This is a genomic window from Sporosarcina sp. AD_1, assembly GCF_057373025.1.
Map to the genome: position 1 here is coordinate 342264 of NZ_JBPVIR010000003.1, position 57671 is coordinate 399934.

At 45.8% G+C, this 57671-nt stretch carries 55 protein-coding genes and 1 other annotated feature (2 of these 56 cut by a window edge); of the genes, 8 read left to right on the forward strand and 47 right to left on the reverse strand.

Going from position 1 to position 57671, the window contains the following annotated elements; translation table 11 throughout:
• On the reverse strand, positions 1 to 555 hold the 5' portion of the coding sequence (locus ACSW3C_RS07960; RefSeq protein ID WP_486561914.1) for a glycerol-3-phosphate acyltransferase. It extends 24 nt beyond the left edge of the window; the window shows 555 of its 579 coding nt (coding positions 1–555); the start codon lies at positions 553 to 555; its stop codon lies beyond the left edge, outside the window.
• Positions 556 to 640: 85 nt separating this feature from the next.
• On the opposite strand from ACSW3C_RS07960, the gene ACSW3C_RS07965 reads away from it, so the two are divergent.
• Positions 641 to 1306, forward strand: coding sequence for a phosphatase PAP2 family protein (locus ACSW3C_RS07965; RefSeq protein WP_486561915.1), 666 nt, complete (start codon positions 641 to 643; stop codon positions 1304 to 1306).
• 92 nt (positions 1307 to 1398) lie between these two features.
• Here the strand turns inward: ACSW3C_RS07965 and ACSW3C_RS07970 are convergent, their stop codons facing one another.
• Positions 1399 to 1944, reverse strand: coding sequence for a hypothetical protein (locus ACSW3C_RS07970; protein ID WP_486561917.1), 546 nt, complete (start codon positions 1942 to 1944; stop codon positions 1399 to 1401).
• A gap of 80 nt (positions 1945 to 2024) precedes the next feature.
• Between ACSW3C_RS07970 and ACSW3C_RS07975 the strand changes: the two genes are divergently transcribed.
• Complete coding sequence (locus ACSW3C_RS07975) at positions 2025 to 2360, forward strand: MGMT family protein (protein WP_486561919.1); 336 nt, start codon at positions 2025 to 2027, stop codon at positions 2358 to 2360.
• Positions 2361 to 2414: 54 nt separating this feature from the next.
• Here the strand turns inward: ACSW3C_RS07975 and ACSW3C_RS07980 are convergent, their stop codons facing one another.
• Positions 2415 to 2636, reverse strand: a complete 222-nt coding sequence (locus tag ACSW3C_RS07980; RefSeq protein ID WP_486561921.1) for a transcriptional regulator — start codon at positions 2634 to 2636, stop codon at positions 2415 to 2417.
• A gap of 105 nt (positions 2637 to 2741) precedes the next feature.
• Positions 2742 to 4631 carry a DUF2207 domain-containing protein gene (locus ACSW3C_RS07985; protein WP_486561923.1) on the reverse strand — a complete coding sequence of 630 codons (1890 nt, stop codon included), beginning with the start codon at positions 4629 to 4631 and terminating at the stop codon, positions 2742 to 2744.
• A gap of 539 nt (positions 4632 to 5170) precedes the next feature.
• Between ACSW3C_RS07985 and ACSW3C_RS07990 the strand changes: the two genes are divergently transcribed.
• A complete protein-coding gene (locus ACSW3C_RS07990; protein WP_486561924.1) occupies positions 5171 to 5623 on the forward strand; it encodes a GNAT family N-acetyltransferase in 453 nt (150 codons plus the stop codon).
• A gap of 98 nt (positions 5624 to 5721) precedes the next feature.
• Here ACSW3C_RS07990 and ACSW3C_RS07995 read toward each other — a convergent pair whose 3' ends face one another.
• From ACSW3C_RS07995 to ACSW3C_RS08030, 8 genes are all read right to left on the reverse strand, one after another.
• Positions 5722 to 5880: a hypothetical protein gene (locus ACSW3C_RS07995; protein WP_238080118.1), complete on the reverse strand. Its 159-nt coding sequence runs from the start codon at positions 5878 to 5880 to the stop codon at positions 5722 to 5724.
• Positions 5877 to 7115: a helix-turn-helix domain-containing protein gene (locus tag ACSW3C_RS08000; protein ID WP_486561926.1), complete on the reverse strand. Its 1239-nt coding sequence runs from the start codon at positions 7113 to 7115 to the stop codon at positions 5877 to 5879. Before ACSW3C_RS08000 ends, ACSW3C_RS07995 begins: the two co-directional genes overlap by 4 nt.
• A 336-nt stretch (positions 7116 to 7451) precedes the next feature.
• A complete protein-coding gene (locus ACSW3C_RS08005) occupies positions 7452 to 8438 on the reverse strand; it encodes an ABC transporter permease (RefSeq protein ID WP_486561928.1) in 987 nt (328 codons plus the stop codon).
• On the reverse strand, positions 8416 to 9333 hold the full coding sequence (locus ACSW3C_RS08010) for an ABC transporter ATP-binding protein (RefSeq protein WP_486561930.1): 918 nt from the start codon (positions 9331 to 9333) through the stop codon (positions 8416 to 8418). Before ACSW3C_RS08010 ends, ACSW3C_RS08005 begins: the two co-directional genes overlap by 23 nt.
• Before the next feature lie 21 nt (positions 9334 to 9354).
• Positions 9355 to 10053: an ABC transporter ATP-binding protein gene (locus ACSW3C_RS08015; RefSeq protein ID WP_486561931.1), complete on the reverse strand. Its 699-nt coding sequence runs from the start codon at positions 10051 to 10053 to the stop codon at positions 9355 to 9357.
• Positions 10046 to 10414, reverse strand: a complete 369-nt coding sequence (locus ACSW3C_RS08020) for a GntR family transcriptional regulator (RefSeq protein WP_486561933.1) — start codon at positions 10412 to 10414, stop codon at positions 10046 to 10048. Before ACSW3C_RS08020 ends, ACSW3C_RS08015 begins: the two co-directional genes overlap by 8 nt.
• The gene (locus tag ACSW3C_RS08025) at positions 10411 to 11220 is read right to left on the reverse strand and encodes a hypothetical protein (RefSeq protein WP_486561935.1); all 810 of its coding nucleotides are present in this window, start codon (positions 11218 to 11220) and stop codon (positions 10411 to 10413) included. Before ACSW3C_RS08025 ends, ACSW3C_RS08020 begins: the two co-directional genes overlap by 4 nt.
• Positions 11221 to 11222: 2 nt before the next feature.
• Positions 11223 to 12008 (reverse strand): hypothetical protein, encoded by a 786-nt coding sequence (locus ACSW3C_RS08030; RefSeq protein WP_486561937.1) that lies wholly within the window; start codon positions 12006 to 12008, stop codon positions 11223 to 11225.
• Positions 12009 to 12446: 438 nt separating this feature from the next.
• On the opposite strand from ACSW3C_RS08030, the gene ACSW3C_RS08035 reads away from it, so the two are divergent.
• Positions 12447 to 12815: a VOC family protein gene (locus tag ACSW3C_RS08035; RefSeq protein ID WP_486561939.1), complete on the forward strand. Its 369-nt coding sequence runs from the start codon at positions 12447 to 12449 to the stop codon at positions 12813 to 12815.
• 32 nt (positions 12816 to 12847) lie between these two features.
• Here ACSW3C_RS08035 and ACSW3C_RS08040 read toward each other — a convergent pair whose 3' ends face one another.
• From ACSW3C_RS08040 to ACSW3C_RS08050, 3 genes are all read right to left on the reverse strand, one after another.
• Entirely contained in the window at positions 12848 to 13798 is a 951-nt protein-coding gene (locus tag ACSW3C_RS08040) for a hypothetical protein (RefSeq protein ID WP_486561941.1), read from the reverse strand.
• Positions 13799 to 13891: 93 nt separating this feature from the next.
• Positions 13892 to 15559 (reverse strand): sensor histidine kinase, encoded by a 1668-nt coding sequence (locus ACSW3C_RS08045; protein ID WP_486561943.1) that lies wholly within the window; start codon positions 15557 to 15559, stop codon positions 13892 to 13894.
• A gap of 12 nt (positions 15560 to 15571) precedes the next feature.
• The gene (locus ACSW3C_RS08050) at positions 15572 to 16261 is read right to left on the reverse strand and encodes a response regulator transcription factor (protein WP_486561945.1); all 690 of its coding nucleotides are present in this window, start codon (positions 16259 to 16261) and stop codon (positions 15572 to 15574) included.
• Positions 16262 to 16427: 166 nt separating this feature from the next.
• Between ACSW3C_RS08050 and ACSW3C_RS08055 the strand changes: the two genes are divergently transcribed.
• Positions 16428 to 17633: a DUF418 domain-containing protein gene (locus tag ACSW3C_RS08055; RefSeq protein ID WP_486561947.1), complete on the forward strand. Its 1206-nt coding sequence runs from the start codon at positions 16428 to 16430 to the stop codon at positions 17631 to 17633.
• 63 nt (positions 17634 to 17696) lie between these two features.
• Here ACSW3C_RS08055 and ACSW3C_RS08060 read toward each other — a convergent pair whose 3' ends face one another.
• From ACSW3C_RS08060 to trpD, 21 genes are all read right to left on the reverse strand, one after another.
• Positions 17697 to 18173, reverse strand: coding sequence for an acyl-CoA thioesterase (locus ACSW3C_RS08060; RefSeq protein ID WP_486561949.1), 477 nt, complete (start codon positions 18171 to 18173; stop codon positions 17697 to 17699).
• Between the two features lie 187 nt (positions 18174 to 18360).
• Entirely contained in the window at positions 18361 to 19377 is a 1017-nt protein-coding gene (locus tag ACSW3C_RS08065) for an ABC transporter ATP-binding protein (RefSeq protein WP_486561950.1), read from the reverse strand.
• Positions 19374 to 20318, reverse strand: coding sequence for a C40 family peptidase (locus ACSW3C_RS08070; protein WP_486561951.1), 945 nt, complete (start codon positions 20316 to 20318; stop codon positions 19374 to 19376). The genes ACSW3C_RS08065 and ACSW3C_RS08070 overlap by 4 nt, the downstream gene beginning before the upstream one ends.
• Positions 20318 to 21424 (reverse strand): mandelate racemase/muconate lactonizing enzyme family protein, encoded by a 1107-nt coding sequence (locus tag ACSW3C_RS08075; protein WP_486561952.1) that lies wholly within the window; start codon positions 21422 to 21424, stop codon positions 20318 to 20320. The genes ACSW3C_RS08070 and ACSW3C_RS08075 overlap by 1 nt, the downstream gene beginning before the upstream one ends.
• A 2-nt stretch (positions 21425 to 21426) precedes the next feature.
• Positions 21427 to 22350, reverse strand: a complete 924-nt coding sequence (locus ACSW3C_RS08080; protein ID WP_486561953.1) for a S66 peptidase family protein — start codon at positions 22348 to 22350, stop codon at positions 21427 to 21429.
• Between the two features lie 281 nt (positions 22351 to 22631).
• A complete protein-coding gene (locus ACSW3C_RS08085) occupies positions 22632 to 24296 on the reverse strand; it encodes a peptide ABC transporter substrate-binding protein (RefSeq protein ID WP_486561955.1) in 1665 nt (554 codons plus the stop codon).
• 58 nt (positions 24297 to 24354) lie between these two features.
• Complete coding sequence (locus ACSW3C_RS08090) at positions 24355 to 25395, reverse strand: ABC transporter ATP-binding protein (RefSeq protein ID WP_486562115.1); 1041 nt, start codon at positions 25393 to 25395, stop codon at positions 24355 to 24357.
• An 86-nt stretch (positions 25396 to 25481) separates the two neighbouring features.
• Positions 25482 to 26417: an ABC transporter permease gene (locus ACSW3C_RS08095; protein ID WP_486561956.1), complete on the reverse strand. Its 936-nt coding sequence runs from the start codon at positions 26415 to 26417 to the stop codon at positions 25482 to 25484.
• Positions 26417 to 27352 (reverse strand): ABC transporter permease, encoded by a 936-nt coding sequence (locus ACSW3C_RS08100; protein ID WP_486561957.1) that lies wholly within the window; start codon positions 27350 to 27352, stop codon positions 26417 to 26419. Before ACSW3C_RS08100 ends, ACSW3C_RS08095 begins: the two co-directional genes overlap by 1 nt.
• Positions 27353 to 27365: 13 nt before the next feature.
• On the reverse strand, positions 27366 to 28190 hold the full coding sequence (locus tag ACSW3C_RS08105; RefSeq protein WP_486561959.1) for a M55 family metallopeptidase: 825 nt from the start codon (positions 28188 to 28190) through the stop codon (positions 27366 to 27368).
• A gap of 178 nt (positions 28191 to 28368) precedes the next feature.
• Entirely contained in the window at positions 28369 to 30204 is a 1836-nt protein-coding gene (gene opp4A, locus ACSW3C_RS08110) for an oligopeptide ABC transporter substrate-binding protein (protein ID WP_486561960.1), read from the reverse strand.
• Positions 30205 to 30226: 22 nt separating this feature from the next.
• Positions 30227 to 31141 (reverse strand): ABC transporter permease, encoded by a 915-nt coding sequence (locus ACSW3C_RS08115; protein ID WP_486561962.1) that lies wholly within the window; start codon positions 31139 to 31141, stop codon positions 30227 to 30229.
• Positions 31142 to 31171: 30 nt separating this feature from the next.
• Positions 31172 to 32140, reverse strand: coding sequence for an oligopeptide ABC transporter permease (opp4B, locus tag ACSW3C_RS08120; protein ID WP_486561963.1), 969 nt, complete (start codon positions 32138 to 32140; stop codon positions 31172 to 31174).
• A 14-nt stretch (positions 32141 to 32154) separates the two neighbouring features.
• Positions 32155 to 33081: an ABC transporter ATP-binding protein gene (locus ACSW3C_RS08125; protein ID WP_486561964.1), complete on the reverse strand. Its 927-nt coding sequence runs from the start codon at positions 33079 to 33081 to the stop codon at positions 32155 to 32157.
• Positions 33062 to 34117 carry an ABC transporter ATP-binding protein gene (locus ACSW3C_RS08130; RefSeq protein ID WP_486561966.1) on the reverse strand — a complete coding sequence of 352 codons (1056 nt, stop codon included), beginning with the start codon at positions 34115 to 34117 and terminating at the stop codon, positions 33062 to 33064. The genes ACSW3C_RS08125 and ACSW3C_RS08130 overlap by 20 nt, the downstream gene beginning before the upstream one ends.
• 393 nt (positions 34118 to 34510) lie before the next feature.
• Positions 34511 to 35482 carry a DUF4003 family protein gene (locus ACSW3C_RS08135; RefSeq protein WP_486561967.1) on the reverse strand — a complete coding sequence of 324 codons (972 nt, stop codon included), beginning with the start codon at positions 35480 to 35482 and terminating at the stop codon, positions 34511 to 34513.
• 48 nt (positions 35483 to 35530) lie between these two features.
• Positions 35531 to 36325 carry a tryptophan synthase subunit alpha gene (gene trpA, locus ACSW3C_RS08140; RefSeq protein WP_486561969.1) on the reverse strand — a complete coding sequence of 265 codons (795 nt, stop codon included), beginning with the start codon at positions 36323 to 36325 and terminating at the stop codon, positions 35531 to 35533.
• Entirely contained in the window at positions 36322 to 37527 is a 1206-nt protein-coding gene (gene trpB / locus ACSW3C_RS08145) for a tryptophan synthase subunit beta (protein WP_486561971.1), read from the reverse strand. The genes trpA and trpB overlap by 4 nt, the downstream gene beginning before the upstream one ends.
• Positions 37528 to 37529: 2 nt before the next feature.
• The gene (locus tag ACSW3C_RS08150; protein WP_486561972.1) at positions 37530 to 38144 is read right to left on the reverse strand and encodes a phosphoribosylanthranilate isomerase; all 615 of its coding nucleotides are present in this window, start codon (positions 38142 to 38144) and stop codon (positions 37530 to 37532) included.
• Positions 38141 to 38929 carry an indole-3-glycerol phosphate synthase TrpC gene (trpC, locus tag ACSW3C_RS08155; protein WP_486561973.1) on the reverse strand — a complete coding sequence of 263 codons (789 nt, stop codon included), beginning with the start codon at positions 38927 to 38929 and terminating at the stop codon, positions 38141 to 38143. Before trpC ends, ACSW3C_RS08150 begins: the two co-directional genes overlap by 4 nt.
• A complete protein-coding gene (trpD, locus tag ACSW3C_RS08160; protein ID WP_486561974.1) occupies positions 38926 to 39957 on the reverse strand; it encodes an anthranilate phosphoribosyltransferase in 1032 nt (343 codons plus the stop codon). Before trpD ends, trpC begins: the two co-directional genes overlap by 4 nt.
• Positions 39958 to 40011: 54 nt before the next feature.
• Here trpD and ACSW3C_RS08165 point away from each other — a divergent pair, with 54 nt between their 5' ends.
• Positions 40012 to 40152: a hypothetical protein gene (locus tag ACSW3C_RS08165; protein WP_486561975.1), complete on the forward strand. Its 141-nt coding sequence runs from the start codon at positions 40012 to 40014 to the stop codon at positions 40150 to 40152.
• A 421-nt stretch (positions 40153 to 40573) separates the two neighbouring features.
• Here the strand turns inward: ACSW3C_RS08165 and ACSW3C_RS08170 are convergent, their stop codons facing one another.
• Positions 40574 to 41944: an anthranilate synthase component I family protein gene (locus ACSW3C_RS08170; protein WP_486561976.1), complete on the reverse strand. Its 1371-nt coding sequence runs from the start codon at positions 41942 to 41944 to the stop codon at positions 40574 to 40576.
• 138 nt (positions 41945 to 42082) lie between these two features.
• Positions 42083 to 42307: a binding site (T-box leader), on the reverse strand.
• A 249-nt stretch (positions 42308 to 42556) separates the two neighbouring features.
• On the opposite strand from ACSW3C_RS08170, the gene rluF reads away from it, so the two are divergent.
• A complete protein-coding gene (gene rluF / locus ACSW3C_RS08175) occupies positions 42557 to 43261 on the forward strand; it encodes a 23S rRNA pseudouridine(2604) synthase RluF (protein ID WP_486561977.1) in 705 nt (234 codons plus the stop codon).
• 80 nt (positions 43262 to 43341) lie between these two features.
• On the opposite strand, the gene ACSW3C_RS08180 is transcribed toward rluF, so the two are convergent.
• The 4 genes from ACSW3C_RS08180 to ACSW3C_RS08195 all read right to left on the reverse strand — a co-directional run bounded on the left by ACSW3C_RS08180 (position 43342) and on the right by ACSW3C_RS08195 (position 49196).
• Positions 43342 to 45891, reverse strand: a complete 2550-nt coding sequence (locus tag ACSW3C_RS08180; protein ID WP_486561979.1) for an ABC transporter permease subunit — start codon at positions 45889 to 45891, stop codon at positions 43342 to 43344.
• Entirely contained in the window at positions 45872 to 46771 is a 900-nt protein-coding gene (locus tag ACSW3C_RS08185) for an ABC transporter ATP-binding protein (protein WP_486561980.1), read from the reverse strand. The genes ACSW3C_RS08180 and ACSW3C_RS08185 overlap by 20 nt, the downstream gene beginning before the upstream one ends.
• Before the next feature lie 104 nt (positions 46772 to 46875).
• Complete coding sequence (locus tag ACSW3C_RS08190) at positions 46876 to 47802, reverse strand: AEC family transporter (RefSeq protein ID WP_486561981.1); 927 nt, start codon at positions 47800 to 47802, stop codon at positions 46876 to 46878.
• A gap of 149 nt (positions 47803 to 47951) precedes the next feature.
• The gene (locus ACSW3C_RS08195; protein ID WP_486561983.1) at positions 47952 to 49196 is read right to left on the reverse strand and encodes an MFS transporter; all 1245 of its coding nucleotides are present in this window, start codon (positions 49194 to 49196) and stop codon (positions 47952 to 47954) included.
• A gap of 181 nt (positions 49197 to 49377) precedes the next feature.
• On the opposite strand from ACSW3C_RS08195, the gene ACSW3C_RS08200 reads away from it, so the two are divergent.
• Positions 49378 to 50598 carry a helix-turn-helix domain-containing protein gene (locus ACSW3C_RS08200; RefSeq protein ID WP_486561985.1) on the forward strand — a complete coding sequence of 407 codons (1221 nt, stop codon included), beginning with the start codon at positions 49378 to 49380 and terminating at the stop codon, positions 50596 to 50598.
• A 59-nt stretch (positions 50599 to 50657) separates the two neighbouring features.
• Here ACSW3C_RS08200 and ACSW3C_RS08205 read toward each other — a convergent pair whose 3' ends face one another.
• The 6 genes from ACSW3C_RS08205 to ACSW3C_RS08230 form a co-directional block, all read right to left on the reverse strand.
• Positions 50658 to 51953, reverse strand: coding sequence for an ABC transporter permease (locus ACSW3C_RS08205; RefSeq protein WP_486561986.1), 1296 nt, complete (start codon positions 51951 to 51953; stop codon positions 50658 to 50660).
• Positions 51950 to 53053, reverse strand: a complete 1104-nt coding sequence (locus ACSW3C_RS08210; protein WP_486561987.1) for an ABC transporter permease subunit — start codon at positions 53051 to 53053, stop codon at positions 51950 to 51952. Before ACSW3C_RS08210 ends, ACSW3C_RS08205 begins: the two co-directional genes overlap by 4 nt.
• Positions 53050 to 53928: an ABC transporter ATP-binding protein gene (locus tag ACSW3C_RS08215; RefSeq protein WP_486561988.1), complete on the reverse strand. Its 879-nt coding sequence runs from the start codon at positions 53926 to 53928 to the stop codon at positions 53050 to 53052. The genes ACSW3C_RS08210 and ACSW3C_RS08215 overlap by 4 nt, the downstream gene beginning before the upstream one ends.
• 58 nt (positions 53929 to 53986) lie before the next feature.
• On the reverse strand, positions 53987 to 54874 hold the full coding sequence (locus ACSW3C_RS08220) for an ABC transporter ATP-binding protein (RefSeq protein WP_486561989.1): 888 nt from the start codon (positions 54872 to 54874) through the stop codon (positions 53987 to 53989).
• Positions 54871 to 57414, reverse strand: coding sequence for a hypothetical protein (locus ACSW3C_RS08225; protein WP_486561991.1), 2544 nt, complete (start codon positions 57412 to 57414; stop codon positions 54871 to 54873). Before ACSW3C_RS08225 ends, ACSW3C_RS08220 begins: the two co-directional genes overlap by 4 nt.
• A 137-nt stretch (positions 57415 to 57551) precedes the next feature.
• Positions 57552 to 57671, reverse strand: the 3' end of a protein-coding gene (locus tag ACSW3C_RS08230) for a hypothetical protein (protein WP_238080072.1). 198 nt of this gene lie beyond the right edge of the window; the window shows 120 of its 318 coding nt (coding positions 199–318); the start codon falls outside the window, past its right edge — the gene reads right to left on this strand; the stop codon is at positions 57552 to 57554.

Here is a 57671-nt window from a genome sequence, read left to right on the forward strand (position 1 = left end):
GGCCATTCTAAACATTAGATCTTTCTGATGCGCAAAAATGAGAAGCGCGGAAAGGCAACCTAACAATACGGGCACAACATAGCTAAACGGAAACAAGCAGGATAGAAACGGCACAGCTACAATCGCCGCGAATCCGGCCAACGTAAAGCTGCGGATAAATGGGTAAACTAGCAGGAACACCACTGCGAAACCGGCGAACAAAGGCGGGTAGAACATGAGCAGACCGCCAATGTATGTGGAGATCCCCTGCCCGCCACGAAATTTATAAAATACCGGCAAAATATGTCCTAGCATGGCCGCGAGAAGCACGGCTAATTCAACGGCCATTCCGCAATCCAACCACTTGGCTATTGCGACGGGAATCGCCCCTTTTAATGCATCTCCCAGAAAGACAAGGACAAAGGCACGCTTCCCAAGCACACGGCCGGCATTACGAGCTCCGGGATTGCCGCTTCCTTCGATCCGAATGTTATGGCCAAATAGCTTGCCAATCCATGTTGCGGTAAGTATGGTGCCAAGCAAATACGCGCCAATGATCAGAAATACAACAATCATGACAGACCTTCTTTCGAACTTTTCATTGTGACAGGCGTTTGTTATTATGTATGAACAATATGTTATGAAACTGAGGTGTAATCCCTTGAAAATACTCTTCACCCGAATGGCAGCAGCCTTTTTGCTTTGCCTAGTATTCGGAGGCGTTTTTGCATTCATTGCCCGGGGGATTAGTAAGGCGACCATCTTCCAATTCGATGATACGGTTATTTCAATCGTACAGGGATGGGAAAGTAGTTGGCTAACCCCCATCATGAAGGCATTTACATGGATTGGCTCCACTTCCGTCGTTCTGCTCCTGATTGCTGCAGGCTTTATTCTCCTTTATTACGTCTTGAAAGAGCGCATGCAGGCCTATCTTTTCCTCACAGTTATGCTCGGTACCGGCGTGCTGAATCAAGTGCTGAAAATGATATTTAAACGGGAGCGCCCCGAGATCCATCGTCTGATCGAAATTGGAGGCTATAGTTTTCCAAGCGGTCACACGATGATGTCGTTCAGCTTATACGCCATTATTGCGTACATTATCTGGCGCCATACAAAATCGGCCTTTAGCAGAATAGCATTCATTTTATTCGCCATCATCATGGCGTTATCGATCGCAATCAGCCGCATCTATCTCGGTGTCCACTATCCGAGCGATGTGGCAGGCGGCATGGCAGCAAGCGCATTTTGGCTCATTGTATCGATTTCCATATACGGATACTACCAGGACCGTACAGCAAAACGTCCCAAACCGTCCACTGCATAAAGTGGGCGGTTACTTTTATATGGGCGGCAGAAATTCTTTAGCCATGCTAGTATATGGAACACTGCCAAGGTTTGATCTAGAAAAACCGTCTTTTAACTTTCATACTTCTTCGCTTCATCTTCCGATAGCACACGCGGATCAAATCCACCCATTTCCACGTAATCCACTCGACCGTTCACTTTCACTTCATAGACATCCCGATTGCTCGTGCTCTGAACCGACTCGACAGTTTCCTCTTGTTTCTTATAGAAAGCTGTAATATCCTGCTCCACCCATAGAGGGACTTCGTTGCGGAATTTTTGCCGCTCTTCCTGCTTTTGATCCCATGCCTGCTTCGCTTGAGGGTCTAGCCGGAAATAGATATCTTGCAATAGATCTATCACTTCCCCGAACCCGATAATCAGAAGGCCATAAAGGACATGCGTTGCAATAATGCCGATGAAACCGAAAAGGGCAACACCGCTAATTGAACTGCCTAAGTAAATCTCTTCCCCAAATTCATTGAAAAACTGATTACCCATTCCTGAAGTAGTTGCCAGGAAGACGATTGCTTGAATGACTCCCCATCCCATAACGACAATACCAGCAATTTTAATTATGTTTCCGATAATGCTGCGCTGTTTGAAAAAGGTCCGCATCTGTTCCACCTCTTGTGTTTTATTTCTTACCTACTGTACGATACAGAAAAGAGAATAGTTTCAGAATGGAGGGAATTCGGGTGAATCCGTTTACAGAGAAAGTCGTCGCCATCATATCGGGCATACCGGCAGGGCGGGTGATGTCATACGGGCAGGTAGCCGCCTGTGCTGGAAATCCAAGGGGCGCCAGGCAAGTGGTTCGGGTGCTGCATTCCATGAGTGCAAAACACCAATTGCCCTGGCATCGGGTCATCAATGCACAAGGTGGCATTTCAACGCCGCCAGACCGGGAAGATAAAGGCAACAGGCAACAGGAGCTGCTTGAATCGGAAGGCGTCCAATTCAATGAGAACGGTAAAATCGACCTGTCAATCTATCGCTGGTTTCCTGAAATCGGAGAAGAGGAATGGCGGTGAAGGGAGGCTGGCCCTGTTCTGCGAATTTCTTCAACAGGCAAATGGCAGACCATTCTAAATTGCGGCAGACTCCCTATAGAGAACACGCTGCACCGACAGCACGCGATCGATTTTGAACATGCGCCTCTCTTTGCGCAAATAACAATAGGCGATGAAAGTATTTACTCCGATTGACAGAATCTCAACCCGGCGCTTTGTAAGCTGACCATCTGCACGCATATAAATCATATCCGCCAACTCGTGTCGCTCGCATAATTTGAGCAATTCGTTTCGCATACAACAGCCTCCCGAAAAGAACATTTGTTCCCATTATATGCGAACAAGGTTGATATTGCAATGGGCAGCTACTTGTAGGGGATCAGGTCATGAGTTTGCGCAACTTCACTCTGCTCCCGCTCCTCCCCCATCCCCGCCACCAGTGCCACTACTTGCGGAAGTATCTCCCACAGAACTATTGTTGCTTCCCCCTCCCAACCAGCTTTCATCCTGTCCCCAGGCATGATGCTCGATTGTAAGGAAAGATAGTGGATCAGTTGATAAAATCGGCCAAGCCGTAAAAGGGCGAACGCGGGAAATGACCGGCTTTACCAAATACATACGCCGTTCATATCGTTCGATATCGTCATTTGACCAATCGGGAGGAGGATTCATTGACCAATATCTGAAATAGTTGGCTCCCCATTTATACCGCAGTGCTCTCCACGAACCCACTATGTGGAATGGTGTCATGTAAAAAAGGAGCGCCATCGCGGCTAGCAATCCAAAACAGGCAACGCGCAAGTGATAAAACGGCATAGTGTAAATGAAAATAGCCATTGTGACAAAATAGAATATTGGCGGTATTCGCTCTAATGGACTTTTCCAAAATGTCCAAAGAGGAATGGTTGTTAGGGTGATAGCGATGATTGTATACCAAAAGCTATCAAGTATCATCCAGCTTACTAAGCCGAAAAACAGGCCGCCGCAAATGAGTAAACTCCGTTTCAGGTAATTAGGCCATTTTGTCGTCAGGGCACCTGCCTCTTCCAACAACTTAACCACTTCCCACTCCCACTCTCTCCTTTTTGCATCAAAACGTATCATAGATTGATTGCTGTGCCGCTTTCCTTTTATTGCGCTTAACGAACCTATGTCATGCAAATGGAATTTCCTCCGGCTCATGCCAGTCTTGAACAGAAAATTGATGAGCCGTTGTTCAACTGGCGCAATCGGCTCGGGGGTTGGATTTACATAGAAAGCGAGAGTTTCGGACGGCCTATCTTTGCGTTCCCTGAATCTTTCTGCCGAAGGCTCTGTTACCATCTGCACCCTGCCCTTCTCTACAAGTGAAAACAGACCAGCCAAAATACTTTTTCGCTGCGGATTTCCGTTCGTATGAATAAAGAAGAGATACAGTGGATCAACGTGAAGCAGCTTTTCCCAGTCCATTTTCCATCCGATAACCTTCTGGCGCATCATCAGAATGATAAGAGAGGCTAGAACGAGCATGATCATCAACCAATTGGCTATTGTGATAATTAATGAGATAGACTCCTCCCGTTGTTCGATGTTTGCCTGCCACTTTGTTTGAGACTGAATAGCAGATTCGAAAGAGTGCGGGTTGGGTAGTTTAAATTGCTCCGTCATAATGGCAGATGGATAAAGAACTTTCGTTTCCGTTAGAGTACGTGCCTTGGAGACGGGAACACTAAAAATGATGCCATCTTTATATACTTGTGGTGCGTTGGTTGTTACGTCCGCTAGGGCGCCATGGATGTGTCGGTCGCCGACTGCTCCAGGCAAAACATATGTGATGGACACGTCGTGCAAGTCTTTATTATGGTTTTTTCCATTATCAAAGTATGTGATACCTAAAGAACTGTAGCTCTCATAAGAAACGACGGCTTTTTTCATTATGTATACATAAAGGACATTCATTGTTTTCCTTTGATTCTCTAAGGAGGTAACCATCGTTTCATTTTTCTTTGTCGATTCCATTGGTACCAGCGTTGTCTTATCAATTTCTCCTACCACCGGATTCTCGCCTTTAACCCAATAAGCCTCGAACGATTCTATCTGATGGACATGACGATCTGGAAAGGATCGTTCCAACGTTGAAAACGAACCGTCTAACGTATAGGTGAATACTTCATTCACAACCATATCCCCATTTGGCTGGACCCACCCTTTGATTTGCACCCGGTCAATGGAATACGACTTCGCATGCACGTCGTCAGGCTGGAATAATACAAACAGCAAACCTATTAGAAAAACAGCTCTCCAATTCACCACCAGCTCCACACCTCCTTCTCGAACATACGAGTCTTAGAAGTAAAAGTTTCAACTTTACGTATAATTCCGAAAAATCGTTTGTCCACCACTCATCTCTACGTTCCAATTCGAAAGACGTAGGGTTATCTTCTCTTGGCCAGCCAAACATTAAAAAACAATTGATGTGTAAATCAATTATCGACATTTGGCAAAAATTCTTTTTCAAAAAGTTTATCGGTCACTTCTTGACGTAATCCATCACCTAGGATAATTAACCCATCCCCGTCAAATTCACCGGATAATTCTCCTCCACACTTCCGCCACAACTCCCCTAGGGATTGCGTTGCCACGCCTGACGGGGAATGGTACAATGGTCAGTAGGATATTGATGAAAAGGAGTGAGTCTTCATGTGGTTCCTAATAATTATGTTCACGCTGTTTGCTTTCATCTTAGCAGGTACGTTGTTCGGTCTTGTGCGGACGTTTGCTAATCATAAATAAGAAGAGACGAGTCGTTACATGCTTGCGTGTAATGACTTTTTTATTGGGGAGGGAATGAAGTGCAGATTGAAACGGAGCGATTGCTGCTGGTGGCATGTACCGAGGAGTCGGTTGCAGAGGCGTCAGTTGCCGGATATGATTTGAGGCCGCACATCTATGAGCATCTAGCGGCGTTACGCGAGGATCCTTCTATGTTGGGGTGGGGCGCGTGGTTTGTCACGTGCAAAAAGACGGACGAGGTCATCGGGGATATTGGCTTCAAAGGAAGACCTGACGCAAAGGGGAGTGTGGAGGCAGGATATGGCATGTCACCGGCAGCACAAGGGAAAGGCTTTGCGACAGAAGCGGTTCATGCTCTGATCCAATGGGCTTTTTCATCGCCAGCTGTTAAGCAAATCGTCGCCGAATGCCATGCGGATAATTTGGCTTCCATCCGTGTGCTGGAGAAGTTACAAATGGAGATGGCCGCAAGTAAGAATGGACTGCTGAAGTGGCAGTTACAAAGAAAGTGATAGGCGGGCAACCAAGCTACCCCCTATCACTTTGCTGACTGGCTGCTTTTTGCTCCATCCCATTTTGACGGAAGAGCAGCAGCGTTTATCCTCCATCATCATTGTGGCGGCATTACATCGGGCGGATGCAGATTTTCATTACCCTTTGCAAAGGTGGACATTTCATCGTTCACTTGAATCGCCGCAGACGCGTTTCCAGCGCCGACAAATGCTAAAAACAATACTGCCAAGAACGCTACATACCATTTCCGTTTCATGTCATCTTCTCTCCTTTCTCGTAAAAGTAAATCGCATACGCATCGGCCTTTTTAAAGTTGCCGATGGAGCGGTGGTAGTTGGCGAGCCGCCAAGCAAACCGTCTTGCTTCTCCTATGTAACCATGTTCTTTTAAAAAAGGGAATGCTATTTGTTCACAATAGTCAAAAAGATCATGTTGGGAAAATTTCATCTTTCGAAAGTACGTCAACTGGATAGCTACATATGGGTCATCCTTCCCCCGCGCGAGCACCTCTAATTCCTCAAGCAGGTGATCTATTTCAATCCCTTCCTCGGACGCTGTCTGCAGCATATGAATGAGGACTGATGTATAAAGCGGTTCTTCCGGTGTCATCAAGGATTTTAATTCCTTCAACAGCATATAGGCCGAATTATGATGCCCTCTTCTATTCTGAAGCATTGAATAATTATAGAGCACCCCTTCATACAAAGAGGATTCATCCATGAGACGGGCGTTCCGCAATAGCGTCTTAAACAATTCCTCTGCCTGCAAAAACAAATCCCTATTTGCAAAATTGACAGCCTGAAGCATCTGGGCATGCATGAGACGCAAGTAATTGCAGTCCTTCTGGAATTGATTGATGGCCAGTTCGGCAAAGTAGGACGATTGGCCGTATTCGGTTATCCGTTGCATGAGCCAGGCATTCTGATAATAAAACTCACCTTCAAACAATTGTGGGACCCGCCCATTCCGATCCTCAAGCCGCCCTGCAATTTCCTGTGCTTTCGCTTCTTCCTGGATAAACACATAATAGATAAAGTAAAAGACTTTTGCAGTGCCCCGCTCATATTCATCAAACGTCTGATCGAGCCTGGACAAAATTTGCATTTGCTGCGTCGCTTTTTGGCGATCCTGCTGAATCAAATAAAATCGAAGCTTGTACAACTCATAGCGGTTGACGAGATCGGTCGACTGCAAATAATCCTTCTTCTGCTCCAGCTCCTCATAAAGCACTTCCATTGATTTCAAATCATAGTACACCGAATAGGTAATGAACTTCTCCAGTTTTTCTCGATATGTATGGTAGACATCTAATTCTTGATTCCATTTGATATTCATTCGGGCAAACAGCTCGTCCAATGTCTCTTCGTGCGGAACGTATTTGTTTGATTCAATCTTGCTCAGATGGGAAATCGAACAAATTCCCTCGCATAGCTCCGCTTGGGTCAAATTATTCTTCATGCGATAATACTTCACAATGGACCCGACATTCATTCGACACACCCCTCGCTTTTTAAACAAACCTAACACAGAATATAGGGTATATACATGAGAAAACAGTCCCAGGGGAGTGAGGACTGTTCTGCTCATGATTCCTATAGTATGTCCGATGGCGACAATTGTTTAGGCTAACCCACCATGGACGTGAATCCGTTGTAAAATTTATTGAGGTGCTTGCTGCCTTCCTTGCTCTTTCACTGTACCAAACAATGAGCGTTTGCGAAATTGGGAAAATCCCCACGAATTTCGGCAAGCCATGTCGTCTGTTGCAGGTCTAATTGCCCCCGTGAGCAAAAAAAACCGGCAAACTGGTTGCCGGTGCGTTACCTTTTAGGCTTTCACGTCCCGCTGGACAAACGTCGTGTAACTGATGACAAGGAACACGACAACGTACACTGCGAGGACAGTCAGCGAGAATGGCAGTGAAATCCCCTCTACCATCTGATAGCCTGTTTCGTACTGCGTCAAATCCATGTGGGTGAATAAAATATATTTGGCTATTTCATAGCGAGAAAGCAGCATCGTGACGGTTGAACCCATGAAATAAATGAATAGTGACAACCCGATTGCGAGTGAGCTGGAACGGAACACACTGCCGATCGTAAAGGCAAATGCCGACGTCACAAACACACTACCAAACGATAGGAGCAACATGTAAAAGCTTTTGCCCCAAATAGAGCCTTCCACCACTTCTTTGCCATTCCAGACGAGATATTGGCCGTTACCCGACTTGAATAAAATAAACGCCAAAGTGACGAGTACGATATAGCCAATAAACATAAGCAGAATTCCGAATAAGTTGACTGCGATGAACTTCGAAGTAAGGATTTTCCACCGTTTCACTGGACGCGTTAACAGCATTTTGACGGTCCCTTGAGAAAACTCAGCAGCTACTATGCCCGCAGCAACGATAACCGCCAGCAATAGCACTGTACCTGAAATGCCAGACGGATCCATGATCATGGCCTCCCGGCTAAACTGATCCAATGGTTCAATCGAGTTGGCCAGGCGGTAATCCAGCACTTTTTCTTCGCCTTCCAATTCTTTTCGTTCGGATTTCGTCAATGACGTATCTGCCAGTTGGGCACGGACTCCCGCCAGCTCACCTTCCACACTGGCCTTCCAATCTGCCTGCTCGCCGACTGATACTTCAACGGAAGCATTGCCAACTTGTTTCATTGAATCCGTCCGCTGCGTATCAATCCATTTCGTCAGCCCCATCATCCCTGCGGTTAACACAACCAATAGGGCGACCATGACCCACGTCCCTTTTTTATGCCACAATTTCATCCATTCATTTTGTAAGAGTTTCAGCAATTTGGCCACCTCCCGTCATTTCCAAAAACTCATCTTCTAGCGTTCTCTTATGCGGCTGGACGGCAAATACCTCTGCGCCTTCCGCAATCATTGACCGGACGAGGCCCGGAATTTGCGCTTGCTCTGCATTGACAATGAACCCATCCTTAAACCGGTCCACCGTGAAGCCTTGAGCGGCAAGCAAAGCGTCCACCCGTTCGGCTGGCGTCGCTTCCACATAATAAAACGATCCTTGTGTCTCTGACATTTCGCGAATATCGATCAGTTTACCGTTTTGAATGACCGCAATCCGGTCACACATCAGTTCAATTTCCGACAGCATATGGCTCGATACGAAGACCGAAACACCTTCTGTTTCCGCAATCCGTCGCAAATACGTACGGAATTCCCGGATGCCTGCCGGGTCCAGACCGTTTGTCGGTTCATCCAAAATCAAAAACTTTGGCCGGTGCAACAACGCCTGCGCAAGTCCAAGCCGCTGCCGCATTCCGAGTGAATACGTCCCAACCTTCTCGTGAATCCGGTTTTGCATCCCTACTTGTCGCACGACTTCGTCGATGCGCTCCTTCGTCACCCCTTTATGCATACGGGCGAAATGCAACAGATTCTTATAGCCGGTCATGTATTTATACATCTCCGGATTTTCAACAATGACCCCCACTTTGGACATGCCTTCTTCAAAATTGTCCCGAAGCGAGACGCCGTCAATGATCACATCGCCTCCCGACGGTTTCATGAGACCGACCATCATCCGGATCGTCGTCGTCTTCCCCGCTCCATTCGGGCCGAGGAATCCCGTAATTTGGCCTGGATATAAAGATAGATTCAAATTATCAATCAACAGCTTACCGCCGATCGATTTGGATAGGTTTTTCAATTCCACGATTGGTTTCATTTCAATATCCACTTCCTTTCATTACGCTTTTTCTTTAAACAAGGACACCATCCAGCTTGTCGCATCCACTCCATGAATATCTCGGATATCGTCGATTGGCTCCTGGGCGATGATTTTCCCATGGCGCAACACGATAATCTCGTCCAGCAATGGTTCCACTTCCTTGATTTCATGTGTGGACATCAGGACGGTTTGGCGCTCCGGATCCGTAAATCGGATTAGCCCTTTCGCAATATCTTCCCGCACCATTGGATCGAGCCCCGAAAACGGTTCGTCGAGCAAATAGTAGGCCGCATCCCTTCCAAGAGTCACCGCAATCTTCACTCGCCCCCGATTCCCCTTGGACAAGTTTTTCATTCGGGCATCCAGAGAAATATTCAAAAACTGAGCGATTTCTTTTGCTTTGATCAAATCAAAATCCTCGAACTGGGAAGCGTAATAGTCAAACAGCTGGCCGACTTTAAAATAGGGGTAAAACGCATCCGTATCCGACATATACGCTAAATGAGCAGCAATATTTCTCGTAATTGGCTCCCCATTAAACGTTGCCTTTCCCTCATCGGGAGTAAGCAGTCCCGCAATCACTTTCAACATCGTCGACTTGCCGCTCCCATTTTCCCCGACGAGGCCGATAATTTTTCCTTGCGGCAGTTCCAATGACACTTGATCGAGGACCCGTTTGCCGCCATACTTTTTCGAAATGCCCTGTAACTTAATCATTGGAGCCACTCCGTTCTATCAGTACTTTCACCATCTCGTCCCTCGTAAACCCAAACGCCTCCACGCTAATAAGGAAAGTCGTCACCAGCTGCTCCTTCATCTCATGGCGGAGAGCTGCAATCCTCTCTTCATTTTCCGTCACGAACGAACCCTGCCCCCTTCTCGTTTCTGTGATTTCCATCTGCTCCAACTCCTTATACACACGTTGCATCGTATTCGCGTTCACACCCGCTTCAACAGCGTATTCACGTACGGATGGCAGCTTCTCGCCTGACGCCAAATCGCCCCGTATGATGTCCCCCAAAATGCGATCGATGAGCTGCTGGTAGATCGGCTTATCCGGTGTAAATTCAATGCTCATCGTCCGTTCCTCACTTTCCGGCTAAGCATGAAAACTGCAGCCATAAATAGTAACAAAGAAAAGAAGCCATATAGCAGCAATCCCCCGCCTGTGACAAACGCACTCTCCGGTATAAGGGCCGTTAAAATGAAATGACGGTACTCCATGAACGTCAGATTGTTAATGCCAAACTTCGTATCCATAAGGGGCAGTGCCTCCCGGAGCCATTGGAAAGGTGTTCTAAAATAAATTGCCCCCCATAAAACAATGCCCCCGACACCCAGAAAAGCCGTCATTACATAAGCGACCAATCTGGATACCAACACGCTCTTTACCATCTGGTAGAACGACCAGAAAAAGAAGCTGACCGCCATGATGAACACCGCATTGATCAAGAGTGTTACAATGACTCCCGCCGCAACATACAATGCTGTTCCAATCGAAATTGATTCAGATGGATGACTCATGTAATATACAAGCCCCGTCATCAGGGAGCACAAGATGAGCGAACAGAGTGTAATGAGAATGGCGAGCACAGCCTTCATTCCAACGAGCCTGAAAAGAGACATCTTGGTATGAAGCCATAAATCCAGATGAAGAAATTCTTGATTCACACTGCTAATTAATAAAAAGGCCATGATAAACATATGAATGGCAAACCACACGCCGGTCATATCCTTAATCTCCAGCACCGTATCCAATCGAGGATTGCTGTAGAGGGGGGCGTAGCTGAACGCGCCAATGGCGATATTGACAACAAGGAAACTGACAGCAATCCACCGGGACTGCATCCATTCTTTATAAAGCAGACCTGCTGACATGCCCATGCTCATCGCCTCACTTTCTTTTCAAGCAGCATGGCTCCGACGATAAAGAATAGTAGGAGACAAGCGAAATCAAACACCCATTCCCCGATATAAAACGTCGTACTCGTTATTTCAAAATACGAATCCTGCAAGTCAATCCGATGATTTTTGAAATCCATCATGTCCAGCTTGCCTTGAAGAATGAACATCTCATAAAACTTGGTAGAAACAAAAATAGAATAAAGGCGAACAGACAAAATGAATAGCAATAGCGTGATAACAACGGAAAACCCTTTGATATACGGCTTCATCAATTGATCCAGCACAACGAAGAAAAACCCGATGAGCATCAGACAAATGGAACCGAGAAAGACAGCTGAGATGAAGAGACTACCGTAAAACAATAGCTCATCAAAAACAATATAAGGCTGATTCGTGAAAACATACCAAATGGCTACAACCACGACCGACAAGAGCAAACTGGCGAGTCCAACCAGTATAGCAACCACCATCTTCACACCGACCAGCTGATAAATGGAGGCGGTGGAATGAAGCCACAAATCCGGTTTCTTCATGTCACGATAAAACAACATGAAAAAAGTGAAAAGCGGAATGAACACACTGAACGCCGCCCATACAAAACAAAGAACGGTCGCAATCTCAAATGAGTTGACCTCGAAGCCCTCCACAAAAGTACTGACAAACAGCGGCAAGCCGACAAGCCCCAGGCCGAATAGAATAAAACTCCCAATCATCTGCCACTTGATGGGCAACCACTCTCTCAGCAACAAACCATTCCACTGCTTCATACCTTTCTCTCCTTCTGTATCGGTGTATTAGTTACATAGTACACTATATGTATTTGATATGTAAAGAGATACCATAAATTTATTTTGGAAATGGCGAATTGGGCGAAAGAAGCTTGAGCGGAAGATAACAAAGCCTTCGGGGAAGTAACTGATACTGATGCGGATGACCGATAACTAGGTGATTGTAATCGATAAACTTATTGAAATGACCGAGGAACCTCACCTAGTAATTGATAAAAAACGAGTTGATCGATAACTCACGAAAACTGACCGATGACCTATAGAAAGGGATCGGTCACTCCTCTCTACCAGTTCTTCACCCTTATAAGAATCAAAAAACATCATTCATTTTACTTATGAACAACCATTCAAAACCGGACATGGCATTCCCTTGTCGGCTCTCGTACACTGAGGATAGGAAGAGAGGAGTAGATGGAAATGCATTCGTTTATGTTGGGGATTGATCATGTGCAGCTGGCGGCTCCGCCGCATTCGGAGGAGAAGGCGCGCCACTTTTATGGCAACCTGCTTGGCATGGAGGAAATTCAAAAGCCTTCTAATTTGCAAGGGCGGGGCGGGTGTTGGTTCCGCTGCGGTTCGCAGGAAGTTCATATTGGTATCCAGGAGAATTTTATGCCAGCACAAAAAGCGCATCCCGGCTTTACCGTCCGTGCGCTGGATGAGTTGCGTGCCCGCTTGCAGGAAGCCGGTTGTCCTGTAAAGGAGGAGCCGCCCATTGAGGGGCGTTCCCGTTTCTTCACGGAGGATCCGTTCGGTAACCGCATTGAATTTCTAGAGTTTGATTAATGAACAGGCCGCTCTACATCAGGCGGCCTCCTTTATGCTTCGATGATGGCTCTCTCCTGTTCGTCCAGGCGGCGGAGTTCTTCAGCTGATTCGTCACGCTTTCTCCCTAACTGGGTTTGCACGCGGCGCACATCCTGCAATACAGCATTCAGCTTGCTTTTCGCGTCAGAAATGCGTGAATGCACCATCCAGTCCGAAAAGATATTATCAAAGAAAATATCTGTGAAGGTAAAGATATCATTTTGATTCACTTTGAATGATTCTGTTGCGATGTTCTGGACGTCCATCAGCTCCGTTTCATAGTGGCGCAAAGCCCGTTGAGCGCGGTGCACTAAATCATCCGAACCATCCATTTCCGAGTATTTCAAGGCGCTGACGATCAGGCCGCCTCCCAAGAACGTATCCCACATGGACAGGCCCTCTGCATTTCCCAGTTTATCAAGCGCTTTGTCGAGTGCACGCAAGGCTTTCTCTCCTGCCTCATGCGCCTCATCAATTTCCCGGATCATGGAACGGACACGCACCCGATCATCTGCTATTTTTTGAAGCGTCCGGTTGGCATTCGTATCATTTTGACGGATCCATGTTTCTTTTTCCTTAATAAAATCAGCCCAGTCTTCTTCAACATAGGCATAATCCGTGTGATTTGCCTGCTCCCGGAGCCGGGCCACTTCGGCTTCCAAATCCGTCACTGTTTTCACAGCTTCATTGTATTTCAGCTCCGCCTCCGCCACTTCATTAATTTCTTTCTCCATTTGGGCATCCCATTTGCCCGACCATTCTTTTATTTTATTGGCAAACGAGAACTTCCCCAGCTTGATGACGTCCTGTTGTTCCTTTGTCAACTGCCGCTGCAATCGGTCGCGCAGCTGGATAGCCTCTTTCAGCTGGGCTTCTGCACCAGCCAGCCGTCTGATTACCCGGTTTCGCTCGTTCCGGCGCATGGTTAGCTCCATTTGCCGTTCTTGTATTGAATTTCGCATAGCCCGCACACTCCTTTCTCCTATTTACGAAAGAATAAAGGGAAAGTTTCACAAATAGACGTTTCGGCTGCTTCCATTCCACAGCTACATCTGCTAGCTGTTTTGCCGCGGCAGTAGGATGACGATTTCCGTCCCCTTTGACGAAGAAAACACCTGCACCTCTCCGCCATGTGCTTCAATTAATTGCTTCGCGATCGTTAACCCGAGACCCGTACCGGATTCGTCTGTCGTCGTGTTCGTTCCTCGGTAATAGCGGTTAAACAAATGATCGATCACTTCTGGAGGGATTCCAGCTCCTTCATCCCGGATCACCAATTTCATCCAATCCTGCTGTGATGCGAGCTGGAGATGAATGGCTGTTTCCGGAGGATTATGCTTACTCGCATTGCCGATAAGATTATCCAATACCCTTTCGAATCTGGATGGATCGATGAGTACATGCCCTTTCTTCTCTCCCTCAATCAAAATTGGGTTCTGCCAATCCCGCCGCTCCACATACCGGCTAATATATTCATGCAGCTCCATGTGTTTCAGCTCCAATTGGACGCCATCATTTTTCAGCTGGTAGGTATACGTCAAATCATTGATGAGCGCATCCATATAGCCTGCCTTCTCCATCATCGTTTTGGCAAATCCCCTCACCTCTTCTGAGGACCATTGATGATTGGATTCCAGCATGACCGCATACCCATAAATAGAACTTAACGGCGTTTTCAAATCGTGGGAAAGTCCTGTAATCCAGTCCTCCCGCAGCTTTTCTGTCCGGTTAATCGTCCTTTCGTTTTCTTGTAAATTTGAAGCCAATCGGGTGAGGGACAAATCCACATCCTCGTATATCCGATACTTCCTTTTTAGCCTGTCGTCCTTCTGTCTACGGATTTTACGGTCTTCTGGCCTCTTATAATCCTTCTTCGATAAGCGTTCCATCCATCTCAGGAAATAAAAGACCGGCTTTCCGAACCTGCGGCCAATCCATAAGGAGAACCCTAGAGTTACGAAAAGCAAAAGCAAGTGATAGAGTACAAATCCCTTTGAAAAGGATATAAATAGCTGTTTATCCAACGAATCGAGTGCATGATAATAAGGGTTGTCCATCCGAATGACGGCTATGTTTCCACCTTGTACGGGCGTCGATGATAACAGTTCCTTTCTTTCATTCACAGATGAGTTGGATTTCAGTAAATCCGTTGCCTGTAAAGGTTTCGAGCCGGAGGTAGATGTGGAATTCAACAATTCTCCCGTTTCGGAGAACAGCTCAAAAACAGCTCCTTTCTTCTCCAACATTTGTAGGTCTGTTTCGGTCAAATCAGGAAAATGAGGTTTCCTCTCCAACTCTGCCAACAGGACATCCGTTTCCGTGTATTCTTCAAACAACAAAATATGTCCATCTTCCAACGTCCACGTGCGGATTCCCTTTTGCTCCGCCAACGTCTTCAGTTCATTCATTCCATAAGAATTGGGTAGAATCCCGTCTTTCGATGAAGCCAAAACAGTTCCATTTGGATCAAGAATCTGAACAATGCCCCCGCTCCGTTCTGCTATGTCCAATAATGCATCCGATGGACTGATGCCCTTGTCATCATGGATTACCGCCCATTCCATTTCACTTTGCTCGAGCACCCGTATGTCATGGTAATAAAACCCTTTCATCATTTGAAAAATGAAAACGCCAAACATGATGGCAGTGCCGATAAACAGCATTCCATAAAACGCAAGAAAGTAAAGTATGAAGCGGAATGTCATCTTATTCGATAATTTCATCTTAGAGCCCCCTCATACTTGCAGCTTGTAGCCGATGCCGCGGACGGTCACAATATACTCGGGACGGCTCGGATCCGCTTCCAGCTTCTCGCGCAGCTTTCGGATATGAACCATAATGGTGTTGTCATCGACAAACCCGTCATATCCCCAAACGTGTTCATACAACTGCTCCTTGGAAAGGACTTGATTCGGGTGCTGGCAAAACAGTTCAAGCAACTGGAATTGCTTCTGCGTTAAAGTGACTGCCTCGCCTCGTACCATCAAAGCCGCTCCTTCCACATCTAATCGGAACTCCCCAAATTCAAATACTTTCCTCTTAGCATGGAGAGTGGCCATATATCGAGCCGTTTGGACTTTAACCCGCGCCGCCAGTTCCATCGGATTAAACGGTTTTGTAATGTAATCATCCGCTCCGTGCATAAAACCCCGTAAAATATCCGCATCTGCCGCTTTGGCAGTCAAGAAGAAGATGGGTGCAGTTGAACGCTTTCTGATCGTTGACGCAAGTTCCAGTCCTGTGCCATCCGGCAACATAATATCTAAAATGAAGAAATCATAGTCCGCTTTCAACAGCTGCAGCTCCGCTTCCCTGTATGACGTACATACATCAATGAAAGCAAAACCTTCTTTCCGCAAAATGATTTCCACCATATCTCCGATTGCCTGTTCATCATCGACAACAAGAATTTTCGCCTCTTCCATTGCCATCCCCCTAAAAATTAAGATTCCGATAAGGTTCCTTTTATATGTAATTAAGTTTCATAGAACATACTAGACGTAAGAATTCATGATTCTACCATATCGGAACTGCATGACGATGACAATCCCTGGTATGACTAGAGACAATTTAGGAAAGGTGTCGAATCAAATGAATCAAAAGAGAATCCATTTAATTGATGGGATGAGGGGCCTCAGCCTCTTTGGCATATTATTAGCCAACTTACTGATCTTCCAATATGGGATGTGGGGAAAAGAGGAGTTGGATCTCACAGGCATCAATCAAGGAGCCCACTTCTTCACGAAAGTATTCATTGAAGGTAGCTTCATGCCCATCTTCACCTTTCTCTTTGGCTATTCCATGATAAAAATGGCGGAAGGGCTTCGCCAAAGAGGTTTGAAAGTGAAACGTTATTTCGCGCGACGCTTCCTGTTGTTAGCGGTTATCGGCTGGGCTCACGGTACTTTCCTTTGGGAAGGGGATATATTATTATTCTACGGGCTCATGGGCTTTTTCCTTCTCTTGTTTGTGAACCGTAAAACGAAAACGATTTTGGTATGGGCTATTTTACTGACTGTCTTAACAACGTCATTCATGCTCATCGGCGCCGGCTTTAGCGGGAAGAGCGCACCAGAAGAAGAATTCATGGCATCCCCTGCGTATATTGAAAAAACGAATGATGTGTATGCGAATGGTACTTACTCGGAAATCAAGCACCACCGGAACAATACCGATCCTTTTGAAAACATGCCAGATGCGCTCGTTTTAGTGATGCTTGTATTAGCACCGATTGCAACTGCCCCTCTTTTTCTGTTTGGCATGTATGCCGCTCGCCGCAACTTCTTTTCCAACCCTGCGCAGGAGAAGAAACTGTATCGCATAGGTACGTTGTTATTGGTGCCAATCGGCATTGCCATGAAGGCGATCTCAGAACTGGCCCCTTCTACTGGATGGACTGACTTCTTAATTGGAGCAGGAGCCCCGCTTCTTGCTGTCGGGTATATTTTCGCATTCGCTTGGCTCTACACCAAATTCATGGAATCTGTCGCCATGCGCGCTTTTGAAAGTGTCGGCAAGCTATCGTTAACCAACTACATGATGCAGACGGTCATATGTACAACAGTATTTTATGGTTACGGCCTTGGGCTTTTCGGCAAACTTGGAACAGCGGGCGGTTTATTGCTCGGACTCGGTGTGTTTGTATTGCAATGCACAGCAAGTTCCTTCTATATAAAACGTTTCCGCAGAGGACCATTGGAGTTCATTCTCCGCATGTGGACGAATTTCTCTTGGAATGGGCAAGTGAAGCCGAAGAAAGCAAAGAAGAAAAGAGATATCGAAGCGCATGCTATGTAAACAGGTCAACCACCTAAGGCGATAACATCATACAAAAAGACAGCCAATGTGGCTGTCTTTTCATTAGTGTTTAATTTCTCGGCGCAATTTCCGGTGCTCGCGGCGCGCCGGACCCGTTTCAAATAGCCGTTTTTCTGCTTCGGTTTCCGGATAAACACCCTGCACAGGGGTCGGTTCATTATCTGCGTCCATTGCCACCATCGTTAAAAACGATTCGGTTGTCAATTTCCGTTCGCCTGTCAATAAATCAACGGAATGTACAGAAACAAACACTTCCATTGACGTACGGCCAGTGGAGCTGACGACCGCCTCCAGTTCAAGGACATCGCCGACTGTAGCGGAAGAAACAAAATCGACAGAGTCGATGGAAGCTGTTACAACGGCCGAATTGGCATGCTTCATTGCAGTGATCGCTGCAATTTCATCGATATAGGCAAGAACTTGTCCGCCAAAAATGGTCTGCAGGTGATTTGTATCGGGAGGCAGCACCAGTTTTGTCTGGATTGTGCGCGAATGGCTCATTGGTCTAGCATCTAACATCATACCTCTTCCTCTCTCTGCTTACTCATCTATATAGTATACTCTTCCCTTCGCGCTATTTTAATGCATACGCAATAATCCGCATGCTTCCCATTTTTCAATCAACTGCGCATTTTGAAAAAACAGATGGCTGATGGCAACGCAAAAGGCGGGGATAGTATATCTCCCCGCCTTCCTGTATATGATCTTACGTAGCAACCTCTAAAGCACCAGGAACTGCATCCGGCCTCTTCATCACTTCCTCGTCGTGTAAATGGCAAGCGACGAAGTGGTCGTCTTCTTTTTCCAGCCATTTCGGCTTTAATTCAGCGCAAACCGGCATGGCGTATGGGCATCTTGTCCGGAATACACAGCCGGATGGCGGATCGATTGGACTTGGCAATTCCCCTTGCAAAATGATACGTTCACGGGATTCCTCAATATCGGGATCCGGAATCGGGATGGCCGACAGAAGCGCTTCGGTGTAAGGATGAAGGGGCTTTTCATACAATCTGGCACTTGTCGTCAGTTCCACCATATGCCCCAAGTACATGACGCCGATTCGGTTAGAAATATATTTGACCATGGACAGATCGTGGGCGATAAATAAATACGTTAACCCTTTTTCTCGCTGCAATCGCTGCAACAGCTTTACCACTTGTGCCTGAACAGATACATCGAGTGCAGAAATCGGTTCGTCCGCAATAATGAAATCCGGATCAAGTGCAAGGGAGCGAGCAATCCCAATCCGCTGGCGCTGCCCGCCGGAAAATTCATGCGGATAACGGTTAGCGTGATCCGCATTCAATCCGACGTCTTCCAGCAATTCATTCACACGTGCCCGCATTTCCGCCTTCGTCTTATATTTCCCGTGGATTTCCATCGGCTCGGCGATAATTTCGAATACAGTCGAGCGGGGATTCAATGACGCATAAGGATCTTGGAAGACCATCTGAGCCTTCTTTAAAAATTGATACCGCTCCTTTTCGGTCATGTCATGGACGCTTCGCCCTTCATACAGCACGTCCCCGCCCGTCTTATTGTACAAGCCAAGAATCGTCCGTCCCGCCGTCGATTTGCCGCAGCCTGACTCACCGACCAATCCAAACGTTTCGCCTTTGTAAATATCAAAGCTGATTCCATCTACAGCCTTCAATGTTTGGCCGCGTCCCATATCAAAATGCCGCTTGAGACCATTAACCGATAAAATTACTTCTTTGTTCATAGGACGTCCCCCTCATTTGTTCCGTACCGGCGCACCGCACATAACTCGTGCTCCAATTTTGATCCTTTTAGCCGCAGCACTTCAATCGACTGTCCGGTAGACGGGGAATGGAGCAGCAAGCCATCTCCGTAATAAAACCCGACATGTCGAACCGGGCCGGTCCCCTCGTCATTAGCAAAAAACAGCAAGTCGCCTTTTTCCCAGCTGTCCGGTTCATCCATCGGCACTTCCATGCCGGACTTCGCCTGGTCGCTTGCATCCCGTGGAATGAAATAACCGCACGCCTTCAACATATTGTACGTAAAGCCTGAACAGTCATAGCCGTAGGAAGACATCCCTCCCCAAAAATAAGGAAGATCGAGAAAGCCCATGCCGAGTTCCACTGCCTCGTTCGCTGACTTCTTCTCAAACTGATGGACCGAGACAGCACGGGCCGCATCCTCTTTCCGGATTGCCTTCTTTCCGTCAGGGGTTTCCACAATATAGAGTGTTTCACTTTCATCGAGAATTGGCAAAATCACATTAAAGGGAATCAGTGAAAATGGCGCTCCATCTTCGTCCCAAAGCTGTGCCTTATCGGCCTTGATGCGAATGAAACCGCCTGCTTCTTCAAGCGGCCCGGCTTTTGATAATTGCGCAAGCGGCACCCAGCCCGGATAGCCCCTCTCATCTTTTTTGGACGGCTGCCATACCGCGATTACTTTCGCCCAATCGCCCGCCACTTCATCGACGATGACCGGTTCGCCATACAACAGCTGCGTCTGCACGCGGTTCGCGTTGCAAAGATCCAGCCGCTCCTCGTACGGGAGCTTCTCCAGCCATTTATTCAGCTGCACTGGATTGGATAAACCCGGTGCATCCAACTCGCGTGCGGATTCCGGAGCTGTCCAAACCGTGGCGACCGGAACGGCACACCGATACATATTCACTGTCGGTTCCATCACTGACCCTCCCCTTTCTTGACCAATTCCATTCCCTCTTGATCCAGTCCCAATCCCGGCGCTTCCGCAAACCGGATGACCGTTCCGTCGTACTCGATGCCGCCTGCCACAATATCCTTTGACAACATGAGCGGCGCGTCAAAATCAAAGCGCGTAATATTCGGCTGGCTCGCCGCAAAATGTGCCGCCGCGGTAATGCCCAGCTTTGTTTCAATCATACTGCCGACCATGCATCCTACTCCAAATGTCTCGGCGAGTGCATTGATTTTAATCGCTTCCTGAATGCCTCCCGACTTCATCAGTTTGATATTAATTATATCGGCGGCGCCCAATTGCAAGACACGAAGCGCGTCTTTTGCCGTAAATACACTTTCATCCGCCATGATAGGCGTCAGTGTGTGCGCCGTCACATAACGCAGCCCCTCCACGTCATCCGCCAGCACCGGTTGTTCAATCAATTCAATTGCAAGTCCCGCGTCTTCCATCTTGCCAATCGCCTGTACCGCTTCTTTCGGCTTCCATCCTTGATTGGCATCAAGCCTAATTTTCACGTTATGGCCAACACGCTCCCGAATGGCGCGGATCCTTTCGATATCCTCTGCAATATCGCCGATTCCAACTTTCACCTTCAAGACAGTAAATCCGTCTGCCACGTAGCCGGCTGCATCCTCTGCCATTTCAGCTGGTTCATTGACACTTACTGTAAAATCGGTTTCAATTTCACTTCGAAAACCGCCAAGCAACTGATAGATCGGCATATTCGCCAGTTGGCCAAGTAGATCATGAATGGCCATGTCGACGGCAGCCTTTGCACTAGTATTCCGCACGATGGCCTTTTTCAATTTGAGGAACAATTCCTCTCGATGGCGAATATCCTGCCCGATCAGCTGTGGGGCAATGACTTCTTGAATGGCATATGTAACACTCCCAGTGGAATCGCCCGTGATGACATGGGTCGGCGGGGCTTCCCCATAGCCGACCGAGCCATCATCACAAGTTACTTTCAAAAAGATGGAATGTGCCGTCGTCACAGTGCGCAAAGCTGTTTTAAAAGGCTTCGTCAGCGGAACGGCGACGGGAAACGTTTCAATGGATTGAATCTTCATGTCTATTCCACCCCCGGAAGTATGGTCAATGTTTTTGAGTCCGCATCCAACTTCGCCAGCGTGCCAAGCGGAATCGCAAAATGCGGCTCGCAATGCCCGATTTTGAACCCTTTTACAACCGGCTTGCCTAAACCGCCCAAGTAGTGGCGGAATACTTCATCAAGTGATAGGGAAGGTTTCTCCTTTTTCGGTTCGGCATCGGCAAAGTCACCGATGACAATACCTGCCGCATCCGACAGCTTCCCGGCCATGCGCAATTGATTGAGCATACCGTCGACACGGTACGGTTCTTCTCCGATATCTTCGATAAAGAGCAATTTGCCCGCCGTATCAATTTCAAACTTGGTTCCGATTGTATTGGAGAGAAGCGATAGATTTCCGCCAACCAATTCGCCTTGTGCTACGCCTGAGTGAAGTGCCTCAAGTGGCGAAATCTCCTCTGTATAATGAAGCTCCATCGGCTCGAATAATTGCTCGAACATTTTTGCAGACAACGGATGAAATGAGTCCTTTCCGACACAAGAAGCGAGCATCGGACCGTGGAAAGTTACCAAATCAGAATACAAGCCTATCGCCGTATGGAGGAACGTAATGTCGCTGAACCCCCAGAACACCTTTGGATTTTCACGAATCAATTGAAGATCCAAACGATCCGTATACCGGGCGGAACCATACCCTCCGCCTGCGCAAATGATGCCTTTCACTTCAGGATCTGCGAACATATCCTGCAAATCGGCCATGCGATCATCATCCGACCCTGCCAAATAACCGTAGACATCATTCACATGCTTGCCAAACTTCACCCGCAAGCCAAGCTGATCCAAAAATGCGAGCGAACGCTGCAGACTCTCCTGATTGGGCGGACTCGATGGCGACACAATGCCCACCAAATCTCCTCGCCGAAGCCTCTCTGGCCGAATTCTCATCATCCCATCTCCTTTGCTTTACTATCAAATGAACTTGTTAATCGAATGTTTTACTTCCCGTTCCCACTTTCATAGATCTAAAGACCGACGAACAACATTTCCCCGGAAATAAATACAGGGGGTACAGCGATTACTCTTACCATTCAGCCGGGCATTATGATTGTTGATCTTGGGACATAAAGTCGTGTAAAGTGAGTAAGCTTGATTCCCATCCATCCCCAACAATAGCCTTAGTAAAAAAGGCAAAATCGCGGCGCCATGACGGACACCGCGACTGTGCATTAGTTCTTATCCGCGTACTTCAAGTCGAGATATCCGACTGGGTGGCGCAGAATACCGGAAACGCCCGGTTTTTCAAGTGTTGTCTGGTTGTAGAAGTATAGCGGGAATACCGGCATTTCTTCCATTAGAAGACGATCCGCGTCCTGCAATAATTCCCATCGTTTGTTTTCGTCAGTTTCGTTCTTAATATTCTCAATTAACTTGTCATACTCGGCATTAGACCATGTCGTACGGTTCATAGAAGAACCTGTGATAAAGCTTTCAAGTGCGTTCACAGGATCTGCATAGTCATGCAAGAATGAGGAACGGGACAATTGGTATTTGAATTCTTTTTGTTCTGAAGCGAATACTTTTGCTTCTACGTTTTGCAATTCAACGTCTGCGCCCAAGACTTCCTTGAATTTAGACTGTAGCGCAATCGCAATGTTTTGGTGTGATTCACTTGTAGAGTAAGTCAATGTTACTTTCGGAAGCTCTGTATAGCCTTCCTCTTTCATTCCTTCTTCCAAAAGCTTCTTCGCTTCATCTGGATTATAGGAAACAAGATCGCCTACTGTATCACGGAATTCTTTGCCGTCTGGCCCAATAAAGCCATATGCCACAAAACCGTGTGCTGGTTTTTCACCATTTTTCGTTACGTATTGAACGATTTCTTCTTGGTCAACCGCCATTGCGAATGCACGGCGGATTTTCTTGTTAGTAAATGGCTCCATTGATGTATTGAAGCGATAGAAATACAAACCTGCTTGGTCTTCTACTACCAACTCATCACTGTCTTTCAACTGTTCCGATAGTTCAGATGGGACACCAGACAAGTCCAGCTCTCCAGATTGATACATTTGGTATTCCGTGTTTGAATCATTGACCATCGCCCAGTGGACTTTATCCAATTTCACAGAATCTGCATCCCAGTAATTCTCATTCTTTTCGAACTCGAAGCTGACATCGTGATCCCATGAAGTTAATTTGAATGGCCCGTTCCCTACGAAGGTAGCTGCATCTGTATGCCACTCTGGATTTTCTGTAGCGACCTTTTCATTGATCGGGAAGAAACTTGGATTCGTAATGATATTCAAGAATGCTTCGTTTGGTGCAGACAATTTCACAACAAATGTTTTGTCGTCTTCTGCTTTGATCGCGATGTCGTCCGCAGATCCTTCGCCAGTGTTGTAAGCTTCTGCTCCTTCAATGAAGTAAGCAAGGAATGCTGCTGGTGAAGCTGTATCCGGATTCAACATATGCTTCCAAGCAAAGACAAAATCTCCCGCTACGACTGGTTCTCCATTCGACCATTTCGCATTATCACGGATATGGAATGTATATGTTAATCCATCATCCGAAATATCGATTTTTTCTGCTGTTGCTTCCACGGCTTTGTGATTTTCATCCAAACGCGTTAAGCCTTCCATGATATTATTTAATGCACTCCATGACACCGCGTCAAATCCAATGGATGGGTCAAAAGATGTCGGCTCTTGCCCGTTGTTTAAATACAAAACCTTGTCGCCAGCAGATGCTTCTTCCCCTGAACCTTCTTTCCCATCATCTGTTGAAGACGTATTATCCGTCTTCTCCGGTTCCTTGCCCGCTTCCTTGTTCGCCGTACACGCCGCCAGAACAAGCGCCAGCATGGCCATTGCCAAAAACATGAACCACTTTTTCATTTCAAAAGCCCCCCTTTGTATGTCTAAGCATATTCAAGCACTTTCGTGCGTACTACCATTAGATTTCAAAAACACGTTTAGCCCGGTCATCCTGCAACCAGCAATCCACTTTGTGCGTTTCCGACAGCTCCGTCGTTCCGGGATACACTCTTTCGCACACTTCCATGGCGAACGGACATCTTGCGGCAAACGGACAACCGATCGGCGGTGCGAACAAATCCGGCGGCGTTCCATCGATCGGCTGTAGCTCCTCCTCTTTCAAGTCAAGCCGTGGAACAGAGGCCAGCAGCCCTTTCGTATAGGGATGCTGTGGAGAGTAGAACACTTCCCGCTTATCACCGATTTCAATAACTTTTCCGGCATACATGACGGCGATCCGATCTGCAATTTTCGCCACAACTCCGAGATCATGTGTGATCAGGATGATGGAAACACCTGTCCTCGCCTGAATCTCATCAAATAATTCGAGGATTTGCGCTTGGATGGTTACGTCCAGCGCAGTTGTCGGTTCATCCGCAATGAGTAATTCTGGTTCGCAGATCAATGCGATTGCGATGACGATCCGCTGCCGCATCCCTCCTGAAAATTGGTGTGGATATTGCTTCAATCGTTCCTCCGGATTTGGAATGCCGACGATTTCCAGCAATTCAACCGCTTTTTTTCGCGCTTCCGCCTTGCTAACGTTTTGGTGCGTACGCAATCCTTCCGTCAGCTGCTCCCCAATTTTCAAAGTGGGATTCAGTGCGGTCATCGGATCTTGGAAGATCATCGAAATGTCAACGCCCTGCACCTTCCGCATGGCCGCTTTGTCCAGCTTCGTCAAATCCTTGTTTTTAAACAGGATCCGTCCGCTTTTGATTCGGCCGGGCGGCTGGGGAATCAAACCCATAATCGTATTAGCCGTCACACTTTTCCCGCAGCCGGATTCTCCGACCACAGCAAGCGTTTCCCCTTTATACAAATCAAACGAAACACCACGAAGCGCTTGGACCTCACCGCCGAATGTCTTGAATGAAACATGCAGATCCTCTACAGCTAGCACCTTTTCGGAATAATCCGGCTGACGCTTGCGCTTCTGTCCCACTTGTTTCTCTGTCATCACCGCTTTTGGCAAAGACGGTACTTCCTCTTGTCGCTCTTTCACAAGTGCATTGGCATTCGCCAATTGTTGTTCATTCAAACCATTCACCTCCTCAGTTTCGGATCGAGTGCATCTTGCATACCGTCTCCGAGGACGTTAAATGCAAACATCGTCATTGAAATGAAAAACGCAGGGAAGAATAATCTCCACCAGTGCCCGGACAAAATGACCGGCAACGCATCGTTAGCCATGACGCCCCAGCTCGCGAACGGTGCCGAGATCCCAAGTCCGAGGAAACTGAGGAACGCTTCCGCGAAGATGGCACTTGGTACTGTCAAAGTCATTTGAACGATAATCGGCCCCATCGTATTCGGCAATAAATTGCGCCGGATAATCCGTGGCGTCCTGGCTCCAAACGACTTGGATGCTGTGACAAATTCATAGTTTTTAATTTGCAATACTTGTCCCCTGACAATCCGCGCCATACCAACCCATCCGGTAATCGTAAGCGCCACAATGATTGTCGTCAAACTCGAACCCATGATGACCATTAACAGGATGACGACGAGTAAGTGCGGCAGACCGTAGAGCACTTCAATAATTCGCATCATAACCGAATCGGTACGGCCGCCTTTATAGCCGCTGATGCCTCCGTAGATAATGCCGATAAAGAAATCAATTAACGCAGCAGCTACCCCGACAAAGAGAGAAACCCTGGCGCCGTACCATGTACGGGTAAAGACGTCCCATCCTTTATCATCTGTCCCAAACCAATGCTCGGAAGAAGGTGGCATATTCTGTTTCGCATATTGTGTCGTTGTAATATCATGCGGCGATAGCATTGGCGCAAATATGGCGAACAGCGTAAGCAAGATTAGAAAGAATAACCCGCTCATTGCCAGCTTATTTTGCCGCAATCGTCGCCATGCATCTTGCCAATAGGATAACGAAGGGCGGACAACTGATTCCGCCTTCTCCGCATCTTTTGCTACCGGTTTGAACCAATCATCTTGTGCTTGTGGCGGTTGATGGCTGACCATTAGGCATCGCCCTCCTTCCGATGAAGTTTAATGCGCGGATCCAGGAATCCGTACACGATATCGACGAGGAAGAGCATGAACACGAGAAATGCACTATAGAACACCGTCGAACCCATAATGACCGGATAATCACGGTTATTGATACTTTCAACGAAGTACTTCCCCATCCCCGGAATGGCGAAAATCCGCTCGATGACAAACGTTCCAGTCAAAATGCCCGCAAGCATCGTTCCCATGATTGTGACAATCGGCATGAGCGCGTTGCGCAAGGCATGCCGGAACACGATCCGAAACGGTGACAACCCTTTCGCACGGGCCATTTTCATATAATCCTGCGTCAGCACTTCCAGCATACTGGAACGGGTCAGCCTCGCGATAATGGCGGTTGGACCAGTAGCTAGTGCCAATGTCGGTAAAATCATATGCTTTGGACTGCTCCACGTCGCTGGTGGCAGCCATTGCCAAGTAACTGCAAATTGCTGTATTAATAGAGTCGCTAGTACAAAGTTTGGTACGGATATTCCGATGACTGCGAATGTCATCGCTCCGTAATCAATAATGCCATTATGCCGTAATGCGGCAAATGTCCCTAATGTGATCCCAGACAGCACAGCGACGAGAATCGTCACCATCCCCAGTTCAAAAGAAATAGGGAATCCTCGGGCCAGTTGCGTATTCACGGACTCGTTCGGTTTCTTAATGGAAGGACCGAAATCAAAAGTCACAATGGCTTTTAGATAATAGAGATACTGAATATGTGTCGGTTGGTCTAATTTATAATACTTCTCCAAGTTCGCTTGGATGGTCGGATTCGATGTCCGTTCTTCATCAAATGGCGAACCAGGAATCGAATGCATTAAGAAAAACGTCAATGTCGCAATGATAAGAATGGTCGCAATCATCATGAAGAATCGTTTCACTATGTAAATGGCCATGCGGCATTCCCCCTTAACAGAACTTGGTTTGCATGGCCAGTTCCACCATGACTAGCATTGCGCGATACGCCTCCAAAATGTCCTTGGCTTCAAACTTCACAACGGTGGTTCCCGGTTCAATCTCACAGCCTGGCATCAATGCAGCCCATTCCGCCTGTCCGTAATTCGTAAACTCAATGCGCAATGTCGGCTGCTTCGGTGGAACAAGCGGCTGAATAGACGATCGTTTTCCAATTGCCTCCGCTGTCTTCTCCTCCAATAGTGCACATGCCTTCGTCGGATGCAGCGTCTTTACTGCCGAGCGGCTGATGGACTGCTTGACGGCAGCCGTTACTACACCTGGAATAAGTGCTTCGGCTTCCCGGCATGCACAATCATCTCCCGCAACGAGGATGACCGGTACGCCAAAATGCCCTGCCACATACGCATTCAATCCGAGCTCCCCAATCGCAACGTCATTGATATACATATTGCGAACGCCAAACGTCATCGAGTGGCTCATGACACCCGGTTGTCCAGCCCTTGCATGGTAGCCTGCAAAAATCGCACCATCAAATGTTTCATCCAAACTCTGCACCATCGAAAGCGCTTTCAAATCCCCAGTAATTAAATCAGCATCTGGATGCAATTCCTCCACCAATAAATTATTCATCTTCGAATGGCTATCATTGACCAAAACCTCTTTGGCTCCATTGCCAACGGCAGCCCGGATGATCGCATTGGCTTCCTCTGTCATAATACGCCGCGCCCGCTCATAATTATGCCTGCTTGAATCAACAAACGTATAATCAGGCAATCCCGTAATCCCTTCCATGTCAACCGAAACATACAACTTCAACCTGCATTCCCCCTGCTGTCAGAATATCACTATAAATCATATTAATTGATTAGTAGGTATGTTTCACTGTATCAAATTTTTGAGAAAATTTCAATACTGTAAAAATTTTTTTCACAAAAAAACCGCTACCCAGTTGCCTGGATAGCGGCTTTCTTATAGGAAATGTTCGCACTGAGTATTACTCAGATACACCCATCTTCCACGGGTTATAATTTTCAGTACCTGGTTCGATTGAATAGTTAACAACACGCTTGTTAACAGCCGTTAATGCATAACGGTATACTGTCGGTGCTACTGGAACGTCCTCAGCCATTAGCTCTTGCCATTGGTTGTAGATATCTTTACGGTACTCAGTGTCGAATGCCTTCTCAGATGTACCAGCTTTAAGAAGCTCGTCGTTCTTTTCACTTGTGTAGCGAGTGTAGTTATAAGCAGCAGTTCTACCATAGAGACCTTCTGGGTCTGGGTCGGAACCTGTTCCCCATGCTCCTTGGTAAATATCAATTTTCGGATCATCTGCTTCTACCATGTCGTAGAAGGAGTTGAATTCATGTAGACGGCCGTCTGTAAGTTGAACTTTGATACCTACGTCAGCCCAGTTTTGAATATAGAATTGAGCAATTGGCTCAGCTGTTTCGCCACCAGACATGGAAGCGAAGTTCAATACGAATTCGTTGCCGTTTGCATCTTCACGGAATCCATCGCCATCAACATCTTTAAATCCAGCTTCGTCAAGAAGAGCTTTCGCTTTCTCAGGATCATAAGAAGGTGTTTCAATGTCAGGATTGTGGAAGCTAGCAAATACAGGGATAATCAAAGTTGTCGCAGGGAAACGAAGGCCATGGTAAAGTTCCTTACCGATTGTTTCGTTATCCATTGCATACCACATAGCTTGACGTACACGCTTGTCAGCCAATTTCGCATTAGGATCTGTAACGTTTTCTTTCTTTTCTTTATCCCACTTACCAAGTTTGAAGCCGATATAAGTATAAGCTAAGTCAACTTTTGCTAGTAATTCAACATTGTCAATTTCTTTTGCCTTTAAATATTGGTCTGCCGGAACTCCAGCTAAGTCAACGTCACCTTTTTTAAGAGCTTCAAGAACAGTTGCAGAGTTTACAACTTTCAATACTAGAGACTTAAGTCCAGGCTTACCTTTGTAGTACTCATCATAGCGTTCAAATAGTACAGACTCACCTGGAACAATTTTAGCTACTTTATAAGGTCCGAAACCGATTGGGCTTACACGGATCTTATCAGAAGCCTCAAGTTCTTCAATCGTGAGATCGCCCTTCATAACATCTCCCACATAGTGTCTTGGTACTGGAACAGACCAAACACCAGAAAGGATAGATGGAGTTGCTTCAGTGTAAGTAATTGAAATTTCTTTATCGTCGTCAGAAACTTTAATACCAGAAATTTCTTTTGTCTCACCAGCGTGGTATGCAGGCATACCTTCAACGTTTTCAATCGTGAATGTATAACGTGTGCCAGTGTAATCTGGGTGACCAAGAAGTTGATAAGCATAAAGTAGGTCGCTTGCCTTTACAGGCTCACCGTCATGCCATTTTACGCCATCTTTAATTTTAATTGTGATTGTCTTATTGTCGTCAGAAATCGTGTACTCTGCAGCACCATTGTTAGTGATCAAGTAGTCACCATCAACTTCCAATAGATCCTCATCAAAATATTGCATGATTTGAGCATCGTATGTGCCGGAATAGAAGACACGGTTAAGTGTTCCTTCAAATGGAGTATCCGTTACCATTGCAATTGTCATTTCTCCATCTTCGATTGGCTCAGCGTCATTGGAAACTTGAAGTGGAAAATCAAGACTGTTGCTTGCATCCTCCGCATCCTTATCGTCTCCTTCAGCTTGTTCGGAGCCATTGTCATTGCCTTTTGCCGGTTCTTTTTCGCCGGTTTTCTTGTCATCTTTGCCTGTACATGCAGCTAAAAATACGCTGAGAACAAGCATTAGACTAGCAAGCAGCAAAAATTGCTTTTTTGCCATCTGTATTACCTCCCCTTGTTTTTTAGGCTAATCTTTGCCTTGCATCGGACGCACGTTTAACCGCTTGGCCGATATAATTTATACACAACATCATTACTAGAATCAGTAATGCTGCAGGTAACCAAACCCACCACTTATTCTGCACAATATCCGGAGTTCGCGCGTACGAAATGAGCGTTCCTAGCGATGGAGTACCAGTCGGCAATCCAAAACCAAGGAATGTCAAACCAGTTTCCAATCCGATATTCGTAGCAAGCGTAAGTGTCATATTAACGATGACGAGAGAACTCAAGTTAGGGAACATTTCAAAAAACATGATCTTCAAACTCGGTGTGCCCATCGTCCTGGAAGCATTGATATAATCAAGCTCCCTTTCCTGCATCGCTCTTGAACGGATCAGCCTTGCTTTACCGAACCAGGCGAATGCACCCATAATTAGTACAAAAGTGAATACTGTATAGTTAGGGACAATGACGACGAATACGATAATGAACATAAGGCTAGGAAGTACCATAAGGAAGTCCAAGGCCCGCATCATCAGATTATCGATTTTCCCACCATAAAACCCCGAAATCAAACCGTAAGTGAGACCAAATAACCCTGCCATTATTGTTACACAAATACCAATGGTAAATGAGTTTCTCGTACCAAGCATCAGCTGCCCGAATACATCCCTTCCACCGTCATCGGTACCGAGCCAATGCTCTGCAGAAGGCGCCTTCCAAACATTTAGGAAGTTCACCCGCTTGTTGGCAACCTCATCAATAAAAAGCGGAGACGAATAAGCTGTAATTAGGATGATCACTAATAAGATTAAGGAACCTAAAGCCATTTTATCATGTATAATTTCTCGCCAAATCGTCTTCAATAATGATGGATTATTTGCTTTTTCTTTTGCCATTAATTGCTTTTCGTCTAAGACGACTGTGTCTTTCATCGTTTTCCCCCTCCTTTTCTTTCTAACATTCTACTCAATTCGAATCCGCGGATCGACAATGCTCAAAATAATATCAGAAAGCATTGTCCCGACGATAACAGCAGTCGAAGAAATTAATACGAGCGCCGTCACGACAGTAAAGTCACGCGTTTGAATTGATTGAATGAAAAGGTAGCCAAGGCCGGGATAACTGAAAATAGATTCGATAAAGATAGAACCGCCGATCAAACCTGCAATTTCATATCCAAGGAATGCTGCAATCGGCAACAGGGAATTACGCAGAATATGACGGGTATAAACCTTTGCTTCTGGGACCCCTTTTGCTCTAGCAGTTTTAACATAGTCTTTTAATTTTTGGTCAATAATATCGTTTCGCAAATATTGAATGGTACTAAATGTTGCAAGAAGTGAACCGGAAAGTACAGGCAAAATTAAATGTTTCGCTCTACTCACAAAGTAGTCCCATGTTCCCACTTCAATTTTGACATCTACACTGTTTCCATAAGGCAGCCAACCTAAAACAAAGCTGAAAAAGTAGATCATAAGCAACGCAAATACGAATATTGGCGTGGCAAACGCAAAATAGTTATAGGTGACAATCGTTTTATCCGCCCATGTATCCGTCCATCTTCCCGCAATAATACCGAGCGGTAAAGCTATAAGATATGTGACAATCAGGGTAAAAAATGAAAGAAGCAATGTATTTTCCACTTTACCTGCCAACAAATGCGTGACCGGTTGTTTATGGACATAGGACTGTCCCAAGTCGCCTTGTACTGCATTTTTTAACCAACGGCCGTATTGCTGATACCAAGGATCATTTAAGCCGAGCTTCTCCCTTATTTGCTGGATCTGTTCCTGCGAGACATCCGGATTCCCTTGGAAAGCTCCTGTAAGAGCATCCCCCGGCATAGCTTTCGCCAGCATGAATACAATGATACTGACTAGGATGATTTGAGGGATCATGATCAATGTTCTACGCAAAATAAACTTTAACATTTACATTATCCCCCTTACTGCATGGCTACGGAATGTGATTCTGAAATTTTCTTCAAATCAAACATCCGTCCATCTTTATCAAAATAATTATTGTATTGATTTTGATATTCCTGATTAATTGATTGTCTTAAATGCATTTTTTCAAAACGCTTCTCTGGATCCATTTCTGGTATTGCGGCAATCAAACGTTTCGTATACACATGCATTGGATTGTTATAAATTTCGGAAGCTGTTCCTTCTTCGACAAAGCGCCCCCGGTACATGATGCCAATCCGGTCACACATATGCTGGATAATTCCAAGGTCATGGGAAATAAAAAGATAAGTCAAACCAAAATCCTCTTGGATCTCCTGCATGAAATTCAGCACTTGTGCTTGAACCGAAACATCCAATGCGGAAACTGGCTCATCTGCTATGATCAGCTTTGGCTTCAGGGCCAGTGCACGAGCGATCCCAATCCGTTGGCGTTGCCCGCCTGAGAATTGGTGTGGATACTTGTAAATAGATTCAGGGTTTAACCCGACTCTGGCTACAAGTTCCTGCACTCGCAACAATTCCTCCCTCGGCGATAGTCTCTCGAAGTTGCGAAGCGGTTCCGCAATGATATTTAATACGTTTTTACGTACATTCAAGGATGAATATGGATCCTGAAAGATCATTTGAATGTCTTTCGTATGTTTCCGTCTTTCCATGCGGCTCATCTTCGCTAAATCTTTTCCTTCAAATAGCATTTCACCTGAAGTGACATTATTAAGTCCGATAATGGCACGGCCGGATGTCGTTTTTCCACAACCGGATTCACCAACTAAGCCGTATGTCTCGCCAGGCTGCAGCTCAAAACTGATTCCATCCACAGCTCTTACATGGTCTACAACACGGCGGAAAAAACCGCCTCGAATCGGATAATAGATTTTTAAATCATTAACTTTCAGTAGCGACATATTCTTTCTCTCCTACTCTGTCCTCCGGAAAGTAGAACGTTTTGTAGCATGAGCAACGAACAAAATGATTCGGTTCCGCTTCATGCATTTCCGGTCTTTCTTCATGGGCATCTTCAGGGATCCAAGCGATCCGTGGAGCAAACCGGCATCCGGTACGATCAAGATTTTGAAGAGATGGAACAATTCCGTCAATTACATGCAGTTTCTCTTTCCCTTCTAAATTCGAAGGAATCGAATTTAATAGAGATCTTGTATAGGGATGCAATGGGTTTTCGAACAGATCTTTAACATCCGCCATTTCCACGACTTCGCCTGCGTACATTACTACAACACGATCCGCCATCTCCGCCACAACCCCAAGGTCATGCGTGATGAGGATGATGCCCGTCTTCATCTGGTTTTGAAGTTCTTTCATCAAATCCATGATCTGGGCTTGAATGGTAACGTCCAAAGCTGTCGTTGGCTCATCCGCAAGTAATAGGACGGGATCACACGAAAGTGCGATCGCGATGACGACACGTTGTCTCATCCCACCCGACAATTCATGAGGATATTGCTCATAGACGCGTTGTTCGTTTTTAATGCCGACTCGTCTTAATAATTCTAAAGTACGGTTTTTCTTCTCTGCAGACGAGAGTTTTAAATGGTAATCCATCGGCTCCTCGATCTGCCTGCCGATTGTTGCAAGCGGATTCAGGGCAGTCATAGGATCTTGGAAGATCATCGCAATATCTTTGCCTCGTATTTTATTAAATTTTGCTAGAGGCAACTCCAGAAGGTTCTGATTTCCGAAATTAATCTCGCCTTCCAGTTTTGTGTTTTTCAAGTTGTGCAATCCCATAATTGAATTTGCCAGGGCACTTTTCCCACAACCCGATTCCCCTACGATGGCTACGACTTCATTCTCGTGGACTGTTAAGGAAACTCCGTCAACCGCCGCATAATAATTGCCTTTAATATTAAACGAGGTACGGAGATCATTGATTTCCAAGACCGGGTTCTTCAAGAAAACTTCCTCCTTACTATTTTGACACATGTATGAATAACTAATTTTCAGATTTTGATAAAAGTTATTGGACTCAATATACTACACAATCCTTGTCCTGACAATACTATTTTTTTAGAATATCAAAACATTGAACCATTTCAAATGTTACAATCTCATTACAAACCTTGATATGTAAGCGTTTTCTAAATAGGAGCGGGTATAAAAATTTTTTTGGCCTTTTTTTGCTTTTTCTTAGTAACACAGAAAAGAGACTTCGTTACTGTTGTATAACGAAGTCCCAAAAATAGAAATCCTGTATAGTATTTTCTAGAATATTTCCTGCTTATTTTTTTCAAGTTTACTTGGTATCCTGCATTTCGTTTTACCAGCATATTCTAAATTCATTTTATTAACATAATCATTATTCATTTTTAAGCAATTTCAGCTTTGGCTTGAAGAAGCTGCCGAGGACGCTGCCACCGCTCCTACCGTTGCTGCCATAACTGCTTGCTGGGCTCTCAAGATCATTTCAACAGAAGTGGCAAGACTGACACTGATCTGATCAGCACTTTCAGTCAGCTGATGCATGACATACCCGATCGCAATTGAAAGTGCCATTTCACGGTTCCATCTGAATAGTTTGGACTGTTCCAGCTGTTTCGCAAGATTGATGATTTGCATGACACCTTCATCGTCCATTTGGAACACTGTCAAAAATCCAATCATCGGATAATGGACAGGCTTCACTTTCGTTCTGTCTTTTAACAGGATAGAGATTTCCTCTGCCCTATCGACACGTTCGGGTGAGAAGTCGATGTCCATATAGGTCATCACTTGGGAGAGCCATTGCAGTTCATTGCCAGAGCGGAAGCCTTTCTTTCGGAATGCGTCGTAGTAGTCCCGCATAGATTGCGCATGCTCTGCCGGATCTTCCTCTTTTCTTCCCAGCAGCATAGCGTAGGCATAATCATCGTCAGAAGTTAAAAGGAAGTGCTGTTTCTTCATTGCATCAAATAAAGCCTTTGCGCGGCGCGCATCCGTTTCATCATCGGCCGGATTGTCGGACATTAGCAAGGCGGCCAAGTAGGAATGAATTGTATTCTTAAAACCATGGTTTCGCAGCACCTTTTGTTTTTCAAACAATCGCTCTGCCGCCTGTTCAGTCGATTTGGAATGGGACAAAAACGCCGCCATCATCGGAAGAAGATTTCCCCGCAACGGGGAAAACCACCCCGTCCTTGACTTCAGTTCATCCATCGCCCGATTGAAAGTGAAAGCATCAAATTCTGTACCCGCTGTCACATAATAAGATGTGATGGTCAATACTACGTTTTTATCGACACTCCAGCCAGCCAGCGATTTCACTTTCTCATACGTCGTCTCCACTTCCTGCAAGATCATTTCTGTCCTCATTCCGCACCTCTCCTTTCTAATAAGTACGAGAGAGAGACCTAAAAAGTTTCAATGATCTGCCATCATTTTCAGTTTCGAAGCCTCGATAAGCTCGCTGATCCTTGCTGTATCGCCGTTATGGAAGGCTTCGACTATGGCGCTTCCAACAATTACACCATCTGTATGAATGCTTAATTGTTCCACATGAGCTGGGGTCGAAATACCGAAACCTGCCAGAACCGGAACAGGGCTGATCGACTTTAGGCTTTTTAGATGAGCAACCAGTGATTCATCAAATCCTTCCCGTGCTCCCGTAATTCCATTGACCGTAACAGCATAGATGAATCCTGACGATTGCTCAGCTATCGCCACCATCCTTTTTTGATCGCTAGTCAGCGAAACAAGCTGTATTAAGGCGATTCCATTTTTAGTTAGCAATTCTTTAATGTGCCCGCTTTCCTCCAGAGGCAAATCAGGGATTATCAATCCGCTGACGCCACTTTCTCGAAGGCTTTGCACAAATGCATCCACTCCATAAGCCAGGATCGGATTTAAATAGCTCATAATCAGCAGAGGCATTTCTGATTTGACCTCTTCTTGAAAGGATTGGAGAGACTGTAATACTGCACGAAGCGTCACCCCTTCAGCCAAAGCCCGCTCTCCTGCTTGTTGAATCGTCTCTCCGTCCGCAACAGGATCGGAAAACGGAATGCCAATTTCAATTGCGGTCGCTCCCGCGTCTTGGAGAAATAAAACCTTATCACGCAAGGAACCAAGGCCGCCATCTCCCGCCATAATATACGGGACAAACGCTTTTCTTCCCTGTTCGACACAAGTTCGGATACTTTGTTCGACTTGATTCATCTTGCGCCACCCCCTAAAGCATCCCGTACCGTTTGAACGTCTTTGTCTCCGCGGCCTGACAAGCACACCACGATGACTTCATCCGCCCCCATCCCTTTCGCCAATTCGGCAACATACTGGATGGCATGCGCACTTTCCAATGCCGGGATGATTCCTTCTGTTTCAGATAGCAACCGCAACCCGGCGAGAGCGCCTTCGTCTGTCACAGACGTATAGACCGCACGCCCGATGTCATACAAATGACAATGCTCCGGACCGACCGCAGGATAATCCAGTCCGGCGGAAATCGAATGTGCCTCTTGGATAAATCCGTCTTCATCTTGGAGGATATACATATACGCCCCATGCAAAACACCTTCTTTGCCGCCAGCTATTGCTGCTGCATGAAGCCCCGTTCCGATGCCGCTTCCTGCCGCCTCTACTCCGTAAAGGGCCACCTTTTCATCTTCCACAAAAGGATGGAACATGCCGATCGCATTGCTTCCCCCGCCGATACAGGCGACAACCGCGTCGGGAAGGCGTCCTTCTTTTTCTATGATCTGTCTTCTCGTCTCCACTCCGATCACTCGCTGAAAGTCGCGGACAATGCGTGGGAATGGATGAGGTCCCAGTGCGGAACCTAAAATGTAGTGCGTGTCTTCGACATGAGCTACCCAATACCGAAGTGCTTCATTGACCGCATCCTTCAATGTACCGGAACCTTTCTCCACCGGGACCACTTTCGCCCCCAGCAGTTCCATTCGAAATACATTCAGTTCCTGCCGTCGCACATCTTCTTTGCCCATGAAGATGATACAGTCGAGCCCGAACAAGGCACAAGCTGTTGCCGTCGCCACGCCATGCTGTCCTGCCCCGGTTTCCGCTACGATTTTCCGTTTTCCCATCCGCATCGCAAGCAGCGCCTGGCCGATTGAATTGTTAATTTTATGGGCACCTGTATGATTCAGGTCTTCACGCTTTAGGTAAATCTTCGCTCCGCCAATCTTCTTCGTCAGACGCTCCGCGAAATAGAGCGGGGTCTCTCTTCCGACAAAATCTCTCAAATAGTAATCCAGTTCCTCTGCGAATGTAGGATCCTGACTGGCGTCATCATATGCCGCTTCCAGCTCAATTAGCGCTGACATTAATGTTTCCGGGACGTATTGTCCCCCAAACTTCCCGTATCGTCCTTTTTGTTTCGCTGAACCGCTCATCTGTACCATGCTCATCTCTCCTCTTCTTTGACCGCACGGATGAACGCGCGGATCAATGATTCGTCTTTCCGGTAATTCAGTTCGACACCGCTCGACACATCGACCATTGCCGGACGAACCTTTCGAATGGCTTCCTGTACATTTTCGCTCGTCAAACCGCCTGCCAGAATCATCTGGTTCCTAGGCAGATCACCTTCCAGTAGACTCCAGTCAAACACCTTCCCTGTCCCACCTTTATATTCAATGCCCGGCGTATCTACAAGGACATATTGAGTATTACATGAATTTATAAGTTCTTTGTCTTTCTTACTACGCATAGATATTACTTTAATAGAAGGAAGTCCTACATTTTGAATGAACTCCAGAGATTCATTTCCATGATATTGAATAAAATCAAGCGGCACTTCCTGAAAGGCCTGCCTGACTTCTTCCGCGCTTGGATTGACGAATACGCCAATTTTCATTACACATTTTGGAACATGCTCCGCCAATTGCTTTGCAAGTTGCATGGAAATCCGCCTCCGGCTCGGCGCAAATACAAAACCGATTGCGTCCGCTCCCGCGTGAACAGCGGCCTGCACATGTTCAGGCTCCATAAGACCGCAAATCTTCACCTTGGTCATCATGGTGTTCCCGCCTTTTTCACTCGCAAGCTTCGAACCGAATCCTGTACAGACGAACTCCGCATAAGCGTCTCTCCGACCAGGACTGCGCTCGCTCCCATATTTGCCACCCGAATGGCATCCTCTTCTCCGGCAATTCCACTTTCGCTAATTAACACACGCTTCTCGCCATAAGGAAAATGAGCGGCCACTTCTTCTGTTCTTGCAAGATCCACATGGAAAGTACGCAAGTCCCGGTTATTCACGCCAATCAACTTGGCATCAATTGAAAGTGCTCTTTGCAGCTCGCTTGGATCATGGACCTCCACGAGAACCTCCAATCCGAGTCCCGTGGCATAGTCGTACAGCCTTTTCAGTGTCATGTCGTCGAGCGCCGCCACAATAAGAAGAATAACAGAGGCACCCGCCTGTTTTGCCCGGTCAATCTGTACTTCATGAATCATAAAATCCTTGCAAAGAATCGGGATTTCCACATGGTCTGCAACACGTGATAAGTCGTCGAAGGATCCTTTAAAGAACGGTCCGTCTGTCAGGACGGAAATGCACGCTGCCCCAGCCTGTTCATACTGCTGTGCTTGCAGTACAGGATTTGCCCCTTCCGCAATCAACCCTTTGGAAGGGGAGGCACGTTTGATTTCTGCAATGACCTGTAAGTCATCCGCATTTTTCAAGGTTTGGAATAGTGAGGGCCGTGCTGGCCTATTTTGTTCGCAAGCCTTCGGTTCATCGATCAGCATGCGCTTCACTTCCAGTCGTTTCTCCTGCAAAATCGCATCTAAGATGGTCATTGGGCTACCACCTCCCGCTCGATTTGCTCACTATATTCGATGACAGCCTCCAGTTTCAGTTGCGCGCGGCCTGATAGAATACTGTCTTTCGCCAGATTAATTCCTGCTTTGATTGTCGGCACGGTTCCGTTTGCGAAAATGCCAATCCCGGCATTCAGGACAACCGTATCAAAACGGGGACCTCGCTCCCCCTTGAAAATTGACCGAATCATTTCCGCATTTTCCTCCGGGCTGCCTCCCTGTATGGCGGATGGCGGCGCATACGATAAACCGACATCCTCAGGCGTCAGGCTGAAAGGAATCAAATCTCCCTTATCGAGCAAGACAAATGAATTTTGTCCAGCAAGCGAAGCCTCATCCAGACCTCCAGGACCCGAAACAACAATGGCGCGCTCCCTGCCGAGCATCCGAAGAACGGAAGCATATTCCATCACAAAATCCGGACGGTGAATGCCGGTGAATTGCGACTTAATGCGAATCGGATTTGTCAGAGGACCGACCAAATTGAAAATGGTCGGCTTTCCAATACGTCGCCGGACCGCACCGATTTGTTTCATTTTCGGGTGGACCGTCGGAGCAAACAGAAAGGAGAGTCCCTCTTCCTCCAGCAGCCGCCCCATATCGGACACCTTCAAGTGCGAATGAATACCGAGCGCATCAAGAACATCATGGCTCCCCGACTGGCTCGATACTTTCCGGTTTCCATGCTTCGCCACCTTCACGCCGGCGCCCGCGAGGACAAAGGCGGATGCCGTGCTTATATTAAAACTGTTCGATCCGTCGCCCCCCGTCCCGCAATTATCCAAATAACGATCTTCCCGAACCGGGAACGGACTGGCATGGGAAGACATCACCGCAGCAAGCGCCGCCACTTCCGACGCCGTCTCCCCCTTCTTGGCAAGCGCCGTAAGGAATGCTGCCATCTCGTCTGGATCAACCTCTTCTGTAAACATTTCGTTGGCCACTGCTTCCATTTCTTCATATAGCAAATGGCGGCCTTCCTCAACTTTCCTCGTAAACTGTCTCATTACTCATCTCTCCTCCGCTCTTGTGTTCCGCTCGTCGTTTCATGCGGCGCGTGGTTGACTGGGTTTGGCGTACGGAACGGTTTTTCTGGCGCTCAGCTCGATTTTCTGGCGTTCAGCCTGATATTCTGGCGTTCAACTCGATTTTCTGGCGTTCAGCCTGATATTCTGGCGTTCAACTCGACTTTCTGGCGCTGAGCCCGGTTTTCTGGCGCTCAGCCCGATTTTCTGGCGTTCAGCCTGATATTCTGGCGTTCAACTTGATTTTCTGGCGTTCAGCCTGATATTCTGGCGTTCAGCCGGATATTCTGGCGTTCATCTCGATTTTCTGGCGTTCATCTCGATATTCTGGCGTTCAGCCCGGTTTTCTGGCGTTCAACTCGATATTCTGGCGTTCAGCCTGATATTCTGGCGCTCAGCCCGATTTTCTGGCGTTCATCTCGATTTTCTGGCGTTCAGCCCGGTTTTCTGGCGTTCAACTCGATATTCTGGCGTTCAGCCTGATATTCTGGCGTTCAGCTCGATTTTCTGGCGTTCAGCCCGGTTTTCTGGCGTTTGACCTGACTTTCTGACGTTCAGCTCGGTTTTCTGGCGTTCAGCCTGATATTCTGGCGGTCATTCAATTCAATCCATTCATCAGCAAAGACCTAGCTTTATTCTCCGTCTCCTTATACTCCAGTGCCGGCACTGATTCTTTTACGATTCCGGCGCCGGCTTGCACGATGGCTTTGCCGTCTTGGATCAGCATGGTGCGGATGGTGAGAGCGAAATCGATGTTGCCGTTCAGCCCGATGTAGCCGATGGCGCCGCCGTAGATGCCGCGGGAATCAGGTTCCAGTTGTGCAATAATATCCATCGCCACCCGCTTCGGCGAGCCGGTCACGGTACCGGCTGGCAACGTCGTTTGCAGCGCATCGAGCGCATGCAAGCCTGGCAATAAGATGCCTTCTACTTCGGATACGAGGTGCATGACGTGCTCATAGCGTACTGTTTCCATGCAGCTTGAAACATGAACCGTCTCCGCTTCGCAAACAGCCATCATCTCCCTTTTGCTTAACTCGACAAGCATCTGGTGTTCGGACAGTTCTTTCGGATCGTTTCGCAGCTCCTCTTCAAGAGCAATATCTTCGGCTTGGTCCTTTCCACGTCGGCGCGTTCCCGCGATTGGATTTGTCATGACGGTGTCACCTGATACCCGGACCAAACTTTCCGGAGAAGTGCCGATTACTGTATGATCCTCAAACTCCATGTAATACATATACGGAGAGGGGTTTCGCTTGCGCAGCTTGCGATATAGAACAAATGGGTCGCCTTCTATGTCGGCTTCCATCCGTCTCGAAAGGACAATCTGCTCCGCTGTTCCTTCGGCAATGAAGCGCTGTGCCTCCTCGACATTCGCTTCAAAGGTTTGCCGGGTTTGATTGCTTCGAAATTCGGACAAAGCTACCGGTTTCTCTTCTTCTACTGGCCCGTTTGTAATTTTGTCGGCCAATGCGTCCAGGTCCGGCACACTTCCCGTTTCAGGATGAATTTTGGTATGCAATAGTGTCACTTCATTTAGCAGATGGTCGAAAATGATGACGGTATCGTAAATATTGAAATTAGCATCAGGCAAACCCGATTCATCTGTCACCTCATCATTCACTTTTGCTGCCCCGTAGCCGACGTACCCAACGGCTCCTCCCATGAATGGATACGGTCCTGCTTCGGCAATCCTCGGCATGAGCCGTTTCAATAATGTAAACAACTCTCCCTCATGCGTATAGGACACACCCGTTTGATACACAAACTCCTCCACTTCCCTCGCTTTTCCGCGATACGCTTTAATTGGGTTGACGCCAATAAAGGAATACCTTCCTGATCCCTCATGCTGGGATGAACTCTCCAATAAAAAACGTTGCGTCCCTTGCAACCGCCTGAAAATCAAGATCGGCGTTAAGGAATCTCCTTCTATTTTCTTCTCTGTCATGCGTATACTCGTCTTCTCCATACACATCTCTCCTCATCTCATTCTGGAAAGAACAGCAAGAAACTGTGTTGCATAAGACGACTTATGTTGGACCGACACGCTTTCGCGGTGCTTTAATCACACAAAAAATCCTCTGCACCTGGACAGAAAAGTCCAGTTGCAGAGGACGGGTTACCCGCGTTGCCACCTCTTATTGAAGCCATTATTAGCTCCCGCTTGGCGTGTCAGTACGACACTTCCCGTAACGTGGGAATGACGTCCATCCGAAAATTCTCCAGATGGCTCTCATAAGTCCATTCACGCCGGCCGCGGATCAGTTCCCACCATCCACTGACTCTCTGCACACACGGCTTCAGCGCTACTCCTCTTATTCAACAATTTCTCAGCTATGCTCTTCTCCACTCATCTCTTCTGTCCTAGGGCGGCGCCGCTCCCGGCTCCTCTACCCGTTCCGAACAAAAAAGTTGTAATCACTTTACTATTCTTTCTTTCAATTGTCAACCTTTTGATAATATATGAGGTTAGCACAGGGAGTAGAAGGACCGGACCTTTTATTGATTCCATCAACTTTGCGTGGAAAGGACCGAAGCGATACAATAAGAGAAAGAATTTCGAAATCAGGTGACAAATCATATGCGAATCAACAAATTTTTAAGCGAAGCCGGCATTGTTTCCCGGCGCGGTGCGGATAAATGGATAGAAGATGGCCGTGTCACCATCAACGGCCAACCGGCTGAACTCGGCAGCCGCGTGGAACCGGGGGATGATGTCAAGGTGGATGGGAAGCCGGTCCAAACCGAAGAGCAGCTCGTCTATCTCGCCCTTAACAAACCCGTCGGCATTACGAGTACGACAGAACGCCATGTGGAAGGGAATGTCGTCGACTTCGTCAATCACCCGCTCCGCATCTTTCATATCGGGCGTCTCGACAAAGATTCAGACGGCCTCTTGCTTCTGACGAACGACGGCGACATCGTGAATGAAATATTGCGCGAGGAGCACGGACACGAGAAAGAGTATATCGTTACGGTCGACCGACCTATCACAAAAGAATTCATCCGCCAGATGGAATCAGGTGTCGATATTCTCGGCACGACGACCAAACCTTGTAAAGTGAAACAGCTGGGGCCGCGGAAATTCAATATTACCTTGACGCAAGGTCTTAACCGGCAGATCCGCCGCATGTGCTCGGCACTCGGCTATCATGTGCGGCGCCTTCAACGTACTCGGATTATGAACATCCATCTCGGCAACTTGCCTGTCGGAACGTGGCGGGATTTGACGGAGAAGGAGTTAAAAGAACTGTTCCACATGCTGAATTACAACCCTAAACGGTGATTATTTTACATTCAACATTTTATTACAATGCATAAAAAAGAGACGCTCTCTACTAACATCGAGACGTCTCTTTTACATTACTAATTCTCCAATGCCGATTGCTTCCCTTTCGCAACACTTCGCCGCCCGGCGTTCAATATTACGTACGTAGTTACTACGATCACTCCCGTCGCTCCCAACAACATAGCACATCCCATATTCACGCTGATTGCCGGGTTATTCAATAACGTGAGGATTTCCCCGTTGACGATTTTCGGGACGTTCAAGTACAGAAACGGAGAGAATTGGGCATAATCGTCCAGTTTCCAACTCACCAGGTACCCAGCCACGCTGATCAAGCCCGTCAAAGCATATACAACAAGCGGCTGACGTGCGACCAGCCCAATAATATTGGCGAGTGCGATAAGAAACAGGGTGACACACACATAGAGCAATAAGGCCTTCAGCAAATATTCACCAAGTGGCATGAACGTATAGCCGCCTTCGAATGCCCGGTTGCCGGTGAAATCAAACGACTGCTTTTCATAATTACTATGGTAGCGGAGGACTGGGTACATCCAGTCACCGAACCGGTTGAATAACGTTCCGACGAGCACAACGAATAGGAAAATGACCATAGCGCTGCCCGTAGCGACAACCGAAGCATGAATTGTTTTCCCAAGGAAAAGGGAACGCCGCCTGACCGGCATTGTCTCCAGCAAATGCAGTGTTGGCCGTTTCCCTCGTTCGCCGGAGAATCCTGAGCCAACGAGTAAGATCAGAAGGCACATCGGAATGAAAAACAGATAATCCCGGAACACCATATAAAGCGAGAATAAGCCGCTGTGATCCATGTTGCGGTACAACTTTCTACTCCATTCCTTCGCTTTTCGGTCCTCCGGCTTCCATTGTTCATGGATGTTTGAAATGTACGAACCCGGAAAAACTGGCTTGATGTTGTGCTCCTTCATCCATTCCTTTTGCAAGATAGCCGCTTCATAACCAAACAAGCTCTCGGGGATGTGGACGCCTTTCTTAGATTCCGCCACCATATCGAGCCTTCGATGATCTTCGAATAACTGATAGTCATACACCGGCGCCCACTTTTCCTCCTTGTAAGCGGCGGCCGCTGTGGCTGCAAGTGCCGCTCTTTCACGCGCCTCTGCAATCATGTCATTGTAATAATCGATATTGTGGCCATAGATAGACTCGCCGTTCTCGCCATTCTGATTCGCTTCCTCAATTGACTTCTCTGTTTCCCTAATCCTCTCCTCGAAATATGGTATCAGTTCATTTTCAGTTTGAAGCGGTTCGTTAGCGATCTTGCTAATCGTTTCACTCTCCTTCTCCTTTACCTGCTCCGCAAGGAATACATAGCCTGCGACAACCGCGATGGCGAGCACAACCATTATCTGGCCCAGCAAACCTCTGCGTTTGGATTTCCGCCATTCAAACGCACTCATTGTCAGAGCAGAAAGGAGACGATGCGGCCTTCCTTTCCTGTAAGGCTTTAGTTCTTCCGCCGCTTTAAACAGTCCTCGTGCTCCCTCCCGGAGGAAAATGGCTATCGTAATGAGCAAAGCGCACCAAAGCAATGCCGATATAGCATAGATCCACAATGGATAGTCAGGATAATCAGGTAAAAAACGGTTGCCGCGAAATAACTGAAAAGGGTTCCAAGGTACTTGGAGCATGTTCACAGCTTCAGTCAATACAACACCAAGCATTGTTAAGAAGCCGGTTAACATCACAGTTGAAAATGAACTTCTCAGCTGTGTGCCCATTACGAGCAAGAACGCGAAAAGAAAAGCACTTGCCCCGATGAACAACAAGGCGAGACTCCCCGCATATTGCCATGCTGGGATTATGGTGAATGCATCCCCAGTTTCCAGTAAGACAGGATAATTCCAGTCATTGAAGGAGTCAGCAAACATTGACGGTACTGTCCATCCTATGAGGAATACAATCCCCACATAAAGAAATGTGACCCATAGGAGACCGGCATACTTGGAAAGAAGGAATGATCTTCTCAATACCGGCTGCGTTCGTACCGTGAGTACTGTCTGTTGCTCTTTTTCATTCGTGTATACGCTTCCGAACAAGAGAAGTAGCAGCAACAGCCCAGCAGGTCCGAGCAAGATCATTGCCAGCTTATTCAGTTGCAAGAACGGAGAAACTGGGTACGTTTCGTTAGCATAAGGCAATTGATGCTCGATCAGATATTCATTTTTTACGATTGCCTTCTCTCTTTCTAGACCTTGCAACTTACTAAAGGAGCCTCCAGCCTCCTCTAATGTCTCTAAATTCACCAGAAACTCTTTCTCCTGCTCAGGGATGTCTCCCCAGCGCTTTTCATAAATCGTACTTTTCCAATGAAAGATAGCATTCGCCATATTGTTCAAACTAGTAAACTGATGCTTTTGTTCTTCCGTCAAGCTGTTCTCCCGGTCAAGCGGTCTCAGCTTTGCATATAATTGATCGGTCTCCATGACAATTGGAAAAATTTTTTCTTCCGCTTCTCTGACCATCAAATCCTGCTCTAACGAGTTTTGATAAAAGACCCACCCAGCACACAACAAAACGACTAGCAGCAACCAAATAAGCTTCTTCTGCCGCCAAATCTTCTTCAGCTCAAACTTCAACAAGCTCATTGGCCTTCGTCTCTTCCGTGAAGATTTTCCGGTATCGTTCCTCGGAGCCGAATACCTTCTTGTCAATATCGACTATCGTGACACCCTGGAAGCCTAATAAGCGCAACACACGATCGAGTTCGGCATCAGCTTGATACACATGCAATCTTCCATTGCTGTTTTCAAAAGGAATAGCTGCTGCCCGTAACGCACGTTCCGCCTCTTCCGGCTTATCGACCAGGATCTGATAGCGGATCTGTTCAAAGGCGGACATATCTTCTTGGATCAAACTCCCCTTCTTTAAAAACAAAATGGATGAAGTCACCCGATCGATTTCCGCCAAGTTATGCGAGGATAAAAGAATCGTCGTCCCCTCTTCTCGCAACGCCAGCAACAACTCCCGGACTCTGATGGCACTTGTCGGATCCAGGCCATTCAACGGTTCATCGAGAATCATCAATTTCGGTTGATTGACAACAGCCATGGCCAGCAAAAGATGTTGCTTCATGCCAAGCGAATAGTTCTTCACTTTCTTATTTAAATAACTTGTGATGCCAATCCGTTCTGCAGTTTTGAGCAGCTGTTTCTTTTTAAGCCCCTGCACATCGCAAATGAACTGCAGATGATCGTAACCTGTCAAATAGTCATACAGCACCGTATTGTCCTGCATAAAGGAAATCTCCCGGAATATGTTTGGATCCCGGTTGTTTTTTCCTAACACAGTCACTTCCCCTTTATCCGCCGGCAATAAGTTTGTAATGATATTGAGCAATGTCGATTTCCCCGACCCGTTCGGTCCGACGAGCGCAATAATTTGAGGCTCTGCAAGTTCAAAAGTGATCCCCTTTAACACCTGTTCCTTGCCGTATGATTTGTACACATCTTTTACAGATAAAATCATTTTCCATCCCCCTTACAAATCAGTTACTATCATCCTACCATAATTTTGAAGTTAAAGGGTGGAATTTTTAGATAATTTATTGTTTATAAGAGGTAATAGTTGAATTACACAAACAGAATCGTTGATAAATAAACTATAAAAGTAACCGTAATCCCACTTAGAATGGTTGAAAAAAGAACGGTCTGTGCGGCCAAATCGGGATAGACATCATATTCCAACGCAAGGCTCGAGCTATTCCTGGATGTGGGGAATGAACTTGCTATAAATAAGGATTGAGCCACAACACCGTCCAGCCCCAAAAGAAAAATTAGCAATAATGATACCGCAGGCCCAATGACCAGCCTTCCTATACTGCTAACAATAATTGTCCGGTTAACAATTGTCCGGATTTGTATTTGTGCCAACTGGGCTCCCAACAAGATGAGAGCAATCGCCAAAAACGCATCTGACAGATGAGAGATCGGAGTCCAAAGAAAACCTGGAATGGGAACATGCAGTCCATTCAGCAACCCGCCAAGAAGCATTGCGTGAAGAACCGGCATTTTCAATAACGACTTGATAATTTCCCATCCCGATTTCGTTGCAGCGATCAAATTATAGAGACCATATGTATACGTTAAGATATTTTGGAACACCATGACGATAATTTGAATGGATATGCCAAGAGGGGTCGCTTGAAAGAGTAGCTGGCTAACCGGTATTCCATAATTTCCTGAGTTAATTAACGAAATGCTGTTTTTAAAAATGGCCTCTTCTCCTTTTTCTAATCGCAATATCTTGCTCAGGAAGCCGGTAACCAAAATGAGTAACACGCTAAACACCACTAGGTAACCGATGATTTCAAGCAGGACTTGCCCATCGATCTCCGTCTCATACAAGTTAATAAAAACAGCGGCCGGCATGAGACAGTATGTTATCAAATTAGAAATGGCGCGTAAGTTGAATGAAAACTTCCGTTGTAAACCTGCGCCAATTACAACAAGAAGTAAAATGGGCACAATCACTTGAATAAAAATAGTTCCAATGAACATGTTGACCTCCAGTGATACCGTTTTCTGAAATCTCTTCCTTTGAGTATACAAGAAAATAAGATTCCGAGGGTTCCCTCTCTTGATTACATTGGCCATAAATAAAAAGAGACAGACTCGACGGATTCGAGTTTGCCTCCAATGACAGCTTATCAACTAGCTTGATATTCCTTCATACTCCTCTCGATCACAGGCTTGCTTAACGTAACAGCTACAGTCACTAAAATGACGGCAGCGGAAAATAAATTCACGGGGAAATAGACACCTTTTTCATATAAAAGTCCATAAAGAATCGTACCTATCGGAATGAGAACCATGGATAAGGCGCTATTCATGGAAAAAACCCGGCCTTTATATTCATCCGGAACGGTCTTTTGCATGTAGGACGACAAAGGAATGGAGATAAATTGAAATACCCCTGCCATCATGAACCCCACAAACGCTGTAAATGCCATCGATAGAGCCGTCTCGATCTCATAATAAACTGGAAGTGTAAAGGAAAGTAAGAAGATCGCTACAACGACGAAAGCATATTTGATCACATGGAGCGGATTATAAATCTTCACTTTCGATAAGAGAAGACTACCGGTTAACGCGCCCAATCCAAAAATGGCACCAACAATTCCAACCTGATACGGGGTAAATTTCAACTCTTTAATCATGATGGTTTCAGGCAATACACTGAAACTGGCGACACCGACAAAATTGATAATTACCGATAAGATCACTATTTTTTTCAGAACCTCTGCTTTTCGAATATAGTGATAGCCAAATGTGATTCTATTTCCAAAACGCTTGAACCAATTTGCTGCCTCTTCTTGTTCGACTTCATATGTTTGTTTGTCAAATTTCAAAAAGACATTCGAAAACAAGGAGATTAGCTGCATGATCAAAAAGATGACAACCATTGCTTGCAAGGACAGAAAGCCGTAGATGACTCCTGCCAAAATCGGTCCCAGCAGTCCAATCGTTGTTCTGTAAGTCCCAATTTTCCCTAACGTCTTTTGGATGTTTTCCTTATCAAAAAGCTGGGTCAAGCTTGCGTCGAACGCATTTCCGATAACCGGGGTGATGATCGATCGAATAGCCGTGATGAGAAAGAGCACATAAATATGGAAACCGAACACACCAATATAAACGGACAAGAACAACAAGGTTAGAGCCGAAAGCGCCTCAAAGGTAATGACAATCGTTTTACGGTCTTTACTGTCGACGATTACGCCCGATAGAGGCAAAGCAAGTATCGCGCCAATACTTAAAATGGCAGTGTTAATTGAAAAATAAAGTGCTGACCCCGTTTCCTGCAAAATGAAATATGAAATCGCAAACGTGTACACTGATCCCCCCAGCCAAACGACAACTGTGCTCAGCATATAAATAAAATAGTTCTTCCTCATTTCCCCAAGCCCCCTTTTGAATTTTCATGACCCCTTTATTTCAAATTAACTAACCAGACAACGAAATACCTCCTCCAAAAGTTAAATTTAATTTAACAAAAGAATAGCACGCCCCCTCTTCCATTACAAGCGAAAGTTAAATATAATTTAACTATATAGATGGAGGAGAGGGGAATTAACTTTGAGTACTTTAGGTGATCGAATCCGGTCGCTGCGAAAACAGCGGAAATTGACATTGGAGGCGTTGGCTGGAGATAAATTGACAAAGGCAATGCTCAGCTATATTGAGAACAATAAGGCGAAGCCCTCGATGGAAAGCCTTTCGTATATCGCAGGGCGGCTGGGCGTTGAAGTGTCCGAGCTATTGGAAGAAGTGAGTACGCAGGAATTGCGGGATGTAGTGAAGAGAGTAGAGAAGCTGCTCCATAGTACGGAGGAAGATAAACACTGGAAAATTATCAGTTTGGTCGAACCATATGTAGACAGATTACATAACGGCTACGAAGCCGCAAGACTGTTGGAGATCTATAGCCAATCCCTTTATTACGAAAAGAAGGACGGCTGGAAAGCATTGATGGAGAAGGCTGCTGTTCTGTATGATCAACTGAATCTAACAAGCCGCCTGGCAGCCATCGGTATTTTCCAGGCGATGGTGAAGTTTAGGGAACATAAATATAAGGAGGCCTTAGCAAAATTATTGGACGAACGCTCGAAAATGGAAGAGCGGAATGGTCTTGCAGAGCCCCTTACCCGCCTGGATTTTGATTATGTAGAGGCATTTCTTCAATTCGCTGTCGGGAACGCCGACGAAGCAATCCGAGCCATGAACGAAGGAATCGAATTTTCAAGAGGACTGCAGATCTTCTATCGCCTTCCCCACCTGTATCAGCTGGCGATCTTTAATGCACTGATGAAAGAGGAGCAAGCCTCCATGGAGTATTATGAGGAAAAAATTCTTTTGTACGGGGAACTTGCTGATGATCGAGACGCAATCCCTTTCATCAACTATATTACTATCCACTACTTAACTTCTTACAAAAAAGCATATGCAGAAGCGTTGGAGCTTGTCCAAGCCCATCAAGCCGAGTATGGCGTCGACGAGCGGCATACTACCTATTCTTTCATGGAGGAGAAAGGAAAAGCGCTGTATGGACTTGAAAGATATGAAGAGGCTCTCGTTTGTTTAAATAAAGTGAGCATTCCTGATTATGCACATCATCCTTTTGACTTGTCTATCCTATACGAGAAGGATGCATATGCGGCGCTATGTCATGTAGCCCTCGGGAATGAAACGGAAGCGAAGCGGTTGAGTTCAATAGCGGTTGAGAATATTTCAAGCATGCCGCACACTCCTTATAAGGAATTTATTATGGAGACATACGAGTCAATTTGTCAGAAGTGATAGGGTTCGAACTTCTACCATACAAAAAGGCAGCCCACTTACGGGAGGCTGCCTTTTCATTACGCGGCTACTCTTTTACTCTTAGCATAGAATCCAAGGAGACCCAGCAAGAACAATAAGCAACCCAAGATGCCTAATGCTGCCGCACCACTTTGCAAACTAATGCCAGGATTGAAAGCAATTGCAGCAAGCTCACCATTCAGCACACGGTGCATGTCCACATACGTAAATGGATTATAAGCGGACTCAGGGATCACTTTCATACCGCCAAATAGGATAGCCCCTGTCACAAGGGCTGTAATGATCGGGTTCCGGATAGCGAGCGCAAGTAGGAAGTACAGGGAGTAGACGACGAATGTCAGAATAACGCCCAATAAGAGGACTTCCTTTACATATTTGCTGACCGGGATGAAGTGAAACTGGTCTTTATCCGGATTGAGTGCGTTATATTCACTGCCGTACGGGTTAGGCTCTCCTCCTTCATAAATGAGAACAGGATACTTTGCGCTGCCTATCCCATTGCCAAACTCACCACTTAGAATGATAGCGCCAAGCATCATGCCAACAAAAGCGATTGTTATAATCAAACCGCTAAAATATTTCGTTAGAAAAATGGTTGTCCTTGGCACAGGCTGGACGAAGTGAAGCTGAATGCTCCTTTTCTTCTTGCCATTTTCTGATGAGACGCTATTTGCAAAGAGGAAACAGCCGAACAATATGATGATAGGTATGAGGAACTTCTGGACCAGGCTATAAAAATAGGTAAACCCGGTGTCACCATAACGAGCCGTTAGCTGTTCCCACGCAGTTTGCGCTCTTCCCGTAAATTGGTCGTAAATGGTCGGATGCAGTAAAAAAAACGATGTTGTTTGTACAACTGGCTCCACTCTATTTTTCTCCAACCATTGCAGCTCCTCCATTGTCGCCCGCAATGTGAAAGACTGAACGAGCTGATCCTCAACACCGAGACTCCCCCTGTCGTCAAGAAAGACATCTAAATCGGCGATCTCTTCAGCAAGAATTGGTTCCCAATTCCTGTTTGTATAATTAACAATCCAGCGTTCCCGATTTTCGATAGATTGTTTGAACCTTTCTATATGGCCATCCAAAGCAGCTGCCGCCTCTTCATCACCCTGTTTTTCAGCAGCGGCTTTTTCAGCTTCCGCATCCTCTATATACAAATGATATTGGCTAATCGAGGTTTCCTTTTTCTTTATATTCCCCTCGCGCATACTTTCGGCCACTTTAAAATGATAATAAGAAAAAATGAGAATTGCGAGCAACGACAAGGCTGTCGCTATCCAAATCGACTTTTTCTTCATCAGCTTTTTAAGCTCAAACGTGAATTGTCTCATTTTGCAACCCCCCGCCTTTGATTACTCCACATCGCAGCAAACAAGAGGACAATCGAAACGATGAGCAGAACAAGTATACCGCCAGGATAAAAGGCTGGCTGTGTAAGAATTACCTGATTTCCACTTACATATGTAAAGGGATTTAGGAATACATCCATTCCATTACGCGCCAACATCCATCCCCCAGTAAAGAGTGCTGTGATGATGACACTTGAAACAATCGTCTGTCTGAATCCGAAGCCGATCAAGGTCACCATGGTTGCAGCAAAAAACAGGGTGCCGGCACTGTAAAGAACGGCTTCATTAATATAGGAGCCTACACGCATTAATTCACCTGATGTAAGCAATAATGGATAATCAAAGATCTGTTCCCTCGTTTCCATCACGAGTGTAGGAAGCAGATAGGAAAGAAGTAAGAAATAGACGAGCCAGGCCATAGCCACCAGCAGCAAAGAGATAAACTTGACTAGCACAAGCCTCCATCTAGGCACAGGGAAAGCGTACACCATTCGCATATTCCGGTCTTCAAACTCTCGCGTAATCGATATGCCCAGCAATAGAAAAAGCACAGTATAGCCAACCGGGTTGAGGACAAGCACCATCATCTGCTTCATGAATAATGGCGGCTGATTAGAACGATCAGGATCCTCCTTTGGCAAACCGAGCGCCAACAGCTGTTCGTTAAGGCTGATCGTATCCTCTAGATCTGCGTGGCTCATCGTGTACCTCCCTCGTGCATCTTTAAAAGCCATTGCACTTCGAGACACTTCAATTTCCCCTTGCAGTTCGTCTTCCCATAGACCCTTACTAATAGAATCGATCAGCTCATTCAGCTTGTCTTGAAGATCAAGACCCTTATTTAAACGGAGTTCCAGCTCTTCACTCGGCTCGTCCTCCATCCTCATAAGGTCCGTTCTGTTTTGACTACTTACGTCTTGCAGATGATTTGAGAATGACTCAACTTTTTCAGCAGTTACCATATCCTGTTGAAGAACGTTTCGGATGAATACCGCGCCAATTAAAAGAAGTGTTCCTATAGTCAGGAAGAATAGGAGTCTTGTCCGGGTCATTTTCTTTAACTCAAATAACAGCAGTCTCATAGCGACCCCACTTCGAATACTTCTTCATACCGCTTTTCTGATCCAGTAATCTCCTTCTGCATATCAAGTACATCGACATCCGACTGTTGAAGTAGATCCAGGAGGGATTGAAATTCATGAGAACCTAGAAGTATCCGAAAACCATATTCCGTCTCATCGAAAACAAAAGCCTTTTCTGTGAGCAGTTCCTTCAGAGGGGATTTCTTCTTAACCGTAACTTGGTAATAAACTTGCTCGTATTGATCCATGTTTTCCTCAATGAGCTTTCCATCTTTCAGAAAAAGGATTTGTTTCGTGACCCGATCGACTTCCGATAGATTATGAGAAGATAAGATGATGGTCGTTCCCTTGTCAGCCAGCTCTAGCAGAATTCTCCTCATCATGATCGCACTCGTTGGATCCAGACCATTCAGTGGTTCATCGAGCAACAGCAACTTCGGCTCGTTAATAATAGCCATCGCAAGCAAGAGATGCTGTTTCATTCCAAGTGAATAATTTCCCACTGTTTTGCGCAAATAATTTTCCATACCAACGTAACTTGCCACTTCCTTGATTCGTTTAGCCGGTATTCGATGCATATCACAAACATATTTCAAATGATCATAGCCCGTCAGATAGTCGAACAAGACTGTATTGTCCTGGAGAAACGAGACCTCCTTGAAAACCTTATAATTCTTATTCGACTTACCGACCAGCTCCACACTTCCGGAAGTGGCAGGGATTAAGTTCGTCACGATATTCAAGAATGTCGTCTTTCCAACACCGTTCGGTCCAACGAGCGCCCAAATGCCGGGAGAATCGATTGTCAGGGAAATATCCCGCAACACTTGCTGCTTTTTGTATTGTTTAGAGAGGTTCTTTATCGCTACTATCACTAGTCATCACCCTTTTCCTATATTGAATGTACGATTGGATCTTATGCTCAACATTCGGTTATACTGTCGGCCTGACACCATAAAACTGTTTATACATCTCTTCCAGATTACGCTTACTCCGATTAACGGATTGAATGCCCACTCCATTCCTTAAGAGCCACTCCAGGTATTTCTCCACATTCTCTGCAGGGTCTGTCAGGATTCTGTTATGGAGCCATTGATAGGGCAGTCCACTTTCCGCCATCATTTCAGCCAATTTCGTTTCAACAGAAATGTTTACTTCAATTTCATAGGGCTCGTTCACATCCAGCTCCATGTCGGTTTTGTACAGTTTTCCGTCTTTAATGAACCAGATTGTACTTGTCAGATCCTCCAAAATATCCAAATTGTGCGTTGACACAAGAATACCGATCCCTTTGGCTTGCAGATTGCGGATCAATTCTTTTAATTCAATGGTACTTGTCGGATCCAATCCATTGAAAGGTTCATCCATCAAAATGACGAGTGGCTTCGTTAAGATGCTCAGCGCAATTAGCAGATGCTGTCTCATGCCGTAAGAATAAGATTTAACAGGTTGATTGACATAGGTGCGAATCCCAATTGTATCTACAACCTCATCGATTTCCTTCTTATCCAATCCATAGATGTTTGCCACAAAAACCAAATGGTCGTAACCCGTCAAATGCATATATAGATAGTTATCACTCGGTAGAAAAGAAACATATTTAAAAAAATCCGGGTTTTGATTTGAGATGCCTTGGACTGCGACTGATCCACGCTCCACGTCTTCTAATGCGAGGATGGAGCGCATTAAAGTGGACTTTCCCGCTCCATTTGGGCCAACGAGTCCAATGACCTCCCCTGCCTTCATTTCAAACGTAATGGCTTGTAAAACATTCCGCTTCCCATACGTTTTGGTAAGTTGGTCGACTTGTAAAACGGTCATGAACTCATCCTCCTCTTCCTTCCTGATACCCATCCTACAATGAACAAAAGAAGCCCAGTGGCGAATAGACTAATGCATCCGTTGATGAAGTTTACCTGTGTCGAGCTTGCCACAATCGACTTCCAGCCATCGACAATGTTCCATGTATCGAAGTACACGAATGGATTTACATACATGAAAGGAGTAGCTATATATTGATTGGCCACAAAGTAGCCGAGAAAACTTACTAGCAACGTAATAATGATCGTGGCGTAATGATTTTTTAGCCATCTTCCCACCAACGTAAATAAACCATTTAGGAAAAAGACTTGACCCATGACAAGGATTCCACTTTTCAATATAAGCACGAGCAAACTTTCGAAGGAAAAGTTAACATTATCTTGGTTTGAATAAAACATTCCATCAGTTGAATTTCCGCCTTCTCCATCCTCACTTGTTTGCAATGTAAGAGTAAAACTATTATCATTTCCCGAATTGGCATAAACCAATATCGGGTATTGAGATTCTCCGGTTCCACCAATAAAAGAACTGATTAAAAAAATGCTGCCGGCGCTTATTAAAAGCAATCCATAAGCGATCATCATATTGTAAATCCACTTATTCAGATAAATGGATCGTAATAAAATCGGCTTCGTTTTTAAGAAATGAATAGACGGAGTGGGTCGCTGTTCATCTGACAAACTCGTCCACAGCAAGAGAATGAACACGCTAAGCGCAAGCCACATCACATTCCAATCGAATAGCTTATAAAACGTAAATAAGCCGCTATTATCATATTTTGTGTTTCTCTCCTGTGATGCTTTCAACAACTTGTAACGATCGAAGTCCGTTGCAACGCTAGGATCCTGAAAGTGAGAAATCCACTGATCTCCAATCGGCCACGGTGTGATGCCTTTCTCTTCTAAAATATGCCGTTGTTCTTCGGAAGCCATTACCGTTACAGTCCAGAAGGAACGATCGAGCTCTTTATAGGATGTGTATGTGTTTAGCCTATTCATTGTTTCACGATACGTATCGGAAAAGTCGGGGGAATGAATATCTTTCTTTAACTCTTCCAGCACGTGATATTCATAGACATAACCTTCAATCATCTCTACATAAGGATTCTCTTCCTCAAGCTCCGTTTCTTCCTCATCGGATTCTTGTAACCTGATTTCTCTTTCTGTATCAAACTCGTCTGAAAGGACTTTCCAATGCAGTTGCTGTTCAATTAGGATATTCTGCAAGTCCTCAATGACTTTTAAATAGGTAACGGGAAGCTTTTCATATTGTTGATTCACAATAATAAAGTTTCCACCCATAATACCGATCAGTAGAATCAATGAAAAAAGCAGATGACCTTTTCGTTTCTTCTTGATATGCTCGAATTGTAAAAGCTTCAGCTTACCTTTCGGTTGGTATTGTTTCTTCGTTGAAGAAGATGCCTTTATGCTTAAAGCCAGTCGCCTACTTTTAAAAATCGGATAAGAAACAGCCAGAAGAATAAGGAGTAAGACGAACATACCTAGTAAAAAGGCTATAAAACCATGAGCTGGCAGCAAATTGCTCTCGAACGAAACGATTAAATGAATTGGGTTCCACATAAAGAATCCCAATTGCGCTTGTACAATATAAGCAACGGTAAGTGACAATCCAACCGCCGCAAATACCGCACCAAGCGGAAATCGCATCTTAAAAAGGCAGAGTGCCAGCACTGTCAGCAATGAAACAAAAATCCCCCAAGCGATCGGGAGGTACAGTAACCACTTCCAAACAGGCACCAATATTGTTTCTGCTCCGTTAATAACTTCGATCGGATAATAGATGGTATCAATATTTCCAGTCAACAATGCCGGCAATAAAGAAAAGACACTTGCCACAGCTATGTATCCTAATATGATAAGGAGAAACGGAAATAAGTAGCCATAATAGATAGTGGTGTTTGATAAGGAGTGGATCTTTAAGAAATCAAATATTCGATTCTGTTTATCCGCTACATACTTGTAGCTAAAAATGAGTAGGAATAAGAAGGCGGTTATTGGACTGAATAAGAGAAAGAAAACTTGCTTTGCAAATAATGCTGTTGTAGATGGTGTTTTTTGTTCTGTAAAAGGTAACTCCTTATCCTTTAAAATTTCTACTTTTTTTTGTTCAACCTGCAATATAGAAACATTATTGTAGTTAATAAAATTATAGTTTACATATTCTTCATATTCCTTTAAGTACGCTAGATTTTCGAAGGAAATGTTTAAATCATTATCAGATAGTTTATCTACTATCTTTTTAAGATATTCCTCTTGAAGCAATAGACTATCTAATGCATTCTGTTGCTCTTCAGGCAGGCCGATATTTCGTTTCTTATTTAGTGTTTTGCCAATTAAAAAATTGACAGTTTCTTTCCGACTCTCAAAAGTTTCCTGTAGCTCTTTTAGGGTACTCTCAGATTGCATGCCGTTAATTGCCTGGAAAGATACTATGAATAAAATAATTGCAAGTGGTAGCATATAGATATATTTACTTTTTATAATTCCCTTTATAAAAAAGTCGATAACTCCCTTCATCCTATACCCCCAAGACCATTTAAATTAATATTTTTCTATCTAGTCTCTATCAATTACAAAAATCTCCTTTAAGTAATCCCTTCAGAGCGCTGAGGTCTACTTAAAGGAGATAGATATTAATGTGAAAGAGTCACTGTTTAATCTTCTAATTTTGTTTCCACAGGTGCATAAGGACCTACAGAAATATATCCAGAGAAAAATGAATAGTTCCCAGAACTATCTGCAAACCCACGATTATAAATATATCCAGAATAAGT

What these genes read in the sequence shown, in the direction of transcription:
- ACSW3C_RS07970 (WP_486561917.1), bottom strand. Translation starts at nt 1,944, where the DNA reads ATGCGGACCTTTTTCAAACAGCGCAGCATTATCGGAAACATAATTAAA.
- ACSW3C_RS07980 (WP_486561921.1), bottom strand. Translation starts at nt 2,636, where the DNA reads ATGCGAAACGAATTGCTCAAATTATGCGAGCGACACGAGTTGGCGGAT.
- ACSW3C_RS07995 (WP_238080118.1), bottom strand. Translation starts at nt 5,880, where the DNA reads ATGAAACGGAAATGGTATGTAGCGTTCTTGGCAGTATTGTTTTTAGCA.
- ACSW3C_RS08000 (WP_486561926.1), bottom strand. Translation starts at nt 7,115, where the DNA reads ATGAATGTCGGGTCCATTGTGAAGTATTATCGCATGAAGAATAATTTG.
- ACSW3C_RS08010 (WP_486561930.1), bottom strand. Translation starts at nt 9,333, where the DNA reads ATGAAACCAATCGTGGAATTGAAAAACCTATCCAAATCGATCGGCGGT.
- ACSW3C_RS08015 (WP_486561931.1), bottom strand. Translation starts at nt 10,053, where the DNA reads ATGATTAAGTTACAGGGCATTTCGAAAAAGTATGGCGGCAAACGGGTC.
- ACSW3C_RS08020 (WP_486561933.1), bottom strand. Translation starts at nt 10,414, where the DNA reads ATGAGCATTGAATTTACACCGGATAAGCCGATCTACCAGCAGCTCATC.
- ACSW3C_RS08025 (WP_486561935.1), bottom strand. Translation starts at nt 11,220, where the DNA reads ATGGGCATGTCAGCAGGTCTGCTTTATAAAGAATGGATGCAGTCCCGG.
- ACSW3C_RS08030 (WP_486561937.1), bottom strand. Translation starts at nt 12,008, where the DNA reads ATGAAGCAGTGGAATGGTTTGTTGCTGAGAGAGTGGTTGCCCATCAAG.
- ACSW3C_RS08035 (WP_486561939.1), top strand. Translation starts at nt 12,447, where the DNA reads ATGCATTCGTTTATGTTGGGGATTGATCATGTGCAGCTGGCGGCTCCG.
- ACSW3C_RS08040 (WP_486561941.1), bottom strand. Translation starts at nt 13,798, where the DNA reads ATGCGAAATTCAATACAAGAACGGCAAATGGAGCTAACCATGCGCCGG.
- ACSW3C_RS08045 (WP_486561943.1), bottom strand. Translation starts at nt 15,559, where the DNA reads ATGAAATTATCGAATAAGATGACATTCCGCTTCATACTTTACTTTCTT.
- ACSW3C_RS08050 (WP_486561945.1), bottom strand. Translation starts at nt 16,261, where the DNA reads ATGGAAGAGGCGAAAATTCTTGTTGTCGATGATGAACAGGCAATCGGA.
- ACSW3C_RS08055 (WP_486561947.1), top strand. Translation starts at nt 16,428, where the DNA reads ATGAATCAAAAGAGAATCCATTTAATTGATGGGATGAGGGGCCTCAGC.
- ACSW3C_RS08060 (WP_486561949.1), bottom strand. Translation starts at nt 18,173, where the DNA reads ATGTTAGATGCTAGACCAATGAGCCATTCGCGCACAATCCAGACAAAA.
- ACSW3C_RS08065 (WP_486561950.1), bottom strand. Translation starts at nt 19,377, where the DNA reads ATGAACAAAGAAGTAATTTTATCGGTTAATGGTCTCAAGCGGCATTTT.
- ACSW3C_RS08070 (WP_486561951.1), bottom strand. Translation starts at nt 20,318, where the DNA reads ATGGAACCGACAGTGAATATGTATCGGTGTGCCGTTCCGGTCGCCACG.
- ACSW3C_RS08075 (WP_486561952.1), bottom strand. Translation starts at nt 21,424, where the DNA reads ATGAAGATTCAATCCATTGAAACGTTTCCCGTCGCCGTTCCGCTGACG.
- ACSW3C_RS08080 (WP_486561953.1), bottom strand. Translation starts at nt 22,350, where the DNA reads ATGAGAATTCGGCCAGAGAGGCTTCGGCGAGGAGATTTGGTGGGCATT.
- ACSW3C_RS08085 (WP_486561955.1), bottom strand. Translation starts at nt 24,296, where the DNA reads ATGAAAAAGTGGTTCATGTTTTTGGCAATGGCCATGCTGGCGCTTGTT.
- ACSW3C_RS08090 (WP_486562115.1), bottom strand. Translation starts at nt 25,395, where the DNA reads ATGACAGAGAAACAAGTGGGACAGAAGCGCAAGCGTCAGCCGGATTAT.
- ACSW3C_RS08095 (WP_486561956.1), bottom strand. Translation starts at nt 26,417, where the DNA reads ATGGTCAGCCATCAACCGCCACAAGCACAAGATGATTGGTTCAAACCG.
- ACSW3C_RS08100 (WP_486561957.1), bottom strand. Translation starts at nt 27,352, where the DNA reads ATGGCCATTTACATAGTGAAACGATTCTTCATGATGATTGCGACCATT.
- opp4A (WP_486561960.1), bottom strand. Translation starts at nt 30,204, where the DNA reads ATGGCAAAAAAGCAATTTTTGCTGCTTGCTAGTCTAATGCTTGTTCTC.
- ACSW3C_RS08115 (WP_486561962.1), bottom strand. Translation starts at nt 31,141, where the DNA reads ATGAAAGACACAGTCGTCTTAGACGAAAAGCAATTAATGGCAAAAGAA.
- opp4B (WP_486561963.1), bottom strand. Translation starts at nt 32,140, where the DNA reads ATGTTAAAGTTTATTTTGCGTAGAACATTGATCATGATCCCTCAAATC.
- ACSW3C_RS08125 (WP_486561964.1), bottom strand. Translation starts at nt 33,081, where the DNA reads ATGTCGCTACTGAAAGTTAATGATTTAAAAATCTATTATCCGATTCGA.
- ACSW3C_RS08130 (WP_486561966.1), bottom strand. Translation starts at nt 34,117, where the DNA reads ATGTGTCAAAATAGTAAGGAGGAAGTTTTCTTGAAGAACCCGGTCTTG.
- ACSW3C_RS08135 (WP_486561967.1), bottom strand. Translation starts at nt 35,482, where the DNA reads ATGAGGACAGAAATGATCTTGCAGGAAGTGGAGACGACGTATGAGAAA.
- trpA (WP_486561969.1), bottom strand. Translation starts at nt 36,325, where the DNA reads ATGAATCAAGTCGAACAAAGTATCCGAACTTGTGTCGAACAGGGAAGA.
- trpB (WP_486561971.1), bottom strand. Translation starts at nt 37,527, where the DNA reads ATGGTACAGATGAGCGGTTCAGCGAAACAAAAAGGACGATACGGGAAG.
- ACSW3C_RS08150 (WP_486561972.1), bottom strand. Translation starts at nt 38,144, where the DNA reads ATGATGACCAAGGTGAAGATTTGCGGTCTTATGGAGCCTGAACATGTG.
- trpC (WP_486561973.1), bottom strand. Translation starts at nt 38,929, where the DNA reads ATGACCATCTTAGATGCGATTTTGCAGGAGAAACGACTGGAAGTGAAG.
- trpD (WP_486561974.1), bottom strand. Translation starts at nt 39,957, where the DNA reads ATGAGACAGTTTACGAGGAAAGTTGAGGAAGGCCGCCATTTGCTATAT.
- ACSW3C_RS08170 (WP_486561976.1), bottom strand. Translation starts at nt 41,944, where the DNA reads ATGGAGAAGACGAGTATACGCATGACAGAGAAGAAAATAGAAGGAGAT.
- rluF (WP_486561977.1), top strand. Translation starts at nt 42,557, where the DNA reads ATGCGAATCAACAAATTTTTAAGCGAAGCCGGCATTGTTTCCCGGCGC.
- ACSW3C_RS08180 (WP_486561979.1), bottom strand. Translation starts at nt 45,891, where the DNA reads ATGAGCTTGTTGAAGTTTGAGCTGAAGAAGATTTGGCGGCAGAAGAAG.
- ACSW3C_RS08185 (WP_486561980.1), bottom strand. Translation starts at nt 46,771, where the DNA reads ATGATTTTATCTGTAAAAGATGTGTACAAATCATACGGCAAGGAACAG.
- ACSW3C_RS08190 (WP_486561981.1), bottom strand. Translation starts at nt 47,802, where the DNA reads ATGTTCATTGGAACTATTTTTATTCAAGTGATTGTGCCCATTTTACTT.
- ACSW3C_RS08195 (WP_486561983.1), bottom strand. Translation starts at nt 49,196, where the DNA reads ATGAGGAAGAACTATTTTATTTATATGCTGAGCACAGTTGTCGTTTGG.
- ACSW3C_RS08205 (WP_486561986.1), bottom strand. Translation starts at nt 51,953, where the DNA reads ATGAGACAATTCACGTTTGAGCTTAAAAAGCTGATGAAGAAAAAGTCG.
- ACSW3C_RS08210 (WP_486561987.1), bottom strand. Translation starts at nt 53,053, where the DNA reads ATGAGACTGCTGTTATTTGAGTTAAAGAAAATGACCCGGACAAGACTC.
- ACSW3C_RS08220 (WP_486561989.1), bottom strand. Translation starts at nt 54,874, where the DNA reads ATGACCGTTTTACAAGTCGACCAACTTACCAAAACGTATGGGAAGCGG.
- ACSW3C_RS08225 (WP_486561991.1), bottom strand. Translation starts at nt 57,414, where the DNA reads ATGAAGGGAGTTATCGACTTTTTTATAAAGGGAATTATAAAAAGTAAA.